The organism is Chitinophaga dinghuensis (assembly GCF_003259435.1).
Taxonomy (GTDB): Bacteria; Bacteroidota; Bacteroidia; order Chitinophagales; family Chitinophagaceae; genus Chitinophaga; species Chitinophaga dinghuensis.
Genome location: NZ_QLMA01000003.1, coordinates 230,686 through 288,356 on the forward strand (window position 1 = coordinate 230,686; position 57,671 = coordinate 288,356).

At 44.6% G+C, this 57,671-nt stretch carries 49 protein-coding genes (1 of these 49 running past the window's edge); 30 read left to right on the plus strand and 19 right to left on the minus strand.

The window, feature by feature from the left end; genetic code table 11:
• The 3 genes from CLV59_RS09960 to CLV59_RS09970 form a co-directional block, all read left to right on the plus strand.
• Positions 1-597 carry the 3' portion of a glycoside hydrolase family 130 protein gene (locus CLV59_RS09960; RefSeq protein WP_317048645.1) on the plus strand. Its footprint begins 594 nt before the window's first position, so 597 of the gene's 1,191 nt are visible here — the last part of the coding sequence; its start codon lies off the left edge, out of view; its stop codon occupies positions 595-597.
• A gap of 104 nt (positions 598-701) precedes the next feature.
• Positions 702-2,651, plus strand: a complete 1,950-nt coding sequence (locus CLV59_RS09965) for a tetratricopeptide repeat-containing sensor histidine kinase (RefSeq protein ID WP_146616157.1) — start codon at positions 702-704, stop codon at positions 2,649-2,651.
• A gap of 22 nt (positions 2,652-2,673) precedes the next feature.
• Positions 2,674-3,438: a LytR/AlgR family response regulator transcription factor gene (locus CLV59_RS09970; protein WP_111591889.1), complete on the plus strand. Its 765-nt coding sequence runs from the start codon at positions 2,674-2,676 to the stop codon at positions 3,436-3,438.
• A gap of 264 nt (positions 3,439-3,702) precedes the next feature.
• Here CLV59_RS09970 and CLV59_RS09975 read toward each other — a convergent pair whose 3' ends face one another.
• From CLV59_RS09975 to CLV59_RS09985, 3 genes are all read right to left on the minus strand, one after another.
• The gene (locus CLV59_RS09975; RefSeq protein ID WP_111591890.1) at positions 3,703-4,923 is read right to left on the minus strand and encodes a 4-hydroxy-3-methylbut-2-enyl diphosphate reductase; all 1,221 of its coding nucleotides are present in this window, start codon (positions 4,921-4,923) and stop codon (positions 3,703-3,705) included.
• An 84-nt stretch (positions 4,924-5,007) separates the two neighbouring features.
• A complete protein-coding gene (locus tag CLV59_RS09980) occupies positions 5,008-5,883 on the minus strand; it encodes a rhomboid family intramembrane serine protease (RefSeq protein ID WP_111591891.1) in 876 nt (291 codons plus the stop codon).
• A gap of 141 nt (positions 5,884-6,024) precedes the next feature.
• Entirely contained in the window at positions 6,025-9,708 is a 3,684-nt protein-coding gene (locus CLV59_RS09985; RefSeq protein WP_170137702.1) for a TraB/GumN family protein, read from the minus strand.
• Positions 9,709-9,966: 258 nt separating this feature from the next.
• On the opposite strand from CLV59_RS09985, the gene rpsA reads away from it, so the two are divergent.
• Positions 9,967-11,859, plus strand: a complete 1,893-nt coding sequence (gene rpsA, locus CLV59_RS09990; protein ID WP_111591893.1) for a 30S ribosomal protein S1 — start codon at positions 9,967-9,969, stop codon at positions 11,857-11,859.
• A 235-nt stretch (positions 11,860-12,094) separates the two neighbouring features.
• The gene (locus CLV59_RS09995; protein ID WP_111591894.1) at positions 12,095-12,625 is read left to right on the plus strand and encodes an NAD(P)H-dependent oxidoreductase; all 531 of its coding nucleotides are present in this window, start codon (positions 12,095-12,097) and stop codon (positions 12,623-12,625) included.
• Between the two features lie 55 nt (positions 12,626-12,680).
• On the opposite strand, the gene CLV59_RS10000 is transcribed toward CLV59_RS09995, so the two are convergent.
• Both CLV59_RS10000 and hxpB read right to left on the minus strand, forming a co-directional pair.
• Positions 12,681-13,445, minus strand: coding sequence for a cyclase family protein (locus CLV59_RS10000; RefSeq protein WP_111592327.1), 765 nt, complete (start codon positions 13,443-13,445; stop codon positions 12,681-12,683).
• Positions 13,446-13,640: 195 nt separating this feature from the next.
• The gene (gene hxpB, locus CLV59_RS10005) at positions 13,641-14,357 is read right to left on the minus strand and encodes a hexitol phosphatase HxpB (protein WP_211323788.1); all 717 of its coding nucleotides are present in this window, start codon (positions 14,355-14,357) and stop codon (positions 13,641-13,643) included.
• A 461-nt stretch (positions 14,358-14,818) separates the two neighbouring features.
• On the opposite strand from hxpB, the gene CLV59_RS10010 reads away from it, so the two are divergent.
• The 3 genes from CLV59_RS10010 to CLV59_RS10020 are packed head-to-tail and all read left to right on the plus strand — an operon-like array spanning position 14,819 to position 18,352.
• Positions 14,819-16,930, plus strand: coding sequence for a HEPN domain-containing protein (locus CLV59_RS10010; RefSeq protein WP_111591895.1), 2,112 nt, complete (start codon positions 14,819-14,821; stop codon positions 16,928-16,930).
• Between the two features lie 52 nt (positions 16,931-16,982).
• Positions 16,983-17,759 carry a uroporphyrinogen-III C-methyltransferase gene (cobA, locus tag CLV59_RS10015; protein ID WP_111591896.1) on the plus strand — a complete coding sequence of 259 codons (777 nt, stop codon included), beginning with the start codon at positions 16,983-16,985 and terminating at the stop codon, positions 17,757-17,759.
• The gene (locus CLV59_RS10020; RefSeq protein ID WP_111591897.1) at positions 17,759-18,352 is read left to right on the plus strand and encodes a precorrin-2 dehydrogenase/sirohydrochlorin ferrochelatase family protein; all 594 of its coding nucleotides are present in this window, start codon (positions 17,759-17,761) and stop codon (positions 18,350-18,352) included. Before cobA ends, CLV59_RS10020 begins: the two co-directional genes overlap by 1 nt.
• Here CLV59_RS10020 and CLV59_RS10025 read toward each other — a convergent pair whose 3' ends face one another.
• Positions 18,353-18,700 (minus strand): DUF488 domain-containing protein, encoded by a 348-nt coding sequence (locus CLV59_RS10025; protein WP_111591898.1) that lies wholly within the window; start codon positions 18,698-18,700, stop codon positions 18,353-18,355.
• Positions 18,701-18,759: 59 nt separating this feature from the next.
• On the opposite strand from CLV59_RS10025, the gene CLV59_RS10030 reads away from it, so the two are divergent.
• Positions 18,760-19,440, plus strand: a complete 681-nt coding sequence (locus CLV59_RS10030; protein ID WP_111591899.1) for an HD domain-containing protein — start codon at positions 18,760-18,762, stop codon at positions 19,438-19,440.
• 146 nt (positions 19,441-19,586) lie between these two features.
• Here CLV59_RS10030 and CLV59_RS10035 read toward each other — a convergent pair whose 3' ends face one another.
• On the minus strand, positions 19,587-20,105 hold the full coding sequence (locus tag CLV59_RS10035) for an acyl-CoA thioesterase (RefSeq protein ID WP_111591900.1): 519 nt from the start codon (positions 20,103-20,105) through the stop codon (positions 19,587-19,589).
• Between the two features lie 418 nt (positions 20,106-20,523).
• On the opposite strand from CLV59_RS10035, the gene CLV59_RS10040 reads away from it, so the two are divergent.
• The 3 genes from CLV59_RS10040 to CLV59_RS10050 all read left to right on the plus strand — a co-directional run bounded on the left by CLV59_RS10040 (position 20,524) and on the right by CLV59_RS10050 (position 25,356).
• Positions 20,524-22,173, plus strand: a complete 1,650-nt coding sequence (locus CLV59_RS10040; protein WP_111591901.1) for a CTP synthase — start codon at positions 20,524-20,526, stop codon at positions 22,171-22,173.
• A gap of 310 nt (positions 22,174-22,483) precedes the next feature.
• The gene (gene yidC / locus CLV59_RS10045; protein ID WP_111591902.1) at positions 22,484-24,322 is read left to right on the plus strand and encodes a membrane protein insertase YidC; all 1,839 of its coding nucleotides are present in this window, start codon (positions 22,484-22,486) and stop codon (positions 24,320-24,322) included.
• Between the two features lie 104 nt (positions 24,323-24,426).
• Positions 24,427-25,356 carry a M20/M25/M40 family metallo-hydrolase gene (locus tag CLV59_RS10050; protein WP_111591903.1) on the plus strand — a complete coding sequence of 310 codons (930 nt, stop codon included), beginning with the start codon at positions 24,427-24,429 and terminating at the stop codon, positions 25,354-25,356.
• Between the two features lie 46 nt (positions 25,357-25,402).
• Here the strand turns inward: CLV59_RS10050 and CLV59_RS10055 are convergent, their stop codons facing one another.
• From CLV59_RS10055 to CLV59_RS10075, 5 genes are all read right to left on the minus strand, one after another.
• Complete coding sequence (locus tag CLV59_RS10055) at positions 25,403-26,026, minus strand: SprT-like domain-containing protein (RefSeq protein ID WP_111591904.1); 624 nt, start codon at positions 26,024-26,026, stop codon at positions 25,403-25,405.
• Positions 26,027-26,353 (minus strand): hypothetical protein, encoded by a 327-nt coding sequence (locus CLV59_RS10060; protein WP_146616158.1) that lies wholly within the window; start codon positions 26,351-26,353, stop codon positions 26,027-26,029.
• Positions 26,354-26,412: 59 nt separating this feature from the next.
• Complete coding sequence (locus CLV59_RS10065; RefSeq protein ID WP_211323789.1) at positions 26,413-26,652, minus strand: AtpZ/AtpI family protein; 240 nt, start codon at positions 26,650-26,652, stop codon at positions 26,413-26,415.
• Positions 26,606-27,043, minus strand: coding sequence for a bactofilin family protein (locus tag CLV59_RS10070; RefSeq protein ID WP_111591907.1), 438 nt, complete (start codon positions 27,041-27,043; stop codon positions 26,606-26,608). The genes CLV59_RS10065 and CLV59_RS10070 overlap by 47 nt, the downstream gene beginning before the upstream one ends.
• A gap of 123 nt (positions 27,044-27,166) precedes the next feature.
• On the minus strand, positions 27,167-27,451 hold the full coding sequence (locus CLV59_RS10075; RefSeq protein ID WP_245950846.1) for a hypothetical protein: 285 nt from the start codon (positions 27,449-27,451) through the stop codon (positions 27,167-27,169).
• A gap of 410 nt (positions 27,452-27,861) precedes the next feature.
• Between CLV59_RS10075 and porW the strand changes: the two genes are divergently transcribed.
• From porW to CLV59_RS10090, 3 genes are all read left to right on the plus strand, one after another.
• Positions 27,862-30,957: a type IX secretion system periplasmic lipoprotein PorW/SprE gene (gene porW / locus CLV59_RS10080; protein ID WP_170137703.1), complete on the plus strand. Its 3,096-nt coding sequence runs from the start codon at positions 27,862-27,864 to the stop codon at positions 30,955-30,957.
• An 83-nt stretch (positions 30,958-31,040) separates the two neighbouring features.
• Positions 31,041-33,419, plus strand: a complete 2,379-nt coding sequence (locus tag CLV59_RS10085) for a penicillin-binding protein 1A (RefSeq protein ID WP_111591910.1) — start codon at positions 31,041-31,043, stop codon at positions 33,417-33,419.
• 47 nt (positions 33,420-33,466) lie between these two features.
• Complete coding sequence (locus CLV59_RS10090) at positions 33,467-33,883, plus strand: GyrI-like domain-containing protein (RefSeq protein ID WP_111591911.1); 417 nt, start codon at positions 33,467-33,469, stop codon at positions 33,881-33,883.
• Positions 33,884-33,940: 57 nt separating this feature from the next.
• Here the strand turns inward: CLV59_RS10090 and CLV59_RS10095 are convergent, their stop codons facing one another.
• Positions 33,941-35,845 (minus strand): DUF4139 domain-containing protein, encoded by a 1,905-nt coding sequence (locus CLV59_RS10095; RefSeq protein ID WP_111591912.1) that lies wholly within the window; start codon positions 35,843-35,845, stop codon positions 33,941-33,943.
• 167 nt (positions 35,846-36,012) lie between these two features.
• Here CLV59_RS10095 and CLV59_RS10100 point away from each other — a divergent pair, with 167 nt between their 5' ends.
• Complete coding sequence (locus tag CLV59_RS10100) at positions 36,013-37,140, plus strand: thioredoxin family protein (protein ID WP_211323791.1); 1,128 nt, start codon at positions 36,013-36,015, stop codon at positions 37,138-37,140.
• 80 nt (positions 37,141-37,220) lie between these two features.
• Here CLV59_RS10100 and sucC read toward each other — a convergent pair whose 3' ends face one another.
• Complete coding sequence (gene sucC / locus CLV59_RS10105) at positions 37,221-38,435, minus strand: ADP-forming succinate--CoA ligase subunit beta (RefSeq protein WP_111591914.1); 1,215 nt, start codon at positions 38,433-38,435, stop codon at positions 37,221-37,223.
• A gap of 164 nt (positions 38,436-38,599) precedes the next feature.
• Here sucC and CLV59_RS10110 point away from each other — a divergent pair, with 164 nt between their 5' ends.
• From CLV59_RS10110 to CLV59_RS10140, 7 genes are all read left to right on the plus strand, one after another.
• A complete protein-coding gene (locus CLV59_RS10110; RefSeq protein WP_111591915.1) occupies positions 38,600-39,421 on the plus strand; it encodes a purine-nucleoside phosphorylase in 822 nt (273 codons plus the stop codon).
• Positions 39,422-39,439: 18 nt separating this feature from the next.
• The gene (locus CLV59_RS10115) at positions 39,440-41,416 is read left to right on the plus strand and encodes a putative porin (RefSeq protein ID WP_111591916.1); all 1,977 of its coding nucleotides are present in this window, start codon (positions 39,440-39,442) and stop codon (positions 41,414-41,416) included.
• A 90-nt stretch (positions 41,417-41,506) separates the two neighbouring features.
• Positions 41,507-41,896 carry an HYC_CC_PP family protein gene (locus tag CLV59_RS10120; RefSeq protein WP_111591917.1) on the plus strand — a complete coding sequence of 130 codons (390 nt, stop codon included), beginning with the start codon at positions 41,507-41,509 and terminating at the stop codon, positions 41,894-41,896.
• A gap of 83 nt (positions 41,897-41,979) precedes the next feature.
• Entirely contained in the window at positions 41,980-42,525 is a 546-nt protein-coding gene (locus CLV59_RS10125) for a heavy-metal-associated domain-containing protein (RefSeq protein WP_111591918.1), read from the plus strand.
• Between the two features lie 12 nt (positions 42,526-42,537).
• Positions 42,538-43,404: a hypothetical protein gene (locus CLV59_RS10130; RefSeq protein WP_111591919.1), complete on the plus strand. Its 867-nt coding sequence runs from the start codon at positions 42,538-42,540 to the stop codon at positions 43,402-43,404.
• A gap of 7 nt (positions 43,405-43,411) precedes the next feature.
• Positions 43,412-43,984, plus strand: a complete 573-nt coding sequence (locus CLV59_RS10135) for a helix-turn-helix domain-containing protein (protein ID WP_111591920.1) — start codon at positions 43,412-43,414, stop codon at positions 43,982-43,984.
• Between the two features lie 248 nt (positions 43,985-44,232).
• Positions 44,233-45,909, plus strand: a complete 1,677-nt coding sequence (locus CLV59_RS10140) for a L,D-transpeptidase family protein (protein ID WP_111591921.1) — start codon at positions 44,233-44,235, stop codon at positions 45,907-45,909.
• Between the two features lie 80 nt (positions 45,910-45,989).
• Here CLV59_RS10140 and CLV59_RS10145 read toward each other — a convergent pair whose 3' ends face one another.
• Both CLV59_RS10145 and icd read right to left on the minus strand, forming a co-directional pair.
• Entirely contained in the window at positions 45,990-47,222 is a 1,233-nt protein-coding gene (locus CLV59_RS10145) for an NADP-dependent isocitrate dehydrogenase (protein ID WP_111591922.1), read from the minus strand.
• A gap of 270 nt (positions 47,223-47,492) precedes the next feature.
• On the minus strand, positions 47,493-48,770 hold the full coding sequence (gene icd, locus CLV59_RS10150) for an NADP-dependent isocitrate dehydrogenase (protein WP_111591923.1): 1,278 nt from the start codon (positions 48,768-48,770) through the stop codon (positions 47,493-47,495).
• A gap of 189 nt (positions 48,771-48,959) precedes the next feature.
• On the opposite strand from icd, the gene CLV59_RS10155 reads away from it, so the two are divergent.
• The 6 genes from CLV59_RS10155 (at position 48,960) to CLV59_RS10180 (ending at position 53,479) form a co-directional block, all read left to right on the plus strand.
• Positions 48,960-49,574 (plus strand): SGNH/GDSL hydrolase family protein, encoded by a 615-nt coding sequence (locus CLV59_RS10155; protein ID WP_111591924.1) that lies wholly within the window; start codon positions 48,960-48,962, stop codon positions 49,572-49,574.
• 57 nt (positions 49,575-49,631) lie between these two features.
• Positions 49,632-50,300 carry a ferredoxin reductase domain-containing protein gene (locus tag CLV59_RS10160; protein WP_111591925.1) on the plus strand — a complete coding sequence of 223 codons (669 nt, stop codon included), beginning with the start codon at positions 49,632-49,634 and terminating at the stop codon, positions 50,298-50,300.
• 141 nt (positions 50,301-50,441) lie between these two features.
• On the plus strand, positions 50,442-51,263 hold the full coding sequence (locus CLV59_RS10165) for a LiaF transmembrane domain-containing protein (protein WP_111591926.1): 822 nt from the start codon (positions 50,442-50,444) through the stop codon (positions 51,261-51,263).
• A 68-nt stretch (positions 51,264-51,331) separates the two neighbouring features.
• Complete coding sequence (locus CLV59_RS10170) at positions 51,332-51,685, plus strand: DUF4288 domain-containing protein (RefSeq protein WP_111591927.1); 354 nt, start codon at positions 51,332-51,334, stop codon at positions 51,683-51,685.
• 8 nt (positions 51,686-51,693) lie between these two features.
• A complete protein-coding gene (locus CLV59_RS10175; protein WP_245950847.1) occupies positions 51,694-52,758 on the plus strand; it encodes a sensor histidine kinase in 1,065 nt (354 codons plus the stop codon).
• Positions 52,736-53,479 (plus strand): LytR/AlgR family response regulator transcription factor, encoded by a 744-nt coding sequence (locus CLV59_RS10180; protein WP_111591928.1) that lies wholly within the window; start codon positions 52,736-52,738, stop codon positions 53,477-53,479. Before CLV59_RS10175 ends, CLV59_RS10180 begins: the two co-directional genes overlap by 23 nt.
• Before the next feature lie 26 nt (positions 53,480-53,505).
• Here the strand turns inward: CLV59_RS10180 and CLV59_RS10185 are convergent, their stop codons facing one another.
• Genes CLV59_RS10185 through CLV59_RS10195 form a run of 3 tightly spaced genes read right to left on the minus strand, consistent with a single transcriptional unit; the run spans position 53,506 to position 56,440 of the window.
• On the minus strand, positions 53,506-53,901 hold the full coding sequence (locus CLV59_RS10185; RefSeq protein WP_111591929.1) for a thioesterase family protein: 396 nt from the start codon (positions 53,899-53,901) through the stop codon (positions 53,506-53,508).
• Positions 53,902-53,907: 6 nt separating this feature from the next.
• A complete protein-coding gene (locus tag CLV59_RS10190) occupies positions 53,908-55,770 on the minus strand; it encodes an Nramp family divalent metal transporter (RefSeq protein ID WP_111591930.1) in 1,863 nt (620 codons plus the stop codon).
• 10 nt (positions 55,771-55,780) lie between these two features.
• Positions 55,781-56,440 (minus strand): metal-dependent transcriptional regulator, encoded by a 660-nt coding sequence (locus CLV59_RS10195; RefSeq protein ID WP_111591931.1) that lies wholly within the window; start codon positions 56,438-56,440, stop codon positions 55,781-55,783.
• 130 nt (positions 56,441-56,570) lie between these two features.
• On the opposite strand from CLV59_RS10195, the gene CLV59_RS10200 reads away from it, so the two are divergent.
• Positions 56,571-57,515: a hypothetical protein gene (locus tag CLV59_RS10200; RefSeq protein ID WP_111591932.1), complete on the plus strand. Its 945-nt coding sequence runs from the start codon at positions 56,571-56,573 to the stop codon at positions 57,513-57,515.
• Positions 57,516-57,671 lie beyond the last annotated feature (156 nt).

Sequence of the window (57,671 nt, forward strand, 5' to 3'; positions counted from 1 at the left end):
CTGCATCCGGAGTTCGTAAACGGCCAGTATGCGCTTTACACCAGGCCGCAGGATAACTTCATCGAAGCCGGTTCCGGCGGAGGTATCGCTATCGGCTATACGAAAGATATGACCAAGGCGGTGGTGACTTCCGAACAAGTGATCGACCCAAGACATTATCATACAATAAGCGAACTCAAAAATGGCCAGGGTCCTGCGCCTATAAAAACGGCGGAAGGCTGGTTACACCTGGCGCATGGCGTTAGAAACACCGCTGCAGGTTTCCGCTATGTACTTTATATGTTCATGACGGATCTCCACGATATTACCCGCGTTACTCATAAACCTGCCGGCTATTTTATGGGCCCGGAAGGGCAGGAGAGAGTAGGCGACGTGTCCAACGTGCTTTTCTCTAACGGCTGGATTGCCGATGAAGATGGCCGTGTCTTAATATATTATGCTTCCTCTGATACCCGCATGCATGTGGCAGTTTCATCCATAGCGCAACTGGTGGATTATGTAAAACACACCGCTCCTGATGGCTATCGCTCAGCTACCAGCGTAGCTACAATAATGCAGATTGTAAACGGTAATAAACAGCCCCATACTGCTATTTAAGCAGTTCTTTTCCCTGACAGGGCAGTTGGTGATGCGGCTGCCCTGGGGGAATTCCCTTCCAAACCCCGGTCTTTCGCCTGTAAAAAAATATTATCTTGCTGCTGATGTCAATCAGATCAGTATGTAGTTGGTTACTCCTGTTCCTGGGAGTGGTTCCTGGCGTATTCGCCCAGGATTCTCTGTTTACTTATCATTTGCTGGATTCCGTCCGACAACTACGGCCAGATACCTCTACCGTCCGGATATGGCTGGAAGAAAGTCGCCGTACCGCCGCCTATTTTGATGGGCATAAAAAGGAAAATGTCTTCCTGCAGGAAGCCATTGCCATGAGCCAGGAGCTGAAATATCCACAAGGATTATCCATGGCCTACAATGAATTGGGCACCTCCAAGAGGAATAAGTCGCAGTACATCCTGGCGGAAGACTATCACGAAAGAGCCATCAAATACGCGCAGGAAGCCCGGGATTCCGTGTTGCTATGCCAGTCGCTCAACAATGCCGGGGTCGATTGTCGCCGGTTGGATAAGCTCCAGAAAGCCTTTGATTATCATTTTGCAGCCCTTCAAATCGCGGAAAAAATTGGAAACATAAAGAACATCTGCGTCGCCACGAATAGCATTGGTAATATCCAGTTATCAGAAGGGAAATATGAACTGTCTATAGAACGTTTTCAGCATGCCTTAAAACTGGAAGAGGAAAGTAACAACCCCCTCGGCATGGCCATCAACCTGGGAAATCTGGGATATGCCTATCAGGGACTTGGTAAACTGGATCTGGCCATCCAACACTATAAAAGTTCTCTGGCCATCAACGAAAAATTAAAGAACGCCACCGGGAAAGTGATCTGCTTTAATGCACTTGGTGCTGCATTTCAGGAAAAGAAAGATTACCCAACAGCGATGGAATATCTGCAGAAAGCCTTACAGGTCAATGATCAGGTAGACGATAAAGTACACATGGCAGAAAGCTATATGAACATCGGGAAACTGCTTAGTGTACAAAATAAACATGAAGAGGCACGCGGCTTCTTTCAGCAAGGCATTACCCTGAGTAACTATTGGGGCTTCAAATCCATGCTGATGGATACTTATAAAGCCCTGGCGCTGGACTACAAAAATAGCGGCGATTTCCAGAAATCCCTGGAGGCTACAGAAAAATCACTCCTGTACAAGGATAGTATCCTCAATGAAAAGGCTGCGATGGCCCTGAACCAGATGCAGGCCATTTATGATGTGGACCGTAAGGATAACCAGATCCGTACCCTGCAGCATGATAAAATGGTGGGAGAGCTGCGTACCAAAAGAAATGTGGTATTCATCTTCGCCCTGGCCGCTTTCCTGATTATGCTGACAGTAGGTGGATTCTTCTATATCCGTCACCGGAACCTGGAAGAAAACAAGCAGACCTTGCAACTGGAACTCCGGTCCCTTCGTTCACAAATGAATCCGCATTTCATATTCAACTCGCTCAGTTCCATTCATCGATATATCTGGAGCAATAACCAGGAAGAAGCGTCTGACTATCTTACCAAATTCTCCAAACTCATGCGCCTTATTCTGGATAATACCCAACATACTTTCGTTTCCCTGAATAAAGAACTGGAATCCCTGCGTCTATACCTGGACCTGGAATCCTTGAGATGTAATGGTATCTTTGATTATCGGATAAAGGTGGCGTCTGATATCCACGATGAAGAAGTACTGATCCCTCCCATGATATTACAACCCTATGTGGAAAATGCTATCTGGCACGGACTCGTACATAAATCAAATGAGAAAGGGCAATTGGATATTGGTATCCGATTGGAAGGACGTAGTCTGGTATGCACCATTACCGATAATGGTATTGGCAGAAAGAGAGCGATGGAAATCAAAGCGAGAAAGGGCAAAACGCATACCTCTGTGGGCATGAAGGTGACGCAGGGCAGAATTGATCTGATTCGCAAAATCAATAACAAAGATGCCAGCGTGGTTGTCACAGACCTGGAAGACCCAGGCGGAGAGCCAACAGGAACGCTTGTAACAATCATTCTGCCAGCAGAATTTATTTTCTAGCATATAACTAAAACCTACATAAATGACTGACATAAAAGCCATTATCGTAGATGATGAGCAACACTGTATAGACGCACTCCAAACAATGCTGCTGAAGAAATGTCCGGGTGTACAAGTGATTGGCGCGGCCAACAGTGTAAGAGAAGGCCGTGAATTAATCGATGAACTCCAGCCCGATCTGGTATTCCTGGATGTGGAAATGCCTCACCAGAACGGTTTTGAACTGTTGCGTCAATATGAGAAAGTAACCTTCGACGTTATTTTTACCACTGCCTATGAACAATATGCCCTCAAAGCAATCAAGTTCAATGCATTGGATTATCTACTGAAGCCATTCAGTGTAAAGGAACTCCAGGATGCCCTGGAGAAATTCCGGGAAAAGCAACTGAACACATCAAAAGATCAGTCTGTTTCTCCCCTGGAGGTTTTCCTGCAAAACATGAAAACGCTCCAACAAACACATAAGAAAATCGCTTTACCAACGATCAACGGTTTAGTGTTTATGCCAGTACAGAATATCGTCAGGTGTGAATCTACCGGCAACTATACCAAGATATTCTTCACCGATAAGAAAAACCTGATGGTTTCCCGGCCATTGAAAGAGTTTGAAGAATTACTGACAGACGTGGATTTCTTCCGCGTGCATAATTCCCATCTGATTAACCTGCAGCAGATGCAGTCCTACATCCAGGGTGAAGGCGGTTTCGCACTGATGAGCGATGGTACGCAGGTCGAAGTGTCCAGAAGACGCAAAGCCGAATTCCTGAAAAAGGCAATGCAGTTCTAGCCTTCAGCTATTCAGCAACTTAGAAATGCCGATTCCAGATTTATACGTTTTCATACCACTTATGGCAAATTAGCTACCGGATAATAATTGGATGTTGTGTGCCTTTTGGTGAAAAGTTAGATTTGTATTACGATTTCAATATTAACCTTATATAAAGATTTTATTCTCTGCATTACTAGCGTGATTAGCCCCAAAGAAAAAAGACACCTACGTGGTGTCTTTTTTGTTATATGCCTATTTATAAGTTTTTTACAGATGGTTATTTTATGCTATAGCTAATTCATCTGCTAAATGTTCCAGTTGATAGAAAGACAACAACTTGCGGATAACACCTTCCACCAAAGCATCCGGACAAGAAGCGCCACTTGTCAGTAGAATAGTGACCTGTTCTTTCTCCGGCAGGAAGTTTTCGGTATATTTTTCTTCCTTATGATGGAAGTCGTAATGATGTACGGCTGATTTGGAAACCAGTTGTTCCGGATCAGACACAAAGTAGGTAGGTAGTTTCTCTTCGCAGAGTTCCACCAGGTGAGAGGTGTTGGAGCTGTTGTAGCCGCCTACCACCACCGCCAGATCCGCTGGTTCGAGGAGCATACCTGTAACGGCACTTTGATTATCGTTGGTCGCATAGCAGAGGGTATCTCTGGTATCGGCGAAGCGTTCTGAGATGGTAGCTTCTGTCAGTCCGAAAGTAGCCACCATTACATCTTTAATGTAATCTGCGATAGCCTGGGTTTCGGTAGCCAGCATAGTAGTTTGGTTTACGACGCCTACACGTTGTAAATCTTTGGTCGCATCAAATCCTGGAGAAGACTGCCCGGCAAAAACGGTTGCAAATTCGGCAGCAGGTCGTTGGCCACTGATGAATTCACCTAACAAGATGGCCTCTTTCATGTCTTTCACCACCACCGTAGCAGTATTGGCTTTACTGTGACTGAAAGTAGCGCGTGTCTCCTCATGCTTTGGCTTACCATGCACAATAACAGTATAATCTTTCTGTCCGATCTGCTCTGCCTTATTCCACACTCTTTCTACGAAAGGACAGGTAGTATTGTATTTCAGGGGTTCTATACCCAGTTGTTCCAGTTGTTTTTCAATTTCCAGGGTGGTACCGAAAGCAGGAACAATCACAATATCATCCGGCTGTAATTCTGTCCAGGGAACGAGTTGTTTGCCGCTGGTATCCATGAGAAACTGTACGCCTCTGCTGAGCAGATCGTTGTTTACATGTGGATTATGAATCATTTCACTGAGGAGGAAAATGCGCTTGCCTGGGTTTTCATCCACCGTTCTGAAAGCAATCTCGATCGCATTTTCTACGCCATAGCAAAAGCCAAAATGCCTTGCCAGGAGTATTTTCAGCGGACCGAAATCCAGTACGGTAGGGGTAAAATCCTTTTTCATGCGGTCCTGCTGTTTACGCTTGTTTTTAATAGCGGTGATCAGCGGACTGCGATATATAACCGGAACGTTGAATGTTTTCATGTGTTGATGAGCCTATAAATTAACGGCAAAGTTAATCAATTGATCGGCATGAAGGATATTTGGCGTAGCCAGACAGCCAGCGCGCTAGTTTTCCTTGCTTACTTTTTCTAACCAGGCTTTTTCTTCTGCGCTGAGGCTTGAATACCCTTTTTCGTTTATTTTATCGAGGAGTTGATCCAGTTTGGATTGGGTATTTTCGTCTGTTTTCTTCACTATTTTCAGCGGCGATTTTTTAGGCTTGAACTTCTTGACAGTCGGTTTGGAGGCTTTACGTTCACTGGGCGTGAAGAGCCAGATCAACGGTCGGGCAAGGTCAGTGCCATTTTGCAGCAGCTTGATGTAAGCAAATCCAAAGGCAGCTCCTCCCAGATGGGACATTACACCGCCGAAGTTACCGTCAAACATGGTAATCAGGCCAATAATCACCAGGGCGAGGGCCAGCCATTTCAGTCGCACAGAACCGATGAACATCAGGCCGATTTCATAGTTCGGCACCTGGGTGGCAGCAGCTACGAGCAGGCACATAACAGATGCGGACGCGCCGATCATGAGGCCATCGATATTATGTACAAAGAGATAATAAGCAGCCATATACACCAATCCGCCTACTAATCCGCCCATCAGGTACACCGGCAATACCCGCTGGTTACCGAGCATTTCCCGGAATATGTTCCCGAACCAGAAAAGGTTCAGCATATTGAAGAGAATATGGAAAATCTGCACATGGGAGAACATATAAGTAATTAAGCCCCATGGCTTCGTAATGAAAATGGAGAGATTGGAGTGAAGGGCTACCTGGCTATATACCCAATCAAACATTCCGCTTTGCGAGAATCGATCTACCAGGCGCAATAGATTTAGTCCCAGGAAAATAATAATGTTCCAGAAAAGCAGATGGTTAATTGTATTCCCTTGCCTGAGCCAATAACGAATATCCGATTGAAAAGAGGTCCCGTTCATATCTACAAATTAATATAAAAATCCGGGAATTTGATTGCAGCTAATTCAAAAAAAATACTGCCAGAAACAATAAAAATGACCGGCAGTATTTTTATAGAATATTAAACAAAAAAATATTGTGATAGTTCTGTTAAAAAGGCACTAATTTATGACCGGAGGAGCTTCCGTAGGAGCCGACGGTGCTATTTCAGTTTCCCCTTCCTGTTCCTTGATGGCGATATCCTCCTGGATAAATGAAGTCAGAAATTTATCCGTAAAAATAGCCAAATTGGCCCCCATGGTCTTGATCTTAGGATTGTCCAGGTTCCAGTTGACGCCTTTCGCCGGCTGCCCTCCGCAAAGGATATAGCCGGTTTTCTTCTTCATAACAGTAGTATCGGCATCTTCCTCATAATTGTAAACGCGCCCCGTATATTTATATATGAAATAATCTAATGTATCTATTGTTTTCCGTTTAACCAGGGTTAAACTATCCAGTTCCAGGTCCAGTTCATTTTCACCATCGCTGTCTTTAAAGTATTCTTTCAGCAGCAAGGCAGCGATTTTTTCTCCATTCAGCAGATGATTAACGGTATTCAGTTGTTTGGAGTCCGACAGGGCACGAAGGAATATTAGTCCGTCCTCATTAGCAAGGATCGTTTTAAGTTCCTTATCAGCAACTTTCTGGCGAAGATTAATCAGCCCCAAAGCGCCGCGTTGCTTACTCATATCGATGGTATCTGCCAGCATTCGCTTGAGTAAAGGAATATTTCCTTCTGCCAGCGTAGGTTTACTGAGTAAAAACATCAGGCGTAACAACTGGCTGTAACGGTGGTAATCGTCCGTCTTCCCTTTTGCGCGTTCCTCTTCATAAAGTTTTACCAGTCCGGGTTTTAGTTTGTTTAAACCATTTTTTTCATAATGAGGAACATTCCATAAACTATCTGCCAGTTCAACAGACAAATAAGCCAACATATTTTTGGACGTAGTGGCAGCCTGAATCAAGTCTGGCAGGTGTTTTTCGAAATATAATTTTTTCGGTGTGTTATAATCGAAAGTGCGGGCCCAACCTAACGAGTCTTTAGGCAACATAGGCGCATACTGCATAAATAACTGGTAGCCTTCTTCACTATCAATCATAGACATCCACTTGACGATATCCTGTTGAAAAGCGAGTACGTCTGTTTCTTTGATGAGGTGTTTTAACGCCGCGATTCTTTCACTTGCCGTCAGGCCAGGAGCCGTTTTTTTAGCTTTGTCCAGATTGGTAGGTAAATAGTGGGTGCTGAATCGATCAGCTGCTGTCATGCATTCATAGAGAGCATATTTCAGTTTAAATGTATCGCCGGCTAACTTAAGGCCATGGAATATCAATGGATACACCTGGCGCAACAGTGTACTATCCATCGGAATACTTCTCAGGGATTTGATGGCTGTATGAACAGTGAGGCTATCCGTAGCAGTTAGATCGTGGAAGAGTTCCGCCTTCTTATCATACCTGATATCCATGGTATCGATATGCGCCTTGTCGATTTTTACGCTGGAGAAGAAAGCCTTGTCCAGACCCGCTTTTATGGCATCTTCTGTTAATAATGCACTGAACATGTATGCATGATGCCCGGCGATAAACAGTTTTCTGAAAATACGGATACTGTTGGTATTACGGGGTTTCATAGCCACTTCATATACATAGTGGCCATTCTCTTTGTACTGCTTTTCGCTGAGAATTTGATTGTTCACAGAATCTGCTTCAGGAACAAAGTCCTGGCGGATCAGTTTATACGGATCAGCTGATACATATTTTCCGTATTTCTTTTCCACAATAAAATAGGATGCCTCACTGGTAGGGTCGTACGAAAAATAGAAGGCAGACTCTTTTGTGGTGGCATTATAAGGTGCAAAATTGACAGGACCTTTCACCGTAAAGGAGCTGTCTTCCGCTGTAAATGTGGTATTCAATGCGGTTACAGGCATTGTTGAAATGCTGTAATTTTCCATGAACTCCCTGACAACCGGCGGTTGTTTGTCTCCCTTATATTTGGCTAATAAACCATAGAGCGTATTTCCCCGGAAAATAAGCTTCAAACTTCCGTTGTATGGCCCCGTACTGCTCAAACGATAACTAACCGTTTTAAGGCCATGCTCCTGGGTGATTTTCTCCTCTTTAAATTGTACCAGACTATCGATCTGACTGATTCCTTTTTGGAGTTCATTTATGACCAGGGTATCATTTGTAAAATAGTATCCGGGTACCATGCGCTGGATGCTAAGGGTGTAAACGATGTCCTTTTCCCCGTCACTGGCATTGTAAATTTCTTCAAATCGGCCCCCGTTATCCATGTGGAGGGCATTGTTAATGTTATAGGAATGATATTGCTGAGGGAAATTAACAGTGATACCAATTCTGTCTAACTTAAGAGGCGCGTAGGTGGTGGTGGTTACTGCCACATCGTTAAAACGGACGGAGTTAAAGAACTGAAGGGCTTTGGCACTGTCATTAGGCGTAATAGTATGCATAAACAAATAACCTCTGCCATTGCGTACAAACACACGGGCACGATAGACGGCGCCAAAACCGGAGAGGTCTGCCTGTGTTCCTGCAAGCCCCATATATTGAATCTCCTGGAGATTGGCGGGATCGCTACCGGCTTTTGTGGCCATTCCTTTTATCATATTGAGCCGGACGGTTTTCGGGTCTGTAGCTCCCAGATTACCGATAGCAAAGGCAAAAGCGCCTTCCATAGTCGACTCATTAATGCTCATATACATCTTACTGTTAGAGCCCGGAATAGGGTAATTGATAGGGGTGCCGGGCATTATAACAGAATAACCTTCTGCGAGTCGGTTCAACGTATAGCCGGGCAGGTTATCAAAATCTTCTTTATACTTTTTAGCGACGCCGTTAAAGGTGGCAACGACGGGAGTCACCGTAAATCCTTTTTTCCGGAGCAGTTGAAGTATGCTGTTTTTTCCCGTGAGATGACCAACGCCCACGACTGCAAAGAGTCCTCCTTGTGGCGCCAGCCGGATGATGCTGGCGGTCATGTCCTGGTTACGTTTTACCAGGAATTTGCCTTCTTCCGATTTGGGGTCCATGGAATGACTAAACCATTCTTCGATTTGCTGGAGATCCCCTGAATAGTATAGATTTACAATGGAATCCAGGTAGCGGGCTTCCAGCTTGGAGGCAGAAGGGGCCAGCGTTTCTACCACTGGGGGAGGGACGGAGGCATCTGCCACAGGCGGAGCGAACATTTTATCTGGATAGGCATTGAAATATCCGGTTTCAGCCAGGAACATTTCTTTATCTACATCTGATAAGGTATTCTTAAAGTAATCCAGTTGATTGGTAATCGCTTCCAGGCCAAACAGTTTCTTGTTCAGCATGCCCGCTTTTTCATAGAACCAGCCATCCAGGAATATATCTTGTCTTTTGGTATTCTTATCTTCTGCGATTAAGGCTTCTTCCTGGTCGATCAACAATTTTTCTATTACCCAGAAGCTTTTTACGCGCATCTGACTAATATGAACGCCTGCTTTTTGCAGTACCAGGCTGTCGATATAATGATATTCTTGTTTGCTGAGTTGCGATTGGAGGTAGTTGGCAGTATCCTGTAGTGGACTGTTGGGACTGATGAGGTAGGTCATGAGTGAATCCATGTCTACCTCTGTGGCGAAATGCTGAGCATTTTTAAAGGCCAGCAGAACGGAATCGCTGAATTCGAATACCCTGGAATCTCGCAGGTGCATGGAACCATAGAGGTAGGAAGATTGTTTTATACCAGGACCGTCTATGCGCCATAGTAACTGGTATTTATCTCTGGATTGAGCATTGACATATTGCATACTACACATTAACAAGAATAAACATGCAATTAGCGCTGGCAGGATGCGGTGGTAAATGGGTTTTAGGGACGGGGTTGCCCTGAAGGCGGTGGTTGACAGCATCGGAAATATAGAATAAAATGTTAATGAACAGCGAAAGTATTCAAAAACAACTGTAAAAAGGAAAAAAGGCGAGGCAGAACGGGTAAAATATCGTATTTTTGCAGTCCCAATTAAAAAGGGAATCCGGGTATTCCGGGTTAAAACTTTAATTATTTTATGAGCGAAAACAACATTCCTAACGCACAAAACGCTGAACAACAGGCTGCTGGAGCTACTCCAGTAGAAACAGCGACAAAAAATGCTCCTGTTGCTACTGCTCACGACGATTTCGATTGGAGCGTAGACAAACGTAACGTTTCTTCTTACAGCAAAGAAGAAAAAGAAAAGTACGATGCAACTTACGATTCTACTTTCAAAGTATTTGAAGAGAACAGTCTGTTGAATGGTACTGTAGTAGGTCTGACCAACACAGATGTAGTGATCAACATCGGTTTCAAATCTGACGGTCTGATCTCTCTGAACGAATTCCGTGACTTACCAGGTCTGAAAATCGGCGACGATGTAGAAGTACTGGTAGTTGAAAAAGAAGACCGCGATGGTAACCTGCACCTGAGCCGTAAACAAGCTCGTCAAAAACGTGCATGGGAAAAAATCGTGGAAGTTTACAAAACAGGCGAAGTGGTTACTGGTACTGTTACCAGCAAAACCAAAGGCGGCTTGATCGTAGACGTTTACGGTATGGAAACCTTCCTGCCAGGTTCACAGATCGATGTGAAACCAGTTACAGATTACGACCAGTTCGTTGGCAAGACTATGGAGTTCAAAGTGGTGAAAGTAAACGAAACCATCCGCAACGCCGTAGTTTCTCACAAAGCACTGATCGAGTCCGACATCGAACAACAAAGAGTAGATATCATCAGCAAACTGGAGAAAGGCCAGGTGCTGGAAGGTACTATCAAAAATATCACCGACTTCGGTGCATTCATCGACCTGGGTGGTCTGGATGGTCTGCTGTATATCACCGATATCAGCTGGGGCCGTATCTCTCACCCAAGCGAAGTGCTCCAGATGGATCAGAAAATCAACGTTGTTGTGCTTGACTTCGATGACGAAAAACGTCGCATAAGCCTGGGCTACAAACAACTGACTCCTCATCCTTGGGATACTTTACCAGCTACCATCACTGAAGGTGCTAAAGTAAAAGGTAAAGTAGTTAACATCGAAGATTACGGTGCATTCCTGGAAATCATGCCAGGTGTTGAAGGTCTGGTTCACGTATCTGAAATCTCTTGGGCTTCTACCCCTATCAACGCTAAAGAATTCTTCAAATTAGGCGAAGAATACGAAGCAGTGGTAGTTACCCTGAGCAAAGAAGAGCGCAAAATGTCTCTGTCTATCAAACAACTGACAGAAGATCCTTGGGCTACTATCGAAACTAAATTCCCAGTTGAAAGCCGTCACAAAGGTATCGTGAAAAACATCACTCCTTATGGCGTGTTCGTTGAACTGGAAACTGGTATCGGCGGTATGATCCACATCTCTGACCTGAGCTGGATCAAACGTTTCAACCACCCATCTGAGTACACCAAAGTAGGTAACGAAATCGATGTAGTTATCCTGGGTATCGACAAAGAAAACCGTAAACTGAGCCTCGGTCACAAACAGATCGAAGAAGATCCTTGGAACACTTTCGAAACTATCTTCCCAATCAACTCCGTACACGAAGGTACCGTTGTGAAGAAAGATGAGAAAGGTGCTACCGTTCAGCTGCAGTACGGTCTGGAAGCTTACGCTCCTGCTCGTCACCTGAGAACTGAAGATGACAAACCTATCAACGTTGAAGACGTGAAAGAATTCATGATCATCGAATTCGATCGCTCTGAAAAACGTATCCTGGTTTCTCACACCAGAGTTTGGGAAAAAGCACAAGCTGAAGAGAAAGAAGCTGTAGTGAAAGAAAAACGCGCTGAAGCTGACAAAACTCGTAAAGCTGTGAAAAACATCCAGGGTAAAGTAGAAAAAGCTACTTTAGGTGATCTGGGTGCTCTCGCTGAACTGCGCGAAAAACTGAAACAATCTGAAGGCGGAGAAGAAAAATCTGCTCAGTAAGATCAGTTTCACTTGATCAATATTTAGAGATCGCAAAAGGAGCAATCCTTTTGCGATCTCTTTTTTTATGCCATTCTTTGGAACCATCTACCATTGAAAATCCACCGGCGCACATCCTTGTGAATACCTCGCCATCTCCATTACTTACATTTTTTATAGTACCATACAATCCGCTGCTGCCCTATAAAAGACGCTTGTCTCCCCTAATTTTGCCCTATCACCTATAGATCAAAATATGAAAACATTAGTCATTGTTATCCACCCGAATTTAGAACAGTCATCCATCAACAAAAGATGGATCGAAGAATTAAATAAGCACCCGGAAAAGTACCATATACACGAGTTATATGCTATATATCCTGACGAGAAAATTGATGTACAAGCCGAACAACGGTTGATAGCGCAATACGACAAGATTGTATTTCAGTTTCCTTTTTATTGGTTTAATTGTCCGCCATTCTTAAAGAAATGGCTGGACGATGTACTGACCTATGGCTGGGCATATGGTAGTACCAGCGGATATAAAGTGGCAGGAAAGAAAATTGCTTTAGCGATGTCTGTTGGGATTGATGAAGAGGAATATAGTGCCAGCGGTAAATACAAGTATACGATGGAGGAACTGACGCGTCCTTTTGAGCTCACCTTTGAATATGTGAAAGCGGATTACAGGCCATTATTCGCGTACTATGGAATGGAGCGGAATGCGGAAAAGGAGTGGATGGAAAAAAGTGTACCACTGTACATGGATTTTCTGAATAGCCTTTAGCAGCTTTGGGAAAACTGCGGCCATTTTCCGGCCGCAGCATCTCCCTACAATATTATTATTCAAATATAGCCACCACTCTTGCCGGTGCTGCACTGGCGCCTTTAATCTTCAATGGAAATACGCTTACCTTAAACCCTGATGGAGGTAATGCACCCAGATTTACCAATTGCTCCATATGACAATACTCCTTTTGCTGACCCACCAGGTGCGCTTGCCAGAAATAGTCCTTTTTTCCCGTTTTTTTGGCATTTTGTGCCATATATTTTAACGGGAGATCAAAGCCCCACTGATCAATCCCCATCACTTTAACGCCCTGATCTATCAGCCAGTGGGTGGCTTCCGCGCTCATACCTGTACCCCGCATCGCATACTCCTTCGTACCCACATATTTATCCCTGCCCGTATGAATTAGCACAATAGTGCCAGGTGTAATCTTTACGCCCGTTTTAGCGATGTCTGCCTGCACATCTGCCAACGTAATCTCCTCAAAATCCTGCTTGTGGGTCATATTCAATACCACCCCTTCTCCATAACACCATTCCAGCGGAATTTCATCAATTGTTTTGGCAGGCTTCCCATCCACAGTAGGAGAGTAGTGCCAGGGAGCATCTATGTGCGTAGCGGCATGTACGCCCATGCCAAGGATCTTGTCGTCGGCCCATCCTTCAAATCCATTTGGAAACAGCCGGGCTGGCAATCCGAGAAAAAATCTTATCAATCCTTTACTGCTGCGGTGAGGCTTATGCTTGATGCGGATACGCATAAACCAAGGGTCTTGCCGGTTATAGGCAATAGTTTTGGAGAGGTCTACAATTTTCATGAGGATAAACTTATATTTTTTCTCGCAAAGCAGCATAAGCAACAAAGCAGCAAAGAATTATATTGAATGTTTGATCTTATATATTGCTTTTATGCAAGAAAACTAATCAAAAAGTAAGCATTTAATGCTTTATACACAATACACAATCCTTTGCTGCTTTGCTGCTCTGCTGCTTTGCGAGTAAACAACTTCATACTACTGGCGTAGCCAGTCCAGTTTCTCATCGTTGAAATCCAGCAACGAATTCAACTGCATGTTGGCCAGTTTATATCTTGGGTCCTGGCGATTATGCGGTTCAGGTACTACCACCGTTACCATACGTGCAGCTTTGGCTGCGGTCATACCGGTAACGGAATCCTCAAATGCAATACAATCCAATGGATCGCTGCCTAAGGATTTTGCGCAGGCCAGATATACTGCGGGATGCGGCTTCCCATATTCTTCAAACTCAGCAGAAGTTACTGCCTGAAAATAATCCCGGATCTGCAAATGCTCTAATACGGAATCAATCAACCGCTTTGGCGAGGACGATGCTAAACCAATCTTGAAATTACGCTCTTTGAAAAAATCCAGAATATAATGCAGCCCCTCCATTGAACGGCCATCCGCTATAATCTTGGAAGTCACGCTGTCAATAATCTCTTCTGTTACCTGCGCTGCACTTTTCGTATTCCATTTGAAGTAATTATGCCAGTAGCTCACCACTTCCTTGGTACGAAGACCCGTAGTCTTATGCGTCAATTCAGGGGATAACTGTACTCCCACTGTACTAAAGACCTCCCGCATGGCTAATCCCCAGAGTGGTTCTGAGTCTACCAGCAGGCCATCCATATCAAATATTACCGTGTTAATCATATTGCCTGTTTGCGCCGCAAAGTTATCACTTTTCTTGTCAAACGAGTCCGGACCCATAACAATAAGTTATCACCCATAATTATAGGTTATACCTCCCATAGCTTTCTGGTGCGGCAAAATCGCAGATACTTTTTCTGTAATCCATACGGGTAAAGGATTTGCAGCTAACGGCCTTGTCCGTTTGCCCACTATCTCATTTTTCGCCCCTTTTTATTTTTGAATTTTATCTAATCCAACCCCTCAATTTTTATGAAAAAAAGTTTTGGAATGATAGTGACGTCTTATATCTTTGTATTACTCTACTAAAATTATAGGGAATATGGGTAATAGACGAGGGATGATGTTTATCGCGTGTTGTTGGATGTCAATGACCCAGGAGGCGTGCGCGTTATGATATAGTTGATTATCAATCTGATTATAACATACAAAGCCTCCGGAACATAAACCGGGGGCTTTTTTATTAAAGTAGCACCCCAAAAGAACTAAAATCTGCTATCTGCCACCAGAAAATATTTTATATGCAAAGCTTCAGAACAGAACTCGAAAATCCCATCGTAGAACGCGATATCATTGAGCTGGAGAAAAAAATCCGCGCTTTCAGGGAAGGTAACATCCCGGAAGAAAAGTTTCGTAGTCTGCGCCTGGCACGCGGCGTATATGGCCAGCGCCAGCAAGGTGTGCAAATGGTACGCATCAAGCTTCCATATGGGAAAATGACCCTGCAGCAATGGCATCGTATTGCTGATATTTCTGACGAATACTCTACCGGCAATCTCCACCTGACCACCCGCCAGGATATCCAGATTCACTTTGTGAGCCTCGACAGAACGCCTGAACTCTGGTCAAAACTGGAACTGGATGATATCACCATCCGTGAGGCTTGCGGTAATACCGTTCGCAATATCACTGCTTCTGACCGTGCAGGTATCGATCCGGAAGAACCATTCGATATAACGCCATATGCAGATGCAGCTTTCCGTTATTTTCTCCGGAACCCCATCTGTCAGGATATGGGCCGCAAAATAAAAATGGCATTCTCTTCCAGTGAGAAAGATTCGGCATGGACTTTCATGCACGATTTCGGCATGATTCCTAAAGTGAAAGAGATAAACGGCAAAACAGTTCGTGGCTTCAAAGTATTGGTAGGCGGCGGTTTAGGCGCGCAACCTTTCCTCGCAAAAACAGCCTTCGAATTCCTGGAAGAAGATCTCCTCATCCCATACATCGAAAATGTATTACGCGTATTTGATCGCTATGGCGAAAGAGCGAGTCGACATAAAGCAAGAATGAAGTTCCTGGTGCAGAAACTCGGCTGGGAAGAATTCGACAGATTGGTAAAAGAAGAATATAAAGCAGTTAAAAATAAATCCGTGAAAGTGGATGTGGATGGGTATGAAAACACGGTGCCTCCTGTAACCGGCGCAGTTCCTGCCTTCACTATCCGCAATCAGCAACAGTTTGAAACCTGGAAGGCCACCAACGTTTTTGAACAGAAACAGTCGGGTTACTTCGCCGCCTATGTAAAGGTTACGCTGGGAAATATTTCTTCCGTGACCAGTCGCAAACTGATAGAGGCGCTACGTCCTGTAATCGCGGACGATGTGCGTGTTACGGCGAACCAAGGACTGCTGTTGAAATATATATTACCGGAACACTTACCATATGTGTACAGCGTACTGGAAGCAGAAGGCTATGCGGCGCCGGGCTTCGACAGTATAGCAGATATCACTGCCTGCCCAGGTACCGATACTTGTAACCTGGCTATCTCCAGCAGTACCGGTATTGCGGAAGCGCTGGAAAACGTGATTGCCGCTGAATTCCCGGACCTGGTTCATAATAAGGATATCAAAATAAAAATCAGTGGCTGTATGAATTCCTGCGGCCAGCATGGGATTGCCAGTATTGGCTTCCATGGCAGTTCTCTGAAAAGTGGCGGTAAAGTATTGCCTGCATTACAAGTACTGTTGGGCGGAGGAATTGTAGGAGATGGCGAAGGTCGTGTAGCCGATAAGGTTATTAAAGTACCTAGTCGCCGTGGCCCTGATGTACTCCGCGCTCTCTTGCATAACTACGAAATCAACGCACTGCCGGAAGAAAAATTCAATCAATACTATGATCGTCAGGGAGAGAAATATTTCTATGAACTGTTGAAACCTTTGGCGGATCTGACGAGTCTTTCAGACGAGGCGTATGTTGACTGGGGCCAGGCAGAACAATTTGCTACAGCCATCGGAGTAGGAGAATGTGCCGGCGTGGTGATTGACCTGGTAGCTACACTCTTACTGGAAGCGGAAGAAAAGCTGGAACTGGGCGCTGCTGCCTTAGTACAAGGCGCTTATGCAGATGGCATTTACCATGCTTACTCCGTGTTTGTACAAGCTGCGAAAGCGCTGTTGCTGGGAGAGGGCGTTACTTGTAATACACAAACCGGCGTTATCAACGACTTCGACAAAACCTTCGTGGCAACCGGTTTATTCAGCTTTGAAAAAGATTTCAGAACGCTGGTATTACAGATTAACGAGAACGAGCCTACGGAAACTTTCGCAGGTACTTATTTCAAACAAGCGGAAGAATTTTATGCGAAAGCACAGGCATATCGCGTAGAAAAAGCCGCTGCTGTACAAGCTTAATCACTGCCGTGTACAGTAATCATCATTTTTTATCTTTCTAAAACATAACAACATGCAGCATATACAACCGAAACTCACCCTCGTTGGCGCCGGTCCCGGCGATCCGGAACTGATTACGGTAAAAGGCCTGAAGGCTATTCAAAATGCAAAGGTGATTCTTTACGATGCGCTGTCGAATAATGAACTCCTGGAACACGCACCTGCCGACTGTCTGTGCAGATTTGTAGGTAAGAGAGCCGGTATGCATGTATATCCGCAGGAAGAAATCAACCGCATGATTGTTAAATATGCGCTGACTTATGGCAGCGTAGTGAGATTAAAAGGTGGAGATTCTTTTGTTTTCGGCAGAGGCGCAGAAGAAATTGCATTCGCACAACAATTTGGTATTGCTACAGAAGTAGTGCCTGGTATAACGAGTGCGATCGCGGTACCGGGAATGAATCAGATTCCCGTTACCGCCAGAAATGTAAGTGAAGGTTTCTGGGTAATAACCGGAAATACAAAGTCGGGCAGCCTTTCCCGCGATTTACAACATGCGGTAGCTGCTAATACAACCGTGGTTATCCTCATGGGAATGGGCAAATTGCAGGAAATAGCAGGCATCTACGAAGCCAGCGGTAAAGGAGATACGCCTGCTGCGATCATCCAGAATGGAACTTTGCCTAACCAGCAGATAGGAGTAGGTAATGCCGCAGACTTGGCAAAAATTGCTGAAACTCATCAGTTACATAACCCTGCGATTATTGTGATAGGTGAAGTGGTGCGCTTCCATGAAGCGTTCCAGGCGCTGCAATCCAGGGTAGCAGAAGGACTTAAAATCGCTGTATAATGGAAGAAAATCAGTTGTTTCCCGTATTCTTTAAGTTACATCGCCTGCACGTATTGGTGGTTGGTGGCGGTAATGTAGGAATGGAAAAGGTAAATGCCATGCTGCAAAACTGCCCGGAAGCAACGATTACGGTGGTGTCGCTTTCATTTTTGCCGGAACTGGAAGGGCTGGCAAAGAGTTATGCCAATGTGACCCTGATTCATAAAGCCTTTTCCTGCGGAGATCTGCTGGGAAAAGACCTGGTGATCGCAGCCACGAATAACAGGGAACTAAACCAATGTGTCTGGGAGAAAGCGAAAGGTAGCAAAGTGCTGATTAATGTGGCTGATACGCCCGAATTATGTGATTTCTACCTGGGATCGGTGGTACAGAAAGGGAATCTGAAGATTGCCATTTCCACAAATGGTAAATCGCCAACAGTGGCCAAGCGGCTCAAACAGGTGCTGCAAGAAGCCCTGCCAGACAGCCTGGATGACGTCTTACAAAAATTACATATTATACGAGATAAACTAAAAGGAGATTTTGCGGCGAAAGTGAAAAAGCTGAATAACATCACAGATGTACTGGTGAACCCAGATACAAAAGAACTGTGATCAATGTTTTTCTGAAAGCACTTCCAGCAGTACTACCGCCTGATTATGTTGTTCATCGTGTGCGCCATATAATAAAGTTACCCGGTGATGTGCCGCTTTTTTTCGGATTTCCTCCAATAAACCGGCATGTTCCTTTAGCTCTTTTTCATACCGTTGTTTGAATTCCGTATAGCGCTCCGGATCATGATTGAACCATTTTCTGAGTTCATCCGTGGGCGCTATATCTTTGAGCCACTCGTCCAGATGGGCCTTTTCTCTGGAAAGGCCCCGTGGCCACAAACGGTCTACCAGTATGCGATAGCCGTCTTTCTCCTCATACTCCTCATATACTCTTTTGATCTGTATCATATTTTCATAACGACTATCTCCAACAAAATGTTGTTGCCTGAAATCCTATCTTTACGATTATGGAATACAGACAGGACATTATCAATCTGACAGTAAATTATGTAAAGGAAACCCTGGCGGACGCAGAAGGCGGCCATGACTGGTGGCATATCTACAGGGTATGGCAGCAGGCGCGGAAGTTGGCTGCATCAGAAAAGGTGGACATGATGGTGGTGGAGTTGGGAGCGCTTTTGCATGATATTGCCGACTCTAAATTTAACGGTGGCGATGAGGAAATAGGACCTGCTAAAGCGGTGGCCTTCATGCAGCACCAAGGTTTACCAGCAGACGTGATTCAGCATGTAGAGAATATAGTAAGATATATTTCCTTCAAAGGCGGTCATAATGAAAATGGATTTTATTCGCTGGAACTGGGTGTGGTGCAGGATGCAGACAGACTGGATGCTATCGGTGCTATCGGTATTGCGCGGGCTTTTAATTATGGCGGGTTTAAAAACAGGGCGATTTATGATCCGAATATTTCACCTGTTATGAGTAGGAGTAAAGAAGATTATAAGCATAATACTGCGCCTACTATCAATCATTTCTATGAAAAGTTACTGTTGTTGCGCGATAGGATGAATACCGAAACGGGGAAGAGACTGGCGGAGCAGCGGCATCAATTTATGGAACAGTATCTGCAGCAGTTTTATGCCGAATGGGAAGGAATGTCGGGAGATGAAAGTCGCTCAGATTTATAATAGTAAACAGTATTCGGCTGGCGATTATACTTAGGCATCTGCTCCCGCGCGAAGCGCGGAACTACTCGCTCCAATCTTCGCTGATAAATAATAGAAGAACGGACCATCGATATCGACGGTCCGTTCTTCTATTATAAGTAATATCCTTATATGTTAAAGAGAGCTTTCAGTTCGTCCGCATCTTCCGGTTTCATTTTACCACCGAGGATGAGTCTGAGCTGTCTGCGGCGCAGGGCGCCATCATATAATCTTTTTTCTTCCTCTGTGTCTACAGTGATAGGAGGAACGGGTCTGGAGTTACCGTTAGGGTCCAGCGCTACAAAAGTCATGAAAGCTTCATTTGATTTATAGCGGTATTGCTGTACGGGATCTTCGCCCCATACGCGCATATGTACTTCCATAGAAGTATTGAATGCCCGGCTCACTTTCGCTTCAATGTGTACCACATTGCCCAGTTTGATGGGATTTTCGAAAGAGATATTATCTACCGAGGCGGTAACCACGGGAGCAGAGCAATGTTTCATGCAGGAAAGCGCAGCGGCAATATCCATCCAGTACATCAGTCGGCCTCCCATCAGATTACCAAAAGTATTGGTATCGTTTGGCAGCACCAGTTCTGTCATCTGAATCAGGGAGTCCTGCGCTCTTTTAGGCGTTAAAGTCATCTTTTATGTATTTCGGACGCAAATTTACGATATATGATTGATAGCGGTGTTGCATTAAAAAGAATAGTATTTTGTTTGTGGGGGCAATTTGAAATTTGTCTATCGTAAGATGATAAACAGTTATCATATTCCAATGTTTTTGGGAGATTTTTTGAATGATACGTGATTGCAGTGCGTATAATTTTTGTGAATTTCAAAATCTGGCGGAATCCGCTGCCAGCAGGGGTTGACAGGGGCCGATTCCGGGGGATTTTTTTGCCCTGGAATTGTCAAATCCATATAAATACTTGGGTGCGAAGCAAATTTTTGTAACTTTGCATGACCTTCGGAAGTATTTTACTTGACAGGTATCGCACCAAAAGCAGTCCGGCACTTCCCCCATTATAGGTCAAGTATTCTTAGCAGAATTTTAGTTTTTATGGCAAAATATATCTTCGTAACGGGAGGTGTTACTTCCTCTTTGGGTAAAGGAATTATAGCCGCCTCGCTGGCTAAACTATTGCAGGCACGCGGCTTTAGAGTGACTATTCAGAAGTTCGATCCATATATCAATGTGGATCCGGGAACATTAAACCCATATGAGCACGGGGAATGTTATGTAACCGAAGATGGTGCCGAAACCGATCTCGATCTGGGTCACTACGAGCGTTTCCTGAATACGCCTACGTCTCAGGCCAACAACGTGACCACCGGTCGTATCTATCAAACAGTGATCAACAAGGAAAGAGAAGGCGCTTACCTCGGTAAAACCGTTCAGGTAATCCCGCACATCACCGATGAAATCAAACGTCGTATCCTCTTGTTAGGTAAAGACGGTAAATATGATATCGTGATTACAGAGCTGGGTGGTACCGTGGGCGACATCGAATCGCTGCCTTATATTGAGTCTGTTCGTCAGCTGCAATGGGAACTGGGTGAAGAAGATTGCCTGGTTGTTCACCTGACACTGATTCCTTATCTGCGTGCGGCAAAAGAGCTCAAAACCAAGCCAACACAGCACTCTGTGCGTCTGTTGAGCGAATATGGCGTACATCCGGACATCATCGTTTGCCGTACAGAAGAACCAATGTACCGCGATCTGAAAAAGAAAATCGCCCTGTTCTGTAATGTACAGGTAGATGCGGTAATTGAAGCAAACGACGTTCCTACCATCTACGAAGTGCCACTGGAAATGATGCGCGAGAAACTGGATGTTTCTGTGCTCAAACGTCTGAACCTGCCGGTTGAAAAAGAACCAGAACTAGTGAAATGGCGCGAATTCCTGGATAAACTGAAATATCCAAAAACAAAAGTAACTATCGGTCTTATCGGTAAATACGTGGAATTACAGGATGCTTACAAATCCATCCTGGAATCCTTTGTACATGCAGGCGCCGTGAATGAATGCAAGGTGATCATCCAGAACATTCACTCCGAACACCTGACCCCTGAAAATGTATGTGAAAAACTGAAAAACCTCGACGGTATCCTGGTAGCCCCTGGCTTCGGTCATCGTGGTATTGAAGGTAAAATCACTGCTATTCAGTATGCCCGCGAAAATAACCTGCCATTCTTCGGTATCTGCCTCGGTATGCAGATGTCTGTGGTAGAATATGCCCGCAACGTACTCGGTTGGAAAGATGCGCACTCCGTGGAAATGAACCCGGATACCGCCCATCCTGTCATCAACCTGATGGAAGAACAAAAGAAAATCACTGCCAAAGGCGGTACCATGCGTCTGGGCGCTTACGGTTGCGAACTGCGTCCTGGCTCCAAAGCAGCTGAAATATACGGTAGCACCCACATCAGTGAAAGACACCGTCATCGTTATGAGTTCAATAACGATTTCCTCCAGCAGTTTGAAGATGCAGGTATGATTCCTTCCGGTAAAAACCCGGATACCGGCCTCGTAGAAATGATCGAGCTGGCAAACCATCCATTCTTTGTAGGTTCCCAGTTCCATCCAGAACTGAAGAGCACCGTAGAAGCGCCAGCTCCGCTGTTCGTTTCCTTCGTGAAAGCTGCCAAAGCCTACGCAGAAACTAAAAACGGTAAAGCTGTTCACACAGAAGAGGCAGTAGCTAAATAAATTGCTGTTGATATATTATTTTATATAATATAAATATCATTGGGGCTGACTAGTCATATTATAAACGAAGCACCCTACGTTTTCACGTCGTTGCCGCCCATCAGGCGGCAACGACTATAAAGAGAGGATCTGGTCAAAACCACAGTTTCGACCAGATCCTCTCTTTATAAAATGACTTTTAGCTTCGCTCCCTTTCCTTTTAACAATTCTTTAATAAACAATCGTCAAAAAAAGAGGGCGTAGAACGTAACCTTTGGTGGCTTTGCCAGAAAAAGGATTACCTTTGCTGCCTAAATTTTAATTGCATTTCATGGATAGAAATTCGGTTATTGGCTTTTTATTAATGGGTTTGTTGTTGGTAGGATATATATTCTACAATAACAAACAGGCACAAAATGCTGCGCATGAAAAAGCCATACAAGATTCCATCGCCAATGTGAACAAGCCTAAGACCGTACCTGTAGATACAGTTGCGTCTCTGGCTGGTACTCAGCTCGATTCAGCCCATCAGGCACAGATTTCCGGAGAATATGGCGTATTCGCAGCAGCAGCTGTGGGTACTGAACAAACCAGCGTTCTGGAAAATGATGTAGTAAAAATTACCTTCTCTAATAAAGGTGGTCAGCCAGCTTCCGTGCAACTGAAAAAGTTCAAAACACACGAAGGCCAGCCGCTGATGCTCACTAACAACTCCTTTAACCGTTTATCAGTAGAAGTTCCTGCCAGTCCAACCAAATCGCTGCCATCTGCAGATCTGTTCTTCGCAGCATCTCAGCCACAGCAATCCGGCGACCAGCAGTCTATTTCCTATCGTCTGAACGCTGCCGGCGGCGCTTACCTCGAGTTTACCTACTCCCTGAAACCAGGTAGCTATGTGGTAGACTATAACATACACGCTGTTGGCTTCAATAACATCCTCCCAGGTAACCAGAAAACCATCGCCCTGCAATGGAATTCCCAGGAAGATAAACAAGAGCAGGACATGCAGAACGAACGCCTGAACAACCAGGTGCACTGGATGACCAACAAAGAAAAACACGACTACTTCACCCTGCAGCGTACACCACACGAAAAACTGGATAACGAACTGAAATGGATCAGTGTTAAACAACAGTTCTTTAACACTACCTTCATCGCTAAGAAAACAGATTTCGCCAGCGCAGATATCAATACCAAAGTACCTGAAAGCGCGAACATCGTAGGCCAGACTTACACTACTTTGCAGATCCCTTACGACCGCTCTGCCGATTTCAATTTCCCTATTGAAATCTACTACGGTCCTAACCACTATAAAACACTGAAATCATTCGATCTCGGCATGGAAAAAATCATTCCGCTGGGCTCAGGTATCTTTGCTTTCGTGAAATATGTGAACAAATGGCTCATCATTCCTGTGTTTAACTTCCTCAGCGGATTTATTCACAACTATGGTCTGATCATCATTCTGCTCACCATCTTCATCCGCCTCCTCATCGCTCCATTTACTTACCAGAGCTATGTTTCCCAGGCGAAAATGAAAGTGCTGAAACCAGAAATCGAAGAACTGAAGAAGAAATATGGTGATGATCAACAGACTTTCGGCGTAGAACAAATGAAACTCTTCAAGAGCGCAGGTGTAAACCCGCTCGGTGGATGTTTACCAATGTTGCTGCAGTTACCTATTCTGGTAGCCATGTATAGCTTCTTCCCATCCAGCATTGAGCTGCGTCAGGAAAGCTTCCTCTGGGCAACCGACTTGTCTACCTACGATTCTATCGCTCACCTGCCATTCAATATTCCATTCTATGGCGATCACGTGAGTCTCTTCACCCTGCTGATGACTGTTACCAGCTTCATGCTCGCGTTCTACAACCGCGGTATGGCCGACCAGAGCAATCCTGCTATGAAGTATATGCCTTACATCATGCCTATCATGTTCCTGGGTATCTTCAACAGAACAGCAGCAGCGTTGACATTCTACTACTTCCTGTCTAACTTAGTATCTATCATTCTGCAATTTGTTATTCAGAAATTTGTAATCAACGAGGCGAAAATCCACGCACAAATTCAGGAAAACAAAAAGAAACCAGTGAACAAGTCTAAATGGCAAGGCAAACTGGAAGAGATGCAGAAGCGCCAGCAGGAAATGCAGCAACGCAACAAAAAGTAATAGCATCTGAACAATTCAGTCATAAATTTTAGCAGAAGGCTTCCTTTGGGGAAGCCTTCTGTCGTTTATTAATATACTTGCAGGATAACCAAGGATTTAGTGCAATGAAAAAGGTGTTATTTACCGGATTATGTACAGTAGCTTTATTTATCGGGGCACAGGCACAGGATACCATTCCTTCCGCCTCCAGGATTCAGCGGACAGTGAACTACCTGGCCTCCGATAAGCTGAAAGGCAGAGGAACAGCAGAAAAAGGCGGTGTGAAAGCCAGTCGCTGGGTAGCGAAAGCGTTTCGCAAACTCGGTCTCCAACCATTAGTGGATGGCAGCTATTTCCAGGATTTTACATTTGACCGTAACAGTCACAAAGACATTCCAAGTCGCAATGTAATTGCCTTCCTGGATAACGGCGCCGCACGTACGATTGTCATCGGCGCGCATTACGATCACCTGGGAAGAGCGGGGCTTTTCGATGGTAAATATCCTGTAGGACAAATTCACAATGGCGCAGATGATAATGCTTCCGGCATAGCTGGATTGCTGGAATTAGCCCGTTATTATACAAAGAATAACACCAAAGAACCGTTTAACTTCCTCTTTATTGCATTTGGTGGAGAAGAGCTGGGCTTACAGGGTTCAAAGTATTATACCAATCATCCGGTGATGCCTTTGGATAAAATGCATTTCATGCTGAATATGGATATGATTGGCCGTTATAATCCGGAGCGCGGGATAGGTATAGGCGGTTTTGGTTCTGCTAAAGAATGGCCGGAGGTATTCAAGGGCATACAGCAGGATGGTATTAAATTCTTTACAGATGCCGCTGGAAAAGGCGCGTCTGACCATCATAACTTTTATATGCATCAGGTGCCGGTATTATTCTTCCACACGGGAGGGCATGATGATTACCATAAGCCAACAGATGATGCCCATAAATTACAGGCAGCAGCAGAAGAGAAGATTATTAAACTTGAAATACAGTTGATTAACCGGGCGATGACATTCCCCGAGTTACATTATACAGAAGTAAAATAAGCATGATATGGTGCTACCGTCTGACCGGCGGTGGCACTTCTTTTAGTTATTCGGTCACCAATTCCACTTCGTATACAGGACTAAAAAGGTATAATCGTTTAGAGGCAACTTCCTCACAACGATAGCGTTTCCTGATTTTCTCTCCTTTTTTGAATATTCTGCCGTCTTTTGTTTTGAAGTGCTGATGTAAGGGCAGTTGCTCCACAAAGTAATGGTTATCTTTTTTACGATCGTATCTGCTGAGTACGCGCAGCAGGTCTTCGTCTGCACAGGAGCTGGCAGCAGGATTGAGCATACTTTGTCTCACCGCCAGTTCTACATCCGGTGGCAGGTAATTTTTACCAACAAATCCGCTGAGGATATTGGTAAATTCCGCTTTCCACTCTTTTCCATGGGCGGCCACACGGTTATTGTACTTATTGAAAGTGGTCAGATGTGCCAGTTCATGCAGGAGGGTAATGAGAAAGGAATACTTATTCAGCGATCCGTTGATGCTGATGCGATGGCCTTTCCCTGTTCCATCCGGGTGGCGATAATCTCCGAGGATACTCTTTCTTTCACGGGTAATGGTGAGATGTACCTTAAAAATTCGGATAAATTCCATTACCGGTTCGAAGGTACCATCCGGCAGATAAGCCGCTAAGGCATGTAATGGCGCCTCCTGTTTCATTTACTTCTTCTTTCGGATATAATTAAACAAGCTAAGTGTTTCGAAAATGGTATAAACGAGGTAGAGAGACAGCAGGATAAAGATGGTTGCTTTACTGACATTAGGTCTGTAAGTGAGTACATAGGCGATAATACCTACCACACAGATCATCAGTTTGCTGAGTGTGGAACCATAAACGGCTCTGACAAAAGCGTTGTTGTTAGCGGTTTGAAGGCCTTTACGGCTCATTCTGTAGGAGAACAGAGAAACCAGCGCCAGGACCAGGTTGCCGATAAGCAGCACATAGAAGTGTGCGCTGATATCCATCAACCTGGGTTTGCACGCCATTAAAATTCCATTTAAAATGCCGAATACGGCAAATAGTCGAATAAAAAATCTATCGCTCATTACCTGCGGGTGTCTTTAATAATTTGCCACAAAATTATGGCTAAACCGAGTAAAGAAAAAATGACAAGAAAAACAGGAAAACGCCAGCCAATTTTTTGGTCTAGCTTATAACCTGCAAATACTGCCAATCCAAGCGTTGTCATCATCTGAAACGCAAGACCCGCATAGCGCATGACCGAACTAGCCTTGTTATCAGGCTTGTGGTTGTTCGGCTTCTTTTTTGGCGACTGACTTTCCATTTTTGTGTGTTTCTGTCGGCTTTTCATCTTCCATGTAGCAACGGCCATTGAATTTAGCGGTTGGCTCCATTTCGAAATGATTAGTGTAGACATCTCCCTTTACAAGTGCATTTCCTTTCAGGAACAGGAGCTCATCCACTTTGATGATTCCAGTAACTTTCCCCATAATGTCGGCACTCTGACAAACCAAATCTCCGGTAATGTCTCCTTCCGGACCTACTACTATTTTAGCTTTGGTTGATACCAGACCGTTTACCTGGCCATCAATGCGGATATCACCTTCACAAACGATGTCGCCCTGAATAGAGGTACCACTTCCGATAATGTTGATAGTAGAGGAGGGCAGCATGCTTTTGCCGTCGCCTTTAGATTTTGAACTGTTATTAAACATAGGTTTTCAGGTTTTTCAGTTTTGAAAGTTAAAACGATGTAAAATAAATTAAATTATTTTGAGATTTATTGATAATCTGTAATTAACTAATAATCAATAATATATATTCAAAATAGTTACTGTTTAATAGGTGCTGCCATCCACTTTGGGCACCTGTACCATCGTTGTATCTAGTTTGCCGGTAAACTCGCCGTTGATCACCTGTTTGATGTTATTCAGGTACTTATCACGGGCATTTACGGCATTTTCGAGAGAGTCTGCGCGCATTTTGAGATGGATAAATTCTCTGCGCTGCTTCAGATCGCCATAGCCGGGAATATAATAACGCAAGGGCGTGAACACAATGGTAGCTACTGTAATAGCCACCAGCAATACAAAGAGGGTACTCAATGCTATGTATACGCTCATTCTCGACAATTTGAACGAAGTTACTTCATCATAAGTTTCATCGTTCATAATAACCAGACGATACTTATGACTAAGCTTCTCTAAATTTCTTCTTTTATTTTTATTCCCCTTCCTTGCCATTGCAATTTTTTCGTTTTCAGGCGGCTAAAGTTAATCATATTTGTTTTATTTGTTGTTTCGTTTATCAGATATAGGGAGATACAGAAAAAAAATCTGATAGTCTATGCATTCTCAAGGTTGATTATCAGCCGGTTAAATGATAAATTATTATAAGATTTTCCACATTTTTACAGTATCTTTAAAATATTTTTTTAATCTGGAAGTTATATATATTTAGCCTATACACCCTGGCATCCATGAATCGCAACAAGTTACTATTAAGATATTTTGCTTTACTTTTTTTATTGTGCATGGGAATACCAGCGGCTTGGGCGCAGATTCAACAGCCCCAGAACCGTAACCAGCAGACGGTGATACGGCCCCAGAACCAGTCACAAAAAAGCAATCCTCAGGGTAATACCCAGGGAAAACCGTTGTTTCAACTCGGAGCCGGCAATAATACCAAAGTACAAGATCGTCGTACCCCCGCTGAAATCATGCTGGAGAAAAAACGATGGACCCTCTACCGCGCCTTCTGGCAAAACCTGGCCACCCGCTATAACTACTATTTCCATGCAAGAACAAAGCTGAACAAAGTAGTACGTACCGTCAACCGCCAGGGGCAGGACAACTATAATGTTTTATTGCCTTTCTATCCTTTCACCATGCAGAACCAAAGCTTTAGCAAAAAAGAACTGGATTCTGTAGTGGAAAAGGCCTCTACCGGCATACAACTCCACGATCCCAGAGGAAAATGGATACCTGATTGCTATGTACTCATGGGCCGCGCCTACTTCTACGAAGGAGACCTGGACAATGCCAACAAAACCTTCCAGTTCGTTAATATCGCTTTTGCGCCAAAGAATAAGAAGGAATACAAAACCGTGATCGGCTCTGCAGAGAACGATCACATTTCCGTTGCCACCAAAGAAAAAACAAAAGGTATCCTGGGGCCGTTCCGCCATAAAAGCGCCCGCAACGACGCTTTCCTCTGGCGAGCCCGCACCCTCCTGGAACAAAAGGAATTCGATGAGGTACAAGCCTTGCTGAACGTACTCCATAACGACCCGAAATTCCCCAAACGCCTGGAAGGCTCCCTCGCTGAAGTAAGAGCTTACGGCAACTACATCCAGGGCAGATACCCGGAAACAATTGAGCCTTTACAAATCGCCATAGATAAAAGCAGGGATAAAGTAGCTAAAGCGAGAATGTCCTTCATTCTCGGTCAGCTGTTGGCCATGCAAAACCGCCCGGATTCTGCTATTGAGCAATTCCGCGAAGTGATCGCACAGAGGCCTGACCCTATGATGGATTTTCAGGCACGTATCCAGATCGCCAAGCTCAATGCCGCCAGGGAAAACGGCGATCCAACGAAAAGTATTGAAGGCCTCCGGCATATGCTCCGCAAAGAGCGCTTCCATCCTTACCGCGATGGGATTCTCTATACAATGGGTATGTTGTCTTACCCTAAAGATGCAGATGCTGCCCAGGCCTACATGCAGAAATCACTGAAAGAACCCAGCAATAACCTGGTACAACGCACCCTCACTTATAAAGGCATCGCAGATATCTACTACGATCAGCGTAACTACCTGGAAGCAAAGAAATATTACGATAGTACCGCTGGCGTAATGACCAACGACTTTGCAGATGCTGCTGTGGTGACAACCCGTAAGAACGTATTAGGAGATGTTGCAGCCAGAGTGGCATTGATTCATCGGGAAGATAGTCTCCAACGCATTGCTATGATGCCTGAATCAGATCGTAACATTTATCTCTCTAAACTTGCAGGCACAATAAAGAAAGAAGCGGCGGATAAAAAGAAAGCAGATGCTAAAAATGCCTCCAACTCCAGTAACAACGTTGCTTTTGGCAGCAGTTTGATGGGGAATGCTGCTGGATTCGCTCCGCAAAACGATGGGAATGGCGACTGGTACTTCTATAATCAGGCGGCAAAATCTTCCGGTTATTCTGAATTCAAACGCCGTTGGGGTAACAGGCAACTGGCGGATAACTGGCGTCGTAGTCAGCCTAGCGGTAACAATGCCAATATCGCCAACAACGGACCAGCTATGCTCAATGCGCCTACAGAACAAGCGCCTGCCACTGTATCGCCCGATAGCATTACCGCTGAAACCCTTGCCCAGGGCCTGCCACTCACCAAAGAGAAATTTGATATTTCCAGAACGAAATGCCAGGATGCCTGGTTTGAACTGGGAAAACTCTATTACGATAAACTGGAAAATGCGAAACTGGCCATAGAAACCTACGATTCATTGCTATACATTTATCCCAACCATCCACAGAAGCCGGAAGTGTTATATTCCCTCTATGTATGGAACGGAAAGCTGGGTAGAAACGATATTGCCAACCGCTATAAAAACCAGGTACTTAACGATTACGCACAAACGAATTTCGCAGATTATATCCGTTTTGGGGCTTTGAAAGATATCGATGCCGGTAAGAAGAAAGCTATCAGTCAGGCCTATGATTCTGCCTATACCGCCTTCCGTAACGGTAACTACGATGCGGCCATCGCCATGCGTGCAATGGTAGATTCTGTATACGGCGTGAATTACCTGCAACCTAAATTTGACCTGTTACAAGCAATGGTAACGGTGAAAACAGATACTTCCTTCGCCACAGATACCACCATGCGCTCTGTTCGCGCAGTGCAGTATGTACTGAATAAATACGCTTCTGACGAGGCTATTCATTCCCAGGCACAAGCCCTGATGGACGTGCTGAATAAGCGCAAAGAAATATATAATTACCTCGCACAACTGGAAATACAGAAAACCAGCAATGGCGGCGCCGCGCTGGATGAGAATATTTCTATCCGCTATCCTTGGCAGAATCCTCAGCCTTCGCTGACAGATAAAGTAAACACTGCCAAAACGAAAGCAGACAGTATTAAAGTGGCTTCCAATGTAACCGCCAATACGCCGGTACTGAATACGGTAGCCGCTGCAGTAGCGCCCCCTACGCCGGAAGCGCTACCAATAGCGCCCCCTAAACCGCTGACTCCTTACAAGTTAGATGTAAATAATCCATTCTTTGTGGTACTCTCTTTCCAGCGCGTATCGAAAGATTTGATGGATGAGGGACTGAACCAGTTCACCCGCTATAATGCCAACAAACATGCGGCAGACAAAATTGAAGTAGGTAGCTTTGTACTAACGCCAAATGATATCATGCTGATATTCAGGCTCTTCCCGAACGAAGACAAAGCACTGGAATACTTCGATGAAATCCGCGATGCTGCCTCTGCCAATATTATCCCGCGTATTAAGCCTGCAGACTACTCCATGTTCGTCATTTCAAGAGATAATTTTATCCTGCTAAACAGCACCAAGGATTTGGCCGGATATCGCAAATTCTTTACTGATAATTATGTAACACAGTAACAGTGCAAAATCCTGAAAATTTCCATTAGCTTTGTCGGTCAGACTTTAGGTAAGTTTAGCCATTTAACAAATCAGAAAAACGCATGAAAAAATCGGTGAAAATATTGTGGGGAGTGGCTTTTGGGATTTTAGCACTATTGACTATCCTCGTATTACTCATCAACTTCCGTGTCATTGGCAATATGCCTTCCATGGAAGAACTGGAGAACCCTCGCGCTGCACTGGCCTCCGAAGTAATAGCCGATGATGGTACCATATTAGGTAAGTATTATCAGGTAGACCGCTCCAGTAGCGACTATAACGAGATATCTCCAAATGTAATCAACGCCTTGATTGCCACCGAGGAAAGTCGGTTTTATGACAATTCAGGGATTGATCCGAAAGCTACTTTTGCCATTCCATTTTACCTCATGATCGGTAAAAAACGTGGCTCCAGTACCATCACACAACAGCTGGCACTCAATCTCCAGGCAGATGTACTGGGTAAACAAAGAGCCACAAATCCTATTTCCCGCGGCTTCCAGAAGATACAAGAATGGATTATTGCTGTCAAGCTGGAAAGAAATTTCACTAAAAAGGAAATTTTAACACTTTATTTAAACACGGTATCCTTCGGTGATAACGTTTACGGTATTGAAAATGGGGCCCGTACCTTCTTCAGTAAAGATGCCGGACATCTTTCTATCGAAGAGGCGGCCATCCTGGTGGGTATGCTCAAAGGAAATACCCTTTACAACCCTCGCCGTAACCCGAAAATGGCGCTGGATCGCAGAAATACGGTGATCAAAAACATGCTGGAGAATAACTTCATCACCCCAGCAGAAGCTGCGTCTGCCACCAGCAAACCAATTGTACTGCACTACAATAAAATTGACCATAACAAAGGACCTGCTCCTTATTTCCGCGAAGTACTGCGGGATGAGCTGAAAACCTGGTGTGCCAATCATAAAAAATCAGACGGTTCTTCCTATAACATCTACCGTGATGGACTGAAAATCTATACGACTATCAATCCACGCATGCAGCTGTATGCAGAAGAAGCCGTACGCCATCACCTGATGACGCTCCAGAAATCATTGTTTGCACAAAACAATATCAAATCGGGTAGCGTATGGAAAAACTGGCAGAAAGAACTGAATAAATTCATGCAGGAATCTGACCGCTACCAGCAAATGAAAGATGATGGCGCAGATGATTCCACTATCAACCGCGTTTTCAATACGCCGGTTAAAATGAAAGTATTCGGCTGGAGAAGCTTCACCGAACAGGAAATGAACGATATCGACACCGTTATGACGCCGATGGACTCCATCCGTTACACACGTGCGATTCTCCAGGCCGGCTTTATGGCCATGGACCCTGAAAGCGGCGAAGTGAAAGCCTGGGTGGGTGGTCCCGATTTCCGTTATTTCAAAAACGACCACGTATCTAAAACGCGCCGTCAGGTAGGTTCTACATTCAAACCATTTCTGTATTGCTTTGCCGTTACAAATGGTATGTCTCCACTCACCATGTTGCCGAATGAGCCAATCACTATCGATGGCTGGACCCCGCATAACTCCGAAGGTAGTACCGGCGGTTCTATCACCATGGCAGGCGCACTGGCTAAATCCCTCAACCTTGTAGCAGCTCGTCTGATTCAAATAGTGGGTCCTAAAAATTTCGCAGATTTCGCTAAGAATAAAATAGGATTCACCCCTAAAATTGATCCATATCCATCCATCGCACTGGGCGCCGTGGATCTCTCGCTGTATGAGATGCTCCAGGCATACACGATGTTCCCGGCAAGAGGTATCAATACCAAACCTATCTATATCACCCGTATTGAAGACAGATATGGCAATATCCTGGAAACCTTCGCGCCTATGAAACGCGAGGTAATCAGTGAGCATGATTCATACACCATGGTGAAAATGATGGAAGGAGTAACTGGTCCGGGTGGAACCGCTGCCCGTCTGCGTTCCCGTTACAATATCCAAGGGGAAATAGGCGGTAAAACAGGTACCACCAACGATAATACCGACGGTTGGTTTATTGGTTATACGCCGAAAATCCTCGCTGGTGCATGGGTAGGTTGTGAAAACAACTATCTCCACTTCAGCACTACCGCTATGGGTCAGGGCGCCAATACAGGCTTACCTATCTGGGCTTACTTCATGCAGAAAGTATATGCAGATCCAACCTTGAAAGTATCCGCCAGCGATAAATTCATTATGCCGGCAAATATGGCGAATGAATCGTTTGAGGACTTTAACTCCAATGTGCAGCCAGGTGCGGAAGCAGAGAATTCCGGCAACGGTTCTGAACAGGATTACATAGACTCTTCTGGTTATGGAGATGACTTTGCAAATCCAGGTACAGATAAGCCTAAAAAGGACGAGAATAAAGACAAGGATAAGAAAGACGATAAACCTGCGCCACCACAGCCCAAAGCAGTGATGCCGAAAAAGGATAATCAATAAGATATCAATTTAGACCTGACTGACAGCTGTTTCTAAAATAGGAGAAAATGAAAATAATTGGAATTGCCGTAAGAACAACAAACCAAGAAAGCAAGGCAGCAGGTGATATTGGTAAATTATGGGAACAATTTTATTCGGAGAATCTGCTGGATAAAATTCCCAACAAAGTATCGAACGATATTTACTCCATATATACAGACTACGTGAGCGACTATACGGAGGACTATACCACGATACTCGGTGTAGCGGTATCTTCCTTGGAATCAATTCCGGAAGGAATGGTAGGAAGGGATTTTCCAGAAGCGCACTTCAGGGAATACCTGGTAGAAGGAGAAATGCCACAGGCGGTAGTTGCCACCTGGGTGGATATCTGGAAACATGATAAAGAACTCAAAAGAAAGTACACTTATGATTTTGAGTTATATCAGGCAGATGCGCCGGTGAAGATATTCATCGCTATTTAGTAAGATCATCACCTTTTTCATATAACAGCCCGCCGGATGACCGGCGGGCTGTCTCTTTTATTGGGCGTTGGTAATCATTCCTTTTGGATAGGTAATCGCATATTTCAATACCCTTTTCTGCTCAGTTGCCGGAGGTATATTGAGATGCCAGTTTAGTTGTCTGGTATCTTCCTGTAGAACCGCGTCTCCATATTCCACTCTGGAAACTTCCATTTCAGAAGATGTCTTAATAGGTAACTGATCCTGTACAATCACATTTACAGGTATACCTTTGTTATTGCGTACACTGATTTCCCATGATTTGGAGAAAGTTGTTTTGCCGCCCAGGAATCCTTTCTTGCTTTCATCTTTCTGCATAGTACGATTTACTACAACTTGCTTATCCTTACCCAGAGAGATTTGCAGAGAATCGGCGCCAGATTGGAGATCCAGTAAGGTCTTGCCAATATAAGTGCCTTCATAGAAAATACTGGCTTCTCCGTCCAGTAGGTTTAGTTGTTCCCATTCTGTAACAGATGCCGTGAGATAAGCGGCCTTTTCCAGCTTAGGTATTGCAAAATACTGATAGGAGGCAGGTATTTCCAGTTCCTTGATGCCTACACTGTAAGGTTTTCCATCAGGAAGAATAGTATAAGGAACAGGTATATCAAAGTTGACAGTAGTAGGAGTGAATACTTCCGGTACATCCTGAAGGGTACTCATACCGCGTATTTTTATTATCTTTTTATCCGCACGGGAATTACTGCTAACAGATAAGCCGGCTAGGCGGCCTTCCAGGTTGCTGTCGGCATAATAACCTGTAACTACTACTTCACCTAGCGCTTTATTATCCGGTCTGAGTGAAAAGTGCAGGTTATTTCTGGCGGGTAGTTCCGCTGGCATATAACCAATTGATTTTACCTGGATAATATTGTTTCCTGGCGGTTGCTGAATACGAAACTTACCTTGTCCGTCTGTGATAGCGCCGAGGGTTCTGCCTTTGATGGAAATAGTGGCGCCAGGCAAAGGGGTATTATCTTCATCCGTTACGATACCGGTTATTTCTGTAGGAGCAACTGTTTGAGCAAGTCCGTTGATATCTGCATTGCGTTCATAAACAGAGTTATAGCTGCGCAGGTACCATGGAAGAAGCGTAGGTTTGGTACTACTTTCTTCCGGAGAGCCAGAACTGAGGCTCAATTTCACATTTTTCCAATCTTCTCCGCATTGCTGGAATACGTTGGCCTTGTACACGAGGTTGATGGGGTGGTTGATATCTTTTACCCGGATATCATAAGAGGGAATCCAGCCGGCATTGCGTACCATATAACTCACGGTGATCTTCCCTGTGGTAGCGATTTTAGACTGAATATCCAGGATGATATCGCTGGTAGGGATATTATCCTGGTTGTTGAGTGCCATCAGTTGCTGTTCTACCTTTTTCAGTTCAATGGAGGTTTGTTTGGCCGCCTGCTGGATGTCCAGGATTTTAGATAATATTTCGGATAGCCTTGTCCGTTGGAGATCCAGGGAAGCCTGTAAATCTGCTGCTTTCACCCCATTATTGCCGGTAACGGTTTGATTCTTCAGCAGCATATTTTTCTCCTCCGTATATACTTGCTCGTTATTGTTTTCCTTAGCCAGTTGTAGTTGTAGTTTTTCCCTTTGCTGTTGCAGGGTTGCGATTTCCTCTCTTTTATTCTGCTGGCGCAGCATATTGGATTGCCGGGAAACGGCCAGCAGTGTGAAGTCGCCGTCTCCATTAACCTGGATGCTCTTTTCCTCTACATCTGGAGAAACCTCTGAAATCACGATCTGGTTAACCCCTGCGGCCAGCGCAATACTGCCGGTGCGTGTGATCTGAGCGCCCTTTATGAATACAGTAACCTTGCTGATAGTGGTGGCCATGGTCTGTTTTTTTGTTTGTGCAGACACGGACCCGGCAATCATCAGGCAGCCTACGAAGAATAATGTTCGTTTCATGGGTATATTTTTAGGAATGATGTGTTCTAAGTATAGGATTCCATAAATCCGTTAAAAAAAATTTTCCTGCCGTTCATAAGTACAAATCGCCAGTGGAAAAGAAGCGTATGCAATTTCGGTCTGTTTTAGTAGTTTCAATGCTGCAAACAACCACCATTAAAAAGAAAATGATGATCAAAAAAACCATCTGTGCCCTGCTATTGGCGGGGTTGCTGCCGTTGGCGTCCATGGCGCAGGACAGCACTCAATTTATCAAGGCCTCCTGGAATGAACTACTGGCCAAGGCAAAAAAAGAAAAGAAACCAATTTTTGTTGACACTTATTTCGAAGGCTGCCATGCTTGTAAAGACATGGAAGTTCGTGTATTCCCCAGTAAAGATGTAAAACAATACATGCTGGATAATTTTATAAATACCGGCTTTGATGTCTTCAAAGAAGAATTCGGTAACGATCTCTGTGCGAGGTATATGCTGCATGGCTTTCCTACTTACCTGGTGATCTCTCCGGAAGGTAAACTGGTGAGCATGGACCTCGGTTACCATGATGCAGACGTATTCCTGAAATTTCTGAAGGAAGCTATTGCAAGGTATAAAACGGGCAAATTCCATGACGGCTTCGCCACTACCATCGCGAAAGAAGGCCCGCAGTGGTATCAGCAATTTTACAGCAAGAGCAGGGAGTTTCCGAAAGACTCGATAGTAAGAGACTTCCTGGCAAAACAAAAAGATAAGAAAGCAGAAATGACGGTAAAAGCCATGGCGCTGTGTCGTAGTTTACCTGCTGACTACCGGGCCTATTATCTCGCTAATCGCCAGTCGTACAAAGATTTATTCGGAATAGATGTGAATACCGGCATCCTGGATAATATCATGAAAAAGGATATGCTGGAATTACCTTCAAAATATGATGAGGCAGCCTTCAATGAATTCCTGAAAAAGCATGAAACAGAATATGCGGCAGGTGGCGATTGGGATAAGATAAAAATGGATTTTGCTATGATGTTCATGGTGCGCAATAACAAAAATGCGAAAGCATTTATTGAATTCTCCATTGCAAACCAGGACAAAAATGAGAATAATGCCCGCGTTCTACCATTTTATAACTATGAAGCGTTCAAAGATCCTGAGGTAACAGAACTTTATTTGAAATGGGTTAGAACCCTGGTGAATGAGGGTTCATCTCTCGAATTACTGTCCTCGCTGGCTCAACGGACAAAGGAGAAATACCCGGAAGAATCTAAGAAATATGCTGCTTGGGCTTCTGCAAAAGCTGCTGTAATGGGCATGAGTAAATAGAATTAAGCTTGTCTTTACATAATAAAACGGGGCCAGTATTCACTGGCCCCGTTTTATTATGTAGTAAAGTGATAATCAGTTTAAGCGCTAACAGCTTTGTTTACCAGAGCAGCAGCTTCACTCAGCAGAATGGCAGACTGAACTTTCAGACCTGATTCTTCGATCAGTTGTTTCGCTTCAGCAGCGTTGGTACCCTGCAGACGTACAATGATAGGAACGTTGATGTTGCCGATAGATCTGTAAGCATCGATTACACCTTGAGCAACCCTGTCGCAACGAACGATACCACCGAAGATATTGATGAGGATCGCTTTTACTTTAGGATCTTTCAGGATGATACGGAAACCTGCTTCAACGGTTTGAGCGTTAGCAGTACCTCCTACGTCCAGGAAGTTAGCTGGTTCACCGCCAGACAGTTTGATCATATCCATGGTAGCCATTGCCAGACCGGCGCCGTTTACCATACAACCTACGTTACCGTCGAGTTTTACGAAGTTCAGGTTGTATTTACCTGCTTCTACTTCGGTAGGATCTTCTTCAGTGATGTCGCGCAGTGCTTCCAGGTCCGCATGACGCATCAGCGCATTGTCGTCCAGGTTTACTTTCGCATCTACAGCAATGATTTTCTCGTCGCTGGTTTTGAACAGTGGGTTGATTTCCAGCATGCTGCAATCCAGTCCTACGTACGCATTGTACAGGTTAGTAACGAATTTCACCATGTTTTTGAATGCATCACCGCTCAGACCGAGGTTGAAAGCGATGTTGCGCGCCTGGAATGGCTGCAGCGCCATATTAGGTTTAACCCACTCTTTGAATATTTTTTCTGGAGTGCTGTGTGCAACTTCTTCGATATCCATACCACCTTCAGTGGAGTACATGATAACGTTCATGCTTTTAGCGCGATCCAGGAGGATAGACAGGTAGAATTCTTTTACAGGATTAGGACCTGGGTAATAAACATCCTGTGCAACCAGCACTTTGTTTACTAATTTACCAGCTTCGCCAGTCTGGATAGTAACCAGGGTACCACCCAGGATATTACCAGCAATGGTTTTGATATCTTCCGCATTTTTTCCTACGGCCACACCTCTCTGTTCTGTACCACGGATTTTACCCTTACCGCGTCCACCGGCATGAATTTGTGCTTTTACAACAGCAAACTCGTTACCGTATTGTACTTTCAGTTGTTTGTAAGCCTCGGCGGCCGCTTCAGGCGTATCTACCGGAATGCCTTCCTGTACCGGTACATTATATTTTTTCAACAGTTCTTTAGCCTGGTACTCGTGTAAGTTCATCGGAATAAAATTTGCCGCTAAAATAGGCTATTATGATTTAAATATAAAACTGAGTCATTTGTGAATTAAAAAATAACTTTGCGCCGGTTCGCCGGTAATACGATATTGCAGTGTAATTTCCGGCTATAAAACAGAAAATTAAACGAATTAACGAAAAGTAAAATATGAGCGAACTCACAGATCAGATCAAAGCAGCGAGTGATTATATCAGTAAATTCTGGGATGAGAAGCCGTTGGCAGGGGTAATCCTGGGCAGTGGCCTTGGCGACCTGGCAGAGGATATTGAAGATGCCATTGAAATTCCTTACAAAGATATTCCCCATTTTCCGGTATCTACAGTGGAAGGCCACTCTGGAAAACTGATCCTGGGATATATGAGCGATAAGCCTGTTGTGGCTATGGCTGGAAGATTCCACTTCTACGAAGGTTTCTCTATGAAACAAGTAACCTTCCCGGTACGTGTAATGAAAGCCCTGGGTATTCATACCTTATTCATTTCCAACGCTGCCGGCGGTATGAACCCTGACTTCAGCGTAGGAGATCTCATGATTATCCGCGATCATATCAATCTGCAACCAGAACATCCGCTGCGTGGACCAAATGAAAGTGAACTGGGCCCTCGTTTCCCGGATATGAGTGAGCCATATAATAAAGAACTGATCTACCGCGCCATGGAAATCGCAGCCATGAACCAGATTGATCTGCATTCAGGCGTTTACGTTGGCGTACAAGGTCCTACCTTCGAAACCCGCGCTGAATATAAATATATGCATATCATCGGTGGAGACGCCGTAGGTATGAGTACTGTACCAGAAGTAATTGTAGCCATCCACTCCGGCCTGAGAGTATTTGCCATGAGTGTGATTACCGATATTGGTATCCGTGAAGAGGAAAATGTAATTACACACGAAGAAGTACTGGAAGCTGCAAAAGCGGCAGAACCAAAACTGACACTTATCTTTAGTGAATTAATCCGACAACTATAAACGTATTGTCATTTCCGGATGAGATATCTTATCATCATAATCTTGCTGCTGTTGGGCGGACAGCAATTATCAGCACAGTTCAATACCAATCGCTTCGGTAATATGGGAGGTGGCGGCGGTACCAGCAAAATGCAAAAGGATTCCGGCCATCACCAGGAAGAACTGGATACGCTGACGCTCAGCTACCGCTATCTCGGAGAACCGTACGATTACACAATCGACTCTTCCATAGTGGATTTCAGCACCCAGTTTCTGAAAGTTCCCGGCAGTTACATGACTACCGGCAACAGCGGTGGTGCCGCCAGGAACCTCATTTTTACGCCTCTCATGAAAGCCGGCTTCGACGCCGGTTTCCATGCATATGATATATATGGCAATACCCATGCAGGCGCACGTTTCTTTAGCACCACCAGGCCCTACACAGAAATGCAGTATCTGGTTGGTAGTAAACAGGAACAAATTCTCGGTGTTTCCCATACCCAGAACCGCACCAACCGGTTCAATTTCTTTTTTGACTACAGAAAAGTAAATGCTCCGGGGTATTATAAGTCACAGACTACCAGTCACGATACTTATCGCGTGACCGCCCGCTACCAGTCTAAAAACAAACGGGCGAATTCGTACCTGGACTTCTTCTACAACAACCTGAAAGGCGGGGAAAATGGCGGGATCAGAAATGACTCCTTCCTCCATAAATCGGAATACAGCAACCGCAGAACGATTCCGGTAAACCTGGGGAACGATAATACGAGTTCGTATAATTTCTTTACGACCTCTATTCCCGTTAAATCCCAGTACCAGCAAGCTGGATTGTTATTTATGCAGCAGTACGACTGGGGTAGGGGAAAAACAATCCACATCAACGACACCACGGATTATTATAAATATGATCCGATCTTCCGTATCCAGTATACCTTTAATTTCCAGAGCGATAACTATCAGTTCATGGATAATAATCCGGATACAGCATTCTACCCGCTGCATTACAATATCCCGATACGTCCGCAGGATTCCACCCTGTTCGCCCAACATAAATGGAAACTGCTGTCCAACGATCTCTCGCTGATTCAGTTCCCTATGCCTGGCAACCAGGGACACTTTATCAACCTGGGCGCCCGTTTCGAAAGCTGGCAAGGTAACTTCCTGGATGCAGATATCAACTTCAGCAACCTGGCTTTACACGGAGAATACCGGAATAAAACCAGGAATCAGCTGTGGGACTTCTCCGCCAAAGGAGAGTTTTATGTGGCAGGACAGAATATCGGAGATTATAATGTAAGCGGTATGTTGCGCAGGCATGTAAATGATTTGTTGGGAGACATCAAGCTCTCTGCCAGCAACGTGAACAGAGAGCCGTCATACGTGTACAAGTATTTCAACAGTAACCGTACCACCTGGTACAATTCATCGCTGGCGAAAGAAAATATCACCCAGCTGCAGTTTGCGGCCGACAATAAGAAACTCTCTTATCATCTGGCTGTCAACTACTTCCTGTTTACCAATTACACCTACATGCAGGATTATTACCATAGCGCACAGGATAAATCACTGTTTAACCTGCTGCAAGTGGTATTTACCAAGAAGATCCGTATTGCGCCTTTCTCCTGGTACCTGGACGTAGCCTTCCAGCAAGTACAAGGCGGCGGTCCGCTGAATGTGCCTGCTTTCTGGACGCGTAACCAGTTCGCCTTCGAGAAACGCCTGTATACCAACCTGAACCTGGTAACAGGTCTGGAAATCCGCTACAATACGTCTTATTATGCGGATGATTATTCTCCGCTGATGGGACAATGGGTTTACCAGAAAAATACCAAAATTAGCTATGTAGCGCCGGATATTGCCGCGTTCGCTCACTTCCGTATTAAGTCGTTTAACGCATTTGTACGCGCAGAAAACCTCAATACGCTGTTTGCAAACAGTAACATGGCAGCTCCGCTGTATCCATATAATAATTTTGACTTCAGACTCGGTATCCGTTGGTGGTTTATTAACTAACCCATAATAGTTACCGTTTATATATTATTAAGCCCCCTTACAGTTTAAGGGGGCTTTTTACGTCAAAAAGACTTACTTTTGTGGCGGAACATGAAAAAATTTTTTGCCATATTATTTGCTGCACTGTATGTCGCGCTAACTAGCGGATTCGCTGTTAACGTGCATTATTGTATGGGCAAATTGGCTGCTGTAGAACTGCAATCGGCGCCTGCCGATTTCTGTGGTAAATGCAGGAAGCCAGCAAAAAACATGGACTGCTGCAAGAATGAATTCAAATTCTGCAAGGTGTCGGAGAGCCACCATGGCGCTCCCGCTGTTCAGCAAGATTTTACCGTAGCAGCGGATTTACGCCTGCCAGTAAAAGTGCTGCCTCAGCCAACCATTATTTCACTGCAGAAAGTCATTACCGCCATTCCCCATGGCCCTCCGGACCGGCCGGAAGTCCCTATTTTTCTCCAGAATTGTACCTTTTTGATCTGATTTTACAGTTTTCGCATGTCGTTTCCTGGATAGGAAACCAATGCCCCGACTGTAAATAATTCCAAACCCAAATTAATCAGATCATGAAATTCTTAGCAATAATCGCATTCGTATTAGGTATCACCTTTAGTGCAAACGCACAATATAAAAAAGCTGCTGTTCAGGCTACCGGCCTGACCTGCGCCATGTGTTCCAACGCTACCCTGAAAGCCCTGGAAACACTTCCTTTTGTAGATAAAATTGACACCGATTTAGAGAACACTACTTTTATCCTGTATTTCAAACCAGGCGCTAAAGTAGATATCGATGCCATTAAAAATAAAGTAGAAGATGCAGGTTTTTCCGTTGGTAAATTGGTGGTGACTGCCAATTTTGACGATACTTCCGTGAAAAATGATGCACATATAGCGTTTGGTGGCAGCACCTTGCACTTTATGCATGTGAAAGATCAGGTACTGAAAGGAGATAAAGAACTCACTGTTATCGACAAGGATTTTGTCTCTGCGAAACAATACAAAAAATATGCAGGAGAAACCACTATGCCTTGTTATAAAACAGGTATGATGGGAGATTGCTGCCATGCTGGTACAAAATCAGCTTCCAACAGGGTATATCATGTAACTATTTAATACCCCGTGAACATGAAGAGATGGTTAATCACAGTGCTGGCCCTGCTGGGCTTCACTGGCATAGTATCTGCACAGGAATTATATGTCAACTCTGAGCCGGCCAGCAATATGCCGGCAAACTCACTGGGAATCCGGCTTACAGGAAAAACCATGAATATGGATTATGATGGCCGTACCGCTGTCAGACTGGAACCGGAGGTGATGTGGGGCATCAATAAAAAATTAATGGTACACCTGGCCGGATATACGTCTAATATGATGCAATCCGGTTGGAAAGTGGAAGGAGGAAGTGTCTACGCCAAATACCGCTTTCTGTCGCAGGATCAGCAACATGCACATTTTCGCATGGCTGCCTATGTAAAAGGTTCTTTGATAAATAATCCGTTTATGCCTGTCATGGGAGACAGTCATATGTCGTATGTCAACGCAGACGGTGATCTGGATGGTAACAACAGTGGGGTTGCCGGCGGAATCATCGCCACACAATTACTGCATAAGCTGGCCTTGTCAGGAACCGCAGGATATAGTCGTTATCTGAATAATACAAAAGATAACCATCCTCCGGATTTTCCTCGCAATGCCGTTAATTACAGTCTCAGTGCAGGATATCTGGTGTTGCCAGTGAAGTATAAAAGCTACAAACAGACGAATTTGAATCTGTATGTAGAATTGTTAGGGAAGACGAATGTTGCTGCTACGGAACTTTCCCGCGGTAGCTACCTGGACATCGCCCCTGCAGTGCAGTTTATCTTCAACAGCACTACGCGGCTCGACTTCTCCTACAGAACGCAACTGGCGGGCAACATGCCGAGAAATATGTATAATTCCTGCCTGATAAGACTGGAACACAACATTTTTAACATCATCAAAAAACGATAAACGCCCAATGGCAACTACCGAATTATTCATAAAAAATATGGTTTGCCCGCGTTGTATTAAAGTGGTGAAATCTGTTCTGGAAGCAGAAGGATTTAAAGTGGCAAAAATGGAGCTGGGCAAAGCCTCCGTTGAAGGAAATGTAAGCGCGGATCAATTGAATAGACTGGTTCCTCTTTTGCAGGAAGAAGGTTTTCTGCTCATCGACGATAAAAAACAACAGCTGGTAGCAGCTATTAAAAGTATAGTAGTAGATACCGTTCATTATACAGATCTGGATGAGATGAAAGAGAATTTCTCTACACTGCTCTCCACTCGCCTGCAAAAAGATTATCATCTGCTCAGCAGCCTGTTTTCTGAATTGGAAGGTACTACCATAGAACAATATATCATTCAGCAGAAGATTGAAAGAGTAAAAGAATTACTGCGATATAATGAACTCAGTTTGAGTGAAATTAGCTACAAACTTGGTTATAGCAGTGTGGCACATCTCTCTGCTCAATTCAAAAAAGTAACCGGCCTTACGCCCAGTCAGTTCAAGCAAATGAAAGATACTGGCCGTATTCCGCTGGATAAATTATAATCGTATAGCCTTATACGATACACCTTAGTTGTTTTAGTTTTAGTTTTTAAGAGGCTGCTAATCGTGGCAGCCTCTTTTTAAAAAATTGTGAAGTATGAAAAAGGTATTAACAGGCATATTGAAATTTTTACAATCTTTATTTATGAAGAAAGATTGTTGCAGATAATATTATATATGAAAGTCTGACAGACTAAAATATTTAGCATAGTATTTGCAAAATGCTATCTTTACATAGCGATTAACTGCAAATGAAGAACACAAAATTAAATTTGAGTCTTTTATGCGGCTCCGGCATTGTCCTGTTGTTAGCCTGCGGAGAGCATAAAAAGAAGTACACCGCCCCGAAAGAGAAACAGATTGTAGCCAACGTTCGAGAATTGGACGAAGTTGTGAAGGAAAGTATTACTGAAAGACTTTCACTTATTTCAGACAATGATGGCATTTTGGAAGACAGTCTGCCTGCCTTCAGACCCCAGGCATTACAGGATTTTTACAAGGAACATGAAAATAAAGCAGAATGGTCCGACCATGGCAAGATGCATCCTGCTGCGGATTCCATGATGGAATGGATTGCTCGTGCAGATGAATATGGTCTGCTTCCTAAACAGTATCATGCCAACACCCTGACGAAAGTCTGGTCACAACTGCGCGACGATGCTGCCGCTAAAAAAGATGCCGCCCTCTGGGCAAAAGCAGATATCCTGCTGTCGGACGCCTTCATGAAAATGACTTCTGATCTGCACTACGGCCCTGGCCCTAGAGACAGTGTCACTTTCCGCACGGATTCCTTGTTTCCGGATAAATTCCTGAAAGACAAACTGCGTGCAGTTGTTGCGGATGGAAACATCAGCGCCGCTTTTGAAGGACTGGAACCTACGCACCCAGGCTATATTGCGCTGAAAGAAGGAATAAAATCTTTCAAAGATAAATACGAAGGTCAAAGCTGGGATACGCTGCCACTGAATTATACGGACACAATCGGATTCCGTCAGTTACTGGCCAACAGGCTGGTTCAGGGGCAATACCTGGATACTGCCGGCAAGGTTGTAGACACTACAATGATTAAAGCGGCAGTAAAAGCATTTCAAAATGAGTTCAATATTTATGCAGATGGCGTAGCCGGCAAACGCACTGTCATGGCGCTGAACCGCACTCCGGCCGATTGGCTGATGCAGGCGGGTATCAATATGGACCGTTGGCGTAAACTACCAGATACCATGCCCAGAGAATATATCATGGTAAACGTGCCTGGATATACGATGCGTGTGATTGATAGCGGTGAAGTAATGTTGGAATCAAGAGTAATTGTAGGCGCCCCACGTACCCGCACACCACTGTTGAATTCCTACATGACCAATGTAGTGTTATTCCCATACTGGCGCGTACCTTACAGCATTGTATTCAAGGAAATGCTGCCAGCAATCAAAAGAAATGTGGGATACCTCGCATCAAAAAATCTGGAAGTAATTAATAAAGACGGAGAAGCAGTAGATCCAAATACGATCGACTGGAACAAACTCAGTAAAGATCATTTTCCTTATGTACTGCGTCAGATGGATGGCGTAGACAATTCATTAGGGATTATGAAATTCAACTTCCGCAATAAATACAGCGTATATCTGCATGATACCAATAACCGCGGACTGTTCAAGAACTCCATGCGTGCGATGAGTCATGGTTGCGTGCGTGTACAACAGTGGGATAGTCTGTCGCAGTATCTGGTAAGAATGGATACTACGCAGCATCGTGGAGATAGTATCAAAGCATGGATTGCGCGTGGAGAAAAAAAGCAGGTGGATCTCACACGTCGTCTGCCTATTTATCTGCGTTACTTCACTGCAGAAGGTAGAGATGGTAAACTGATTTTCTTCGATGATATTTATGGAGAAGATAAAGTACTGCGCAGAGAGATGAAATATAATTAGTCAAAAGTTATAAAAGAGAAAACCCCGCACGATTAATCGTGCGGGGTTTTCTCTTTTATGCTTGTAATAGCAATGAGTTATTATTTAGCCAGTTTCACTTTCAGCGCAGCGTCCAGTGCTTCCAGGAATTCTTCAGTGTACAGGTAGTCTTTACCGTGTTCTACTTTGTTACCGTGGATACAAACAGCCAGATCTTTGGTCATTTTACCACTTTCAACTACTTCGATACAAACTTGTTCCAGTGCGTGACAGAAGTTGATCAGTTCCTGGTTGTTGTCCAGTTTACCACGGAATTCGAGACCGCGGGTCCATGCGAAGATAGATGCGATTGGGTTGGTAGAAGTAGGTTTACCAGCCTGGTGATCGCGGTAGTGACGAGTAACGGTACCGTGAGCAGCTTCTGCTTCCATGGTTTTACCGTCTGGTGTAACGAGGGTAGAAGTCATCAGACCGAGGGAACCAAAACCTTGTGCAACGGTATCAGATTGAACGTCGCCATCGTAGTTTTTACAAGCCCATACGAAGTTACCGTGCCATTTCAGCGCAGAAGCCACCATGTCATCAATCAGACGGTGCTCGTAAGTCAGGCCAGCTTGGTCGAATGCAGTTTTGAATTCGTTCTGGTAGATTTCTTCGAAAATATCTTTGAAACGACCATCATATTTTTTCAGGATGGTGTTTTTTGTGCTCAGGTACAGCGGCCAGTTTTTCATCAGTGCCTGGTTGAAGCAAGCACGCGCAAAACCTTTGATAGATTCGTCGGTGTTGTACATTGCCAGTGCAACGCCATCGCCTTTGAAGTTGTACACTTCATGCTCGATTACTTCACCATTTTCGCCTTCAAATTTGATAGTCAGTTTACCTTTTCCTTTGGTAACGAAATCAGTTGCACGGTATTGGTCACCGAATGCATGACGACCGATACAGATAGGAGCGGTCCAGTTAGGAACGAGGCGTGGAACGTTTTTCATAACGATTGGCTCGCGGAATACAGTACCATCCAGGATGTTACGGATAGTTCCGTTAGGAGACTTCCACATCTGTTTCAGGTTAAATTCTTTCACACGTGCTTCATCCGGAGTGATAGTAGCGCATTTGATACCAACGCCTACTTCCCTGATTGCGTTTGCTGCATCAATGGTTACCTGGTCATTCGTTGCATCACGATGCTCCATGCCCAGATCAAAATATTTGATTTCTACGTCCAGGTATGGAAGTATCAGTTTGTCCTTGATAAATTTCCAGATGATCCGTGTCATCTCATCTCCATCCAGCTCAACTACCGGATTAGCAACTTTAATTTTTTCTGCCATTTCGGGTTTTTTTAAAAAAATTAGATTAAAAATCTATTCTCAACAACTATTCAAGCAAAGTCCCGGTTAGGGATAATCCCGAAAAATACGACAATTTTAATTCCTGCAAAATTTTTTTTGTGTAATATATACATAAAATGATTTAGCACTGATTTTCTGTTAAAATAGCACAAGTAATTCCCATGTTGCAGGACATGTAAACACATAAAATGAGAAAAGCCCGACGCCAACGGCGTCGGGCTTTTCCCTATAAAAATGTTGATAATCTTCTTAGTGATGATTATTCATCTGTTTGATCACTTCATCAGCAAACTCAGAAGTTTTCACCAGCGTAGCGTCATCCATCAGGTTGTAGAAGTCGATGGTTACACGTTTACGCGCAATAGCAGTGCTCAAGCCATCTACGATGATTTTAGCAGCTTCTTTCCAACCCATGTATTCCATCATCATTACTCCGCTGAGGATAACAGAAGATGGGTTCATCGTGTTGGTATTCGCAAAACGTGGCGCAGTACCGTGTGTAGCTTCAAACACCGCATGACCGGTTTTGTAGTTGATGTTACCGCCTGGAGCAATACCGATACCGCCTACAGCAGCAGCAAGTGCATCAGAGATATAGTCGCCGTTCAGGTTGAGGGTAGCTACCACAGAGTAATCTTGCGGAGCAAGGAGGATCTGTTGGAGGAAGTTATCTGCAATCACATCTTTAATCAGCAGTTTGCCTTCGGCAGTAGCGATTTTGAGTGATTTGTTTGCAGCATCTTCGCCTTCTTCCTTCTTGATTCTTTCCCAGGTTTCCCAGGTATATACTTGGTCACCAAATTCTCTTTCAGCGAGTGCGTAGCCCCAGTTTTTGAAGCCGCCTTCGGTGAATTTCATGATGTTTCCTTTGTGAACGATGGTAACGGAAGGACGTTTGTGTTCCAGTGCGTACAGGATAGCTGCACGAACCAGTCTTTCAGTACCTTCAACAGAAACAGGTTTGATACCGAGAGAAGAAGTTTCCGGGAAACGGATTTTCTTAACTCCCATTTCATTCTGCAGGAAGTTCAGCAGCTTTTCACATTCAGGAGTTCCTGTCATGTATTCGATGCCTGCATAGATATCTTCAGTGTTCTCACGGAAGATAACCATGTCTACCTTTTCCGGATGTTTTACAGGAGAAGGTACTTTGTTGAACCAGCGTACTGGTCTTACACATGCGTACAGGTCAAGTTCCTGGCGCATTGCCACGTTCAGGGAGCGGATACCGCCACCTACTGGTGTGGACAACGGGCCTTTGATAGACACCAGGTACTCTTTCAATGCATCCAGTGTTGCTTTCGGCAGCCATTCGCCGGTTTCCTGGAAGGCTTTCTCACCTGCCAGTACTTCTTTCCATTCAATTTTCCTATCAGCACCATAGGCTATCTCCACAGCAGCGTCGAATACTCGCACACTTGCTTTCCAGATATCCGGACCAATGCCGTCGCCTATAATAAATGGGATGATGGGGTGGGTAGGGACCTGTAACAGTCCATTGTTCATCGATATTTTTTCTGCCGGCATAAAACGGTTTCTTTATGCGTTACGTAATTGTTGTAATCGGGTGCAAAGGTAGTCATTCTGAACCGAAAAGGCAGCCTGTTTTTGATAGATTTAACTTTAAAAATGCTGGTGTATATAACTTTTTGCTTATGTTAAGATAAATCCTATTTTGCCAGCTGTTTCAACATCATCACAATCGTTTTATCTGCCATGCATCTTACTTACCTCGCCCTGGGCGATAGCTATACTATTGGAGAAAGTGTTCCCGCAAATGAAAACTTTCCTGCACAAACTGTCCAAATGCTGCAAAATGCGGGCTTTTCCATCGATTTGCCCGAAATTATAGCAGTTACTGGTTGGACTACTGACGAACTGGATGCAGGCATCAAAGCCGCTGAAATCCAGGGAAACCAATATGATTTCGTGAGTTTACTCATTGGTGTGAATAACCAATACAGAGGCAGAAGTCTGGATGAATATGCATCACAATTTACCGACCTCTTGCGTCAGGCGATTGGATTTAGTCGCAATGGCCCCTCTCATGTAGTTGTCTTGTCCATTCCTGACTGGGGTGTAACGCCCTTTGCAGCAGACAGAGATGCCGCGCAGATTGCCAGCGAGATCGATGCCTTCAATGCCGCCAACAAGCGCATTGCGGCGGATTTCCAGGTACATTACATCGATATTACGCCATTTACCCGCGAAGCAGTCAATGATCCGACACTAGTAGCAACCGACGGACTCCACCCATCAGGGAAAGATTATCAACGCTGGGCGAAACTGGTCAGCCAGTTGTACGCGCGTCTCCCGTTAACTGATAAATAGGGAAATAATCGTTATATTGATACTGATAGTTTATTTTCTCCCAAAGCAACCTTTCATATGGAACACCATATCGTTAAAGTGCTATCCGTAACACCCGTTACTCATGACGTAAGACGATACAAAGTAGCCAAACCTAACGGGTATAAGTTTGTACCCGGTCAGGCTACCGAGGTAGCTATCAACAAACCCGGATGGGAAGACCAGCGTCGTCCATTTACTTTCACTGGGCTGAACGACTGGGATCACCTGGAGTTTACCATTAAATCTTATCCGGAAAGAAGTGGCGTTACTGGCCAATTGGCCCTGCTGCAACCTGGAGATGAATTAATCCTCCATGATGTATGGGGCGCCATTCATTATAAAGGAGAAGGCGTATTTATTGCCGGTGGCGCCGGCGTAACGCCTTTCATTGCCATATTCCGGCAATTACAACAGGAGGGCCGTCTGGGCAATAATACCCTTATCTGCTCCAATAAATCCGTTGGAGATATTATCCTGAAAGAAGAATTCGAACAAATGCTGGGCAACCGGTTTATCAATACCCTTACCCGTGAAAAGGCCGCCGGTTACGATCATCATGCAATCGATACCGTCTACCTGAAAGAAAAAGTGAAACATTTCGACCAGCATTTCTATATCTGCGGCCCCGATCAGATGGTGGCAGATCTGAAAGCCACTGTAGCAGCTCTCGCCGGCAAGGATGCCCTGATTACCGTAGAATTATAGTACGGTAAATCCGTCAGCTCACTCATCAATTCATTTTCACCGGTAAAATCCTGCTTTTTACCGGTAAACGGATCACCTTGACCTATCCCCTATTGATAGGGGAAGTCTGGCGATCTACTTTTGTATTATAAAATTCGAACAATGACAAATACAGAAACAGAAATAAAAGAAAGAGATAACAGAAACAGAAGAGGAGGCGCCGTTGGCGGTTTGATCCTGATCCTGATCGGTGCGGGACTTATCCTTCGCAGACTGAACCTGGATCTGCCATACTGGCTCTTCTCCTGGCAGATGCTCCTCATCGTACTGGGTTTACTCATCGGTGTTAAACATAACTTCAGAGGCGGTAGTTGGCTGGCTATGCTCATGGTAGGCGGTATCTTCCTCGCAGGGGAAATTCTCAGCTGGCCATATAATACAGCCCAGTTCATCTGGCCGGTCGTATTAATCGTCATCGGGGTTTGTGTAATACTCAAGCGGAATACGGATTTCTGGGGCGGCCACGATTATCGCAGGAGAAGATGGAGAAAGCATGGCGAAACCCGCACAGATGCCGAGGGTAATACCGGATACAGTTATACTTACACTTATAACTACAATACCGGTGAAAATTTCAACGACGATGTGATCAATACCTCCGCAATCCTGGGGGGCGTGAATAAACTGGTGATGTCTAAAAACTTCAAAGGCGGTACCGTTTCCTCCGTATTCGGTGGCGCAGACATTAACCTGAGCCAGGCGGATATCCAGGATACCGCTGTACTCGATGTAACCGCGATCTTCGGTGGTTGTGAAATCGTAGTACCCTCCAACTGGGTTGTAAAAACAGATCTCACCACTATCCTCGGAGGCGTAGAGGATAAACGTTCACCAGAACTGATGCGTGCCAGCAATTCAGGCAAAACCCTGATCATCAAAGGTAGCTGCATCTTCGGTGGAGTCGAAATCAAGAGCTATATATAAGTTGAAATGTACATCCCGTTAACCCCTTCTTATATATCCTAACTTCTCATCCTGAAAAACATAATTATATGAATTGGTTTGTTGCAAAAGTCGTTTATCAGATCATCTGCGGAAATGGAAATCATACCCCGCAATTCGATGAACAGATCCGCCTGATTAGCGCGGGAACCAAGAAAGACGCACTGGCAAAAGCACATGAAATAGGTTTGCAGGAACAATATGCATTCAAAAATCATCAGGAGGAATTAGTACAATGGAAGTTTATCAATGTACCGGAAATATACACCCTGTCGGACCTCACGGATGGCATGGAGGTATATTCCCGCATTGAAGAGCCCGGCGATCCTAAGTCCTACATGGCCTGGTTGCAGACAAAATCTGCACAACTCCAGGAGCATCCATTAGTCGAACTTCATAACTAAACCGTTCCTTGGCAAAATCAATATATAGCGGCACTACTTCAAGGGTATTTATCGCGACCTTTTCCATCGTATTCATCGTGTATACGTTACTGTTATGGCAATGGTTCGATTTCCCTTTCTGGCAATCGGTGACCGACAGTTCTGTTCATACGTTGCTGCTGGCTTCCGCTTGTCTGCTGATCAGCAGTAACCTGGCCTATTACAGGCCAGGTTCCAGTATGGTACAATTTCTTTATGTATCTGTTGTTAGCTGCGCGATGACATTCCTCTGGGTAGCATCTTCCCATTGGATATTATATAAAACCTATTCTTCTGAATCCTATTACCTGATATGGCTGAGCAAAGGAATACCCGTTTTTTGCATTGTAGGATGGCTGATCGTAACAGGAGTAGGTTTTCGAAGTATCATGTGGTACGATCTGGAAGAGCAGCGTCAGGCACTACAGAGAAAAGAAGATACAGAGAAGATAGTGAGAGAAGCAGAGTTGTATAAATTAAGACAGCAATTACAACCGCATTTCCTTTTCAACAGCCTGAATTCCATCAATGCCCTGATCATGCTCCGGCCTACGCAAGCGAGAGAAATGGTATTGAAACTATCGGATTTTCTCCGTGGCTCCATCAAAAGAGAAGATGATCAATGGATCTCGCTCACAGAAGAGTTGCAATATCTCGGCCTCTATCTGGATATTGAGAAAGTGAGATTCGGACACCGGTTGACTACTAATGTTAGCTATGAGGAAGGAGCAGAGAAAATGTTTATGCCGCCTATGTTATTACAGCCAGTAGTGGAGAATGCCATTAAATTTGGCTTGTATGATACCGTAGGTGAAATTGCCATAAATATCAAAGCCTGGGCAGGAGAGAATATATTGTATCTGGAAGTACAAAATCCTTTTGATACAGAATTGCAGCAGCCGAAAAAAGGAACCGGCTTCGGCCTTAAATCCATTCATCGCAGGTTGTACCTGCTGTTTGCCAGACATGATTTGCTGGAAACCTCTACCACAGAAAATATATTTACAACACTGATTAAAGTACCGCAGACACATGATAAAAGCAGTAATAATTGATGATGAGCCATTGGCGAGAGAAGTAGTCAAGGAATACCTGATGGGATTTCCACAGGTAGAAGTACTGCAAGAATGCAACGATGGGTTTGAAGGTTTGAAAGCCATTCAGCAGCATCAACCGGATATTATCTTCCTGGATATACAAATGCCTAAAATTACCGGCTTTGAAATGCTGGAGCTGGTAGAAAATATGCCGGCCGTTATATTTACCACTGCCTTTGAAGAACATGCTATCCGCGCTTTTGAAGTGAATGCGGTAGATTATCTGCTGAAGCCTTTTTCGAAAGAACGTTTTGACAAGGCATTGCAAAAATGGCTGGACAGACAGACGCCTGTAACGCCTGCTCCTGATACCAATTCCTTACTGGAAGCGGCAGGTAGTTCTCCGGTACAGAGTAACAGGGTAGTGGTGAAAATTAATGGGAAGATTAAAATCATCCCGGTGCATGATATCCACTATCTGGAAGCGGCAGATGACTATGTGAAAATCGTAACGCAGGAAGGTAATTTCCTGAAGAACAAAACCATGGCCTTCTTTGAGCAAACGCTGGACCCGCAGCAGTTTACAAGAGTGCATCGTTCTTATATCCTCAATGTGAATCAGGTGACAAGGATTGATCCTTATGAGAAAGAAAATCACCTGGCCATCTTACGCAGCGGCGCTAAAGTGTTAGTAAGTAAAACGGGGTATCCTCGTCTGAAAGCTGCACTGGGACTATAAAATATGTCACAGTATTCCTCCTGGCATCAGGAGGAATACTGTGAAAATAATAGCTTTAGTTTATCTTTCTTTAAGATCTTTTGCACCTGTGTACCGCTGGCAATTAGTCTGCCATCTACATGCGCGGTATAGCTACAGGTAATGGTGTGATGGAGTATATGCGTTACCGTAGCTTTGAATTCTACTGTTGTTCCTACTAATGCAGGCGAGTGATGTTCCACTGATAATGCGGCCCCGATACCTTCTTCATCTTCTTCTTTCATTTCCAGTACAAACAGTCTGCAACACCATTCTGCGTCTCTGCCGAGGGCAAATGTGGCGTATACAGGATGTACGTTACCACTCTCAAAGGTGGCGCAGTCTTCCTGTCGTACCACACGTCGGAAGGATTTGGTATCGCCGGGTTGGAATAATTGCAGCATAGAAAATTATTGTACAACCAGCACGGGCACTTTCACTTTGTGACGTACCTGGTTGGCGGTTTCACCATAGATAATATCTTTCAGGCCTTTATGTCCGTGTCCTCCTAAAACCAGAAATTCCGCATTTTCTTCCTTCACTATTCTGGCGATTTCATTCGCTCTTCTGCGATATCCGAGTACGCCACGGGCGTGGATATTCCTGCTTTTTAGTAAGGCGACGTAGGTATCCAGTTGTTCCTGATCTTTTCGGGTTTCCAGGTCAAAGGAATCTTTACCAAAGTATTTTGCAGAGGCGCTTTCCACGATATGGATGAGAATATACTCCGTATGTTCGTTACCGTGAGCAATGGCATTGCGGATAATTTTCTCGTCAAATTTTCCGAATTCCAGCGCCATAGCGATACGGCGATACACAGGGTGATCCAGTTCGCCGAGAGAAACCTGTGCCGTGTGAATATTGGGATTGGCAGGAGCGAGGCGGTATCTGACAAACAAGGGATATACGATCGTATATACGAGCAGCACAATAAAGCCGAGTCCTACGAGGATGATAATACCATCCACCATAAGATTGCTTCTGCCGGCAATATAGCTGCTTGCTTCTTCGTACACCATTTTGATATTCAGATAAACCAGTATGGCAGCGATTAGCCAGCTAAGGATTTTTGTAGGCGTTTTGATCGCGAAATCTCCCATGGTCTGTTTATCGCTGACGAAATGAATCAATGGAATGACAGCAAATCCCAGCTGCATACTGAGGAGTACCTGGCTGAACACCAGCAGTGCGCCTACTTCCTTATCGCCTGCGATGAGAATTACCAGCAGTGCGGGGATGATGGCGAGCAATCGGGTAATCAGTCGGCGCAACCAGGGGTTGATACGCAGGCGGAGATAACCTTCCATTACGATCTGACCGGCGAGGGTACCTGTAACGGTGGAGCTTTGTCCTGCTGCAATCAACGCCACTGCGAAGAGAACTGGGGCCAGTTTGGTGCCGAGTAATTTCTCCAGCAGTTCATGGGCATCCTGAATTTCCGCTATTTCCGTTCTTCCGGCTTTGAAGAATACTGCAGCGGCCAGAATGAGGATGGCGGCGTTTACCAGGAAGGCCAGGTTCAGCGCGATTGTGCTGTCTATAAAGTTAAGTTTTATTGACTGACGGATACCTTTATCGTCCCGTTTTATTTTCCTTGTCTGTACCAATGCAGAGTGCAGGTAGAGGTTATGCGGCATGACAGTTGCGCCGATAATCCCAATGGCGATATAGAGCGCTGTGGTGTCTGGAATGCGGGGCACAAATCCTTTTACTACTTCGTTCATTTGTGGTTTTGCCAAAATCAGTTCTATGAGGAAGGAAGTGCCTACAATGGCTACCAGCGCTATAATAAAGGCTTCCATTTTGCGCATGCCAAAACGTTGCAGTACTAACAGCAGGAAGGTGTCTAAAACGGTCAGGCTCACGCCCCAGATTAGTGGTAATCCGGTGAGTAATTGAATACCGATGGCCATACCGAGTACTTCGGCGAGGTCTGTGGCGGCGATGGCGATTTCCGCCAGTATGTATAAAACAAAATTGACAAAGGGAGGATAAGTTTCCCGGTTGGCCTGTGCGAGGTCGCGGCCACGAACGATGCCCAGGCGGGCAGCGAGACTTTGTAGTAACAATGCCATGAGATTACTCATGAGTAGCACCCAGAGGAGCGTGTAGCCATATTTACTTCCGCCGGCCAGGTCGGTGGCCCAGTTTCCCGGGTCCATATAGCCCACACTTACGAGATATGCGGGTCCAAAGAAGGCAAATATTTTCTTCCATTTTGATTTACTGCCGGTGTCTACGCTTTCATGTACTTCGCTTAATGACGGTCCCATTGGATAAATGTTATAGCGGTCTTACCATTATATTTTTTGCCACCTGTTCACTGATGGTGAGACTAGGTAAATGTTTCATTTTGATTTCAATGGAATTATCGAACTCATAGTGAGCCACGATTTCCAGTTGTGTTCCCAGCTTGATGCCTTTTGCGTTCAGGAAGGCGAGGAGGGCGGTAGATTGATCGCTTACAGCGGTTACTACCAGTCGCTTCGCATTGGCCTGATCCAGGGGCGTTTGCGGGCGTGGTTTGGCCATTCTTCCGTGGGCGTCGGGGATAGGGTCTCCATGAGGATCTATGACCGGATTGCCGAGGAAATCGCTGAGGCGGTTGATCAGTTTTTCACTGCGTACATGTTCCAGTTCTTCCGCCAGTTCATGTACTTCTTCCCAGCTGAACGACAGTTTATCCACCAGGAAGCATTCCCAGAGGCGATGGCGGCGAACTATCTGGAGGGCAGTTTTGCGGCCTTCCGGGGTGAGGGTGATGCCTTGATATTTTTCGTAGTCGATCAGCTTTTTCTCTTTTAATTTTTTGGCCATATCGGTTACGGATGCCGGTTTTGTATCCAGTTCATAGGCAAGCGCGTTGGTGGTAACGGCCTGATCGCCTTCCTGCAGCTTATAAATGGCTTTGACATAATTCTCTTCCGCAACTGTTAAATTCATATAGCCTAAAATTAAATTTAGACAAAGCTAAATAATAAAACCGAACTTTTATATATCCGGTATGTTTTTTGTTTTTGGAGGCGCACATATCAAAATTTAATTTAACTTTTGCCCAGAATTTAATTGAGAAATGAAGCGTTATCTGTTATTATTATTGACTATAGGTGTTTTTGCAGCCTGCAAGACAAAGAAATCCGGACATGGTGGGGATGAGCCTATGACTCTGGAAGAATTCCAGGATCAGTTTCCGGTAGCCCAATTGCCTTACAAGCTGTCGCCTGATTCCCTGAAGTTATCGCTGGCGGATTCGCTGGCCCTGGATACGGCGGACATCCATCGTTTTTTAACGGACACGTTAACGAAAGGAGATTTTGCGAAGACGGAGAAAGTAAAATTCTGGCCTTTGCAACGTATGACAGGCAATCCTGTGGATTATATGGTGGTGAAGGCTTCTGGCCGTTCTGGTACAGTAGCTTATCTCTGCTTTATGGATAAGAAAAAAGGACATTTCCTGAAAAGAATTCGTGTAGCCGACGCCGGTAGAAACGGCGTATTTGCTTCTGTGCAGATAGATAACAGGAATGTGGTTAAACTGACAGAAGAAGTACAAAACGGTAATAACAGGGAAACGCAGCGGGAAGATTTTTATGGCGTATCTGCGGATGGAAGTGCAACCCTGATTATGACGAATACCAGCAGTCCTTCTGCGCCAGGACAGATCTTCAATCCTCTGGACACGCTGCCACGCAAGCATAAATTTTCCGGCGATTACACCAGTGGCGATTTGAGTTTGGTATCCATTCGTGATGGAGAGGATGGCAAAAGTTTCCAGTTCTTTATTACATTCTCGAAAGACAATGGTAAGTGTAAAGGAGAGGTGAGTGGTAAAGGACAATACCTGGCAGGTAACAGAGGAGAGTATAAAGACAAAGAAACCTCTTGCGGTATTGCTTTCCAATTTTCAGCAGGTAGAGTAGCGATTCGTGAGATTGGAGGATGTGGTGCTTACAGAGGTATCAAGTGTTTCTTTGAAGGTAATTTTGCGAAGAAGGCAGAGAAGAAAAAGAAGAAATAATTAGGGAGACACGACCCAAATTGTATAAAAAGTGACAAGAATCAGGATTGATGCCACATCAATCCTGATTTTTTTTGTAACCTTTCAAACTCTTTGCTGATAAGTGTTTGAGGTTCATTCAAGTAGATATGAAAACAAACTTTTTTACTATTTTTT

Excerpts from the sequence above, each read along its gene's own strand:
- CLV59_RS09965 (WP_146616157.1), top strand. The coding sequence starts at position 702 with ATGTCAATCAGATCAGTATGTAGTTGGTTACTCCTGTTCCTGGGAGTG.
- CLV59_RS09970 (WP_111591889.1), top strand. The coding sequence starts at position 2,674 with ATGACTGACATAAAAGCCATTATCGTAGATGATGAGCAACACTGTATA.
- CLV59_RS09975 (WP_111591890.1), bottom strand. The coding sequence starts at position 4,923 with ATGAAAACATTCAACGTTCCGGTTATATATCGCAGTCCGCTGATCACC.
- CLV59_RS09980 (WP_111591891.1), bottom strand. The coding sequence starts at position 5,883 with ATGAACGGGACCTCTTTTCAATCGGATATTCGTTATTGGCTCAGGCAA.
- CLV59_RS09985 (WP_170137702.1), bottom strand. The coding sequence starts at position 9,708 with ATGCAATATGTCAATGCTCAATCCAGAGATAAATACCAGTTACTATGG.
- rpsA (WP_111591893.1), top strand. The coding sequence starts at position 9,967 with ATGAGCGAAAACAACATTCCTAACGCACAAAACGCTGAACAACAGGCT.
- CLV59_RS09995 (WP_111591894.1), top strand. The coding sequence starts at position 12,095 with ATGAAAACATTAGTCATTGTTATCCACCCGAATTTAGAACAGTCATCC.
- CLV59_RS10000 (WP_111592327.1), bottom strand. The coding sequence starts at position 13,445 with ATGAAAATTGTAGACCTCTCCAAAACTATTGCCTATAACCGGCAAGAC.
- hxpB (WP_211323788.1), bottom strand. The coding sequence starts at position 14,357 with ATGGGTCCGGACTCGTTTGACAAGAAAAGTGATAACTTTGCGGCGCAA.
- CLV59_RS10010 (WP_111591895.1), top strand. The coding sequence starts at position 14,819 with ATGCAAAGCTTCAGAACAGAACTCGAAAATCCCATCGTAGAACGCGAT.
- cobA (WP_111591896.1), top strand. The coding sequence starts at position 16,983 with ATGCAGCATATACAACCGAAACTCACCCTCGTTGGCGCCGGTCCCGGC.
- CLV59_RS10020 (WP_111591897.1), top strand. The coding sequence starts at position 17,759 with ATGGAAGAAAATCAGTTGTTTCCCGTATTCTTTAAGTTACATCGCCTG.
- CLV59_RS10025 (WP_111591898.1), bottom strand. The coding sequence starts at position 18,700 with ATGATACAGATCAAAAGAGTATATGAGGAGTATGAGGAGAAAGACGGC.
- CLV59_RS10030 (WP_111591899.1), top strand. The coding sequence starts at position 18,760 with ATGGAATACAGACAGGACATTATCAATCTGACAGTAAATTATGTAAAG.
- CLV59_RS10035 (WP_111591900.1), bottom strand. The coding sequence starts at position 20,105 with ATGACTTTAACGCCTAAAAGAGCGCAGGACTCCCTGATTCAGATGACA.
- CLV59_RS10040 (WP_111591901.1), top strand. The coding sequence starts at position 20,524 with ATGGCAAAATATATCTTCGTAACGGGAGGTGTTACTTCCTCTTTGGGT.
- yidC (WP_111591902.1), top strand. The coding sequence starts at position 22,484 with ATGGATAGAAATTCGGTTATTGGCTTTTTATTAATGGGTTTGTTGTTG.
- CLV59_RS10050 (WP_111591903.1), top strand. The coding sequence starts at position 24,427 with ATGAAAAAGGTGTTATTTACCGGATTATGTACAGTAGCTTTATTTATC.
- CLV59_RS10055 (WP_111591904.1), bottom strand. The coding sequence starts at position 26,026 with ATGAAACAGGAGGCGCCATTACATGCCTTAGCGGCTTATCTGCCGGAT.
- CLV59_RS10060 (WP_146616158.1), bottom strand. The coding sequence starts at position 26,353 with ATGGCGTGCAAACCCAGGTTGATGGATATCAGCGCACACTTCTATGTG.
- CLV59_RS10065 (WP_211323789.1), bottom strand. The coding sequence starts at position 26,652 with ATGGAAAGTCAGTCGCCAAAAAAGAAGCCGAACAACCACAAGCCTGAT.
- CLV59_RS10070 (WP_111591907.1), bottom strand. The coding sequence starts at position 27,043 with ATGTTTAATAACAGTTCAAAATCTAAAGGCGACGGCAAAAGCATGCTG.
- CLV59_RS10075 (WP_245950846.1), bottom strand. The coding sequence starts at position 27,451 with ATGAGCGTATACATAGCATTGAGTACCCTCTTTGTATTGCTGGTGGCT.
- porW (WP_170137703.1), top strand. The coding sequence starts at position 27,862 with ATGGGAATACCAGCGGCTTGGGCGCAGATTCAACAGCCCCAGAACCGT.
- CLV59_RS10085 (WP_111591910.1), top strand. The coding sequence starts at position 31,041 with ATGAAAAAATCGGTGAAAATATTGTGGGGAGTGGCTTTTGGGATTTTA.
- CLV59_RS10090 (WP_111591911.1), top strand. The coding sequence starts at position 33,467 with ATGAAAATAATTGGAATTGCCGTAAGAACAACAAACCAAGAAAGCAAG.
- CLV59_RS10095 (WP_111591912.1), bottom strand. The coding sequence starts at position 35,845 with ATGAAACGAACATTATTCTTCGTAGGCTGCCTGATGATTGCCGGGTCC.
- CLV59_RS10100 (WP_211323791.1), top strand. The coding sequence starts at position 36,013 with ATGATGATCAAAAAAACCATCTGTGCCCTGCTATTGGCGGGGTTGCTG.
- sucC (WP_111591914.1), bottom strand. The coding sequence starts at position 38,435 with ATGAACTTACACGAGTACCAGGCTAAAGAACTGTTGAAAAAATATAAT.
- CLV59_RS10110 (WP_111591915.1), top strand. The coding sequence starts at position 38,600 with ATGAGCGAACTCACAGATCAGATCAAAGCAGCGAGTGATTATATCAGT.
- CLV59_RS10115 (WP_111591916.1), top strand. The coding sequence starts at position 39,440 with ATGAGATATCTTATCATCATAATCTTGCTGCTGTTGGGCGGACAGCAA.
- CLV59_RS10120 (WP_111591917.1), top strand. The coding sequence starts at position 41,507 with ATGAAAAAATTTTTTGCCATATTATTTGCTGCACTGTATGTCGCGCTA.
- CLV59_RS10125 (WP_111591918.1), top strand. The coding sequence starts at position 41,980 with ATGAAATTCTTAGCAATAATCGCATTCGTATTAGGTATCACCTTTAGT.
- CLV59_RS10130 (WP_111591919.1), top strand. The coding sequence starts at position 42,538 with ATGAAGAGATGGTTAATCACAGTGCTGGCCCTGCTGGGCTTCACTGGC.
- CLV59_RS10135 (WP_111591920.1), top strand. The coding sequence starts at position 43,412 with ATGGCAACTACCGAATTATTCATAAAAAATATGGTTTGCCCGCGTTGT.
- CLV59_RS10140 (WP_111591921.1), top strand. The coding sequence starts at position 44,233 with ATGAAGAACACAAAATTAAATTTGAGTCTTTTATGCGGCTCCGGCATT.
- CLV59_RS10145 (WP_111591922.1), bottom strand. The coding sequence starts at position 47,222 with ATGGCAGAAAAAATTAAAGTTGCTAATCCGGTAGTTGAGCTGGATGGA.
- icd (WP_111591923.1), bottom strand. The coding sequence starts at position 48,770 with ATGCCGGCAGAAAAAATATCGATGAACAATGGACTGTTACAGGTCCCT.
- CLV59_RS10155 (WP_111591924.1), top strand. The coding sequence starts at position 48,960 with ATGCATCTTACTTACCTCGCCCTGGGCGATAGCTATACTATTGGAGAA.
- CLV59_RS10160 (WP_111591925.1), top strand. The coding sequence starts at position 49,632 with ATGGAACACCATATCGTTAAAGTGCTATCCGTAACACCCGTTACTCAT.
- CLV59_RS10165 (WP_111591926.1), top strand. The coding sequence starts at position 50,442 with ATGACAAATACAGAAACAGAAATAAAAGAAAGAGATAACAGAAACAGA.
- CLV59_RS10170 (WP_111591927.1), top strand. The coding sequence starts at position 51,332 with ATGAATTGGTTTGTTGCAAAAGTCGTTTATCAGATCATCTGCGGAAAT.
- CLV59_RS10180 (WP_111591928.1), top strand. The coding sequence starts at position 52,736 with ATGATAAAAGCAGTAATAATTGATGATGAGCCATTGGCGAGAGAAGTA.
- CLV59_RS10185 (WP_111591929.1), bottom strand. The coding sequence starts at position 53,901 with ATGCTGCAATTATTCCAACCCGGCGATACCAAATCCTTCCGACGTGTG.
- CLV59_RS10190 (WP_111591930.1), bottom strand. The coding sequence starts at position 55,770 with ATGGGACCGTCATTAAGCGAAGTACATGAAAGCGTAGACACCGGCAGT.
- CLV59_RS10195 (WP_111591931.1), bottom strand. The coding sequence starts at position 56,440 with ATGAATTTAACAGTTGCGGAAGAGAATTATGTCAAAGCCATTTATAAG.
- CLV59_RS10200 (WP_111591932.1), top strand. The coding sequence starts at position 56,571 with ATGAAGCGTTATCTGTTATTATTATTGACTATAGGTGTTTTTGCAGCC.